At 57.4% G+C, this 57671-nt stretch carries 51 protein-coding genes (2 of these 51 running past the window's edge); 32 read left to right on the forward strand and 19 right to left on the reverse strand.

The window, feature by feature from the left end:
* A protein-coding gene (locus V1599_RS06700) for a glucose/quinate/shikimate family membrane-bound PQQ-dependent dehydrogenase (RefSeq protein ID WP_297118516.1) crosses the window boundary here: on the reverse strand, positions 1 to 2075 show its 5' portion. 316 nt of this gene lie to the left of the window's left edge; only the first 2075 of its 2391 coding nucleotides appear in the window; its start codon is at positions 2073 to 2075; the stop codon falls past the left edge of the window.
* A 206-nt stretch (positions 2076 to 2281) separates the two neighbouring features.
* Here V1599_RS06700 and hpt point away from each other — a divergent pair, with 206 nt between their 5' ends.
* Positions 2282 to 2818, forward strand: a complete 537-nt coding sequence (hpt, locus tag V1599_RS06705) for a hypoxanthine phosphoribosyltransferase (protein ID WP_032644976.1) — start codon at positions 2282 to 2284, stop codon at positions 2816 to 2818.
* Positions 2819 to 2925: 107 nt separating this feature from the next.
* Here hpt and can read toward each other — a convergent pair whose 3' ends face one another.
* On the reverse strand, positions 2926 to 3588 hold the full coding sequence (gene can / locus V1599_RS06710) for a carbonate dehydratase (protein WP_112012789.1): 663 nt from the start codon (positions 3586 to 3588) through the stop codon (positions 2926 to 2928).
* 107 nt (positions 3589 to 3695) lie between these two features.
* On the opposite strand from can, the gene V1599_RS06715 reads away from it, so the two are divergent.
* From V1599_RS06715 to V1599_RS06730, 4 genes are all read left to right on the forward strand, one after another.
* A complete protein-coding gene (locus tag V1599_RS06715; protein ID WP_395301235.1) occupies positions 3696 to 4622 on the forward strand; it encodes an ABC transporter ATP-binding protein in 927 nt (308 codons plus the stop codon).
* Positions 4619 to 5389, forward strand: a complete 771-nt coding sequence (locus V1599_RS06720) for an ABC transporter permease (RefSeq protein WP_112012793.1) — start codon at positions 4619 to 4621, stop codon at positions 5387 to 5389. The genes V1599_RS06715 and V1599_RS06720 overlap by 4 nt, the downstream gene beginning before the upstream one ends.
* 102 nt (positions 5390 to 5491) lie before the next feature.
* Positions 5492 to 5932, forward strand: coding sequence for a PTS sugar transporter subunit IIA (locus V1599_RS06725; protein ID WP_112012795.1), 441 nt, complete (start codon positions 5492 to 5494; stop codon positions 5930 to 5932).
* 63 nt (positions 5933 to 5995) lie between these two features.
* Positions 5996 to 7243, forward strand: a complete 1248-nt coding sequence (locus tag V1599_RS06730; RefSeq protein ID WP_395301236.1) for a polysaccharide deacetylase family protein — start codon at positions 5996 to 5998, stop codon at positions 7241 to 7243.
* Between the two features lie 3 nt (positions 7244 to 7246).
* Here V1599_RS06730 and panD read toward each other — a convergent pair whose 3' ends face one another.
* From panD to thpR, 9 genes are all read right to left on the reverse strand, one after another.
* On the reverse strand, positions 7247 to 7627 hold the full coding sequence (panD, locus tag V1599_RS06735) for an aspartate 1-decarboxylase (protein ID WP_003856284.1): 381 nt from the start codon (positions 7625 to 7627) through the stop codon (positions 7247 to 7249).
* Between the two features lie 56 nt (positions 7628 to 7683).
* Complete coding sequence (panC, locus tag V1599_RS06740; RefSeq protein WP_395301237.1) at positions 7684 to 8535, reverse strand: pantoate--beta-alanine ligase; 852 nt, start codon at positions 8533 to 8535, stop codon at positions 7684 to 7686.
* An 11-nt stretch (positions 8536 to 8546) separates the two neighbouring features.
* Positions 8547 to 9338 (reverse strand): 3-methyl-2-oxobutanoate hydroxymethyltransferase, encoded by a 792-nt coding sequence (gene panB / locus V1599_RS06745; protein ID WP_112012799.1) that lies wholly within the window; start codon positions 9336 to 9338, stop codon positions 8547 to 8549.
* 120 nt (positions 9339 to 9458) lie between these two features.
* Positions 9459 to 9938, reverse strand: a complete 480-nt coding sequence (gene folK, locus V1599_RS06750) for a 2-amino-4-hydroxy-6-hydroxymethyldihydropteridine diphosphokinase (RefSeq protein ID WP_112012801.1) — start codon at positions 9936 to 9938, stop codon at positions 9459 to 9461.
* Positions 9935 to 11332, reverse strand: coding sequence for a polynucleotide adenylyltransferase PcnB (gene pcnB / locus V1599_RS06755; RefSeq protein ID WP_297118742.1), 1398 nt, complete (start codon positions 11330 to 11332; stop codon positions 9935 to 9937). Before pcnB ends, folK begins: the two co-directional genes overlap by 4 nt.
* Before the next feature lie 42 nt (positions 11333 to 11374).
* The gene (gluQRS, locus tag V1599_RS06760) at positions 11375 to 12265 is read right to left on the reverse strand and encodes a tRNA glutamyl-Q(34) synthetase GluQRS (RefSeq protein WP_395301238.1); all 891 of its coding nucleotides are present in this window, start codon (positions 12263 to 12265) and stop codon (positions 11375 to 11377) included.
* A 57-nt stretch (positions 12266 to 12322) separates the two neighbouring features.
* Positions 12323 to 12778 (reverse strand): RNA polymerase-binding protein DksA, encoded by a 456-nt coding sequence (dksA, locus tag V1599_RS06765; protein WP_001155232.1) that lies wholly within the window; start codon positions 12776 to 12778, stop codon positions 12323 to 12325.
* 176 nt (positions 12779 to 12954) lie between these two features.
* The gene (gene sfsA / locus V1599_RS06770; protein WP_112012807.1) at positions 12955 to 13659 is read right to left on the reverse strand and encodes a DNA/RNA nuclease SfsA; all 705 of its coding nucleotides are present in this window, start codon (positions 13657 to 13659) and stop codon (positions 12955 to 12957) included.
* On the reverse strand, positions 13659 to 14204 hold the full coding sequence (thpR, locus tag V1599_RS06775) for an RNA 2',3'-cyclic phosphodiesterase (protein WP_395301239.1): 546 nt from the start codon (positions 14202 to 14204) through the stop codon (positions 13659 to 13661). Before thpR ends, sfsA begins: the two co-directional genes overlap by 1 nt.
* 73 nt (positions 14205 to 14277) lie before the next feature.
* Here thpR and hrpB point away from each other — a divergent pair, with 73 nt between their 5' ends.
* From hrpB to fhuB, 6 genes are all read left to right on the forward strand, one after another.
* Positions 14278 to 16707: an ATP-dependent helicase HrpB gene (gene hrpB, locus V1599_RS06780; protein WP_395301240.1), complete on the forward strand. Its 2430-nt coding sequence runs from the start codon at positions 14278 to 14280 to the stop codon at positions 16705 to 16707.
* Between the two features lie 198 nt (positions 16708 to 16905).
* A complete protein-coding gene (gene mrcB, locus V1599_RS06785) occupies positions 16906 to 19422 on the forward strand; it encodes a bifunctional glycosyl transferase/transpeptidase (RefSeq protein ID WP_395301241.1) in 2517 nt (838 codons plus the stop codon).
* 236 nt (positions 19423 to 19658) lie between these two features.
* Positions 19659 to 21908, forward strand: coding sequence for a ferrichrome porin FhuA (gene fhuA / locus V1599_RS06790; RefSeq protein ID WP_112012817.1), 2250 nt, complete (start codon positions 19659 to 19661; stop codon positions 21906 to 21908).
* Positions 21909 to 21958: 50 nt separating this feature from the next.
* On the forward strand, positions 21959 to 22756 hold the full coding sequence (gene fhuC / locus V1599_RS06795) for a Fe3+-hydroxamate ABC transporter ATP-binding protein FhuC (protein WP_395301242.1): 798 nt from the start codon (positions 21959 to 21961) through the stop codon (positions 22754 to 22756).
* Positions 22756 to 23646: a Fe(3+)-hydroxamate ABC transporter substrate-binding protein FhuD gene (gene fhuD / locus V1599_RS06800; protein WP_112012821.1), complete on the forward strand. Its 891-nt coding sequence runs from the start codon at positions 22756 to 22758 to the stop codon at positions 23644 to 23646. Before fhuC ends, fhuD begins: the two co-directional genes overlap by 1 nt.
* Complete coding sequence (gene fhuB / locus V1599_RS06805) at positions 23643 to 25625, forward strand: Fe(3+)-hydroxamate ABC transporter permease FhuB (RefSeq protein WP_112012823.1); 1983 nt, start codon at positions 23643 to 23645, stop codon at positions 25623 to 25625. Before fhuD ends, fhuB begins: the two co-directional genes overlap by 4 nt.
* 93 nt (positions 25626 to 25718) lie before the next feature.
* Here fhuB and hemL read toward each other — a convergent pair whose 3' ends face one another.
* Complete coding sequence (gene hemL, locus V1599_RS06810; RefSeq protein ID WP_112012825.1) at positions 25719 to 26999, reverse strand: glutamate-1-semialdehyde 2,1-aminomutase; 1281 nt, start codon at positions 26997 to 26999, stop codon at positions 25719 to 25721.
* 176 nt (positions 27000 to 27175) lie between these two features.
* Here hemL and clcA point away from each other — a divergent pair, with 176 nt between their 5' ends.
* Both clcA and erpA read left to right on the forward strand, forming a co-directional pair.
* The gene (gene clcA / locus V1599_RS06815; RefSeq protein ID WP_395301243.1) at positions 27176 to 28564 is read left to right on the forward strand and encodes a H(+)/Cl(-) exchange transporter ClcA; all 1389 of its coding nucleotides are present in this window, start codon (positions 27176 to 27178) and stop codon (positions 28562 to 28564) included.
* A 79-nt stretch (positions 28565 to 28643) separates the two neighbouring features.
* A complete protein-coding gene (erpA, locus tag V1599_RS06820; RefSeq protein ID WP_112012828.1) occupies positions 28644 to 28988 on the forward strand; it encodes an iron-sulfur cluster insertion protein ErpA in 345 nt (114 codons plus the stop codon).
* Between the two features lie 102 nt (positions 28989 to 29090).
* Here the strand turns inward: erpA and V1599_RS06825 are convergent, their stop codons facing one another.
* From V1599_RS06825 to mtnN, 3 genes are read right to left on the reverse strand one after another with little or no spacing between them, the layout of a single operon-like run.
* On the reverse strand, positions 29091 to 29714 hold the full coding sequence (locus tag V1599_RS06825; protein ID WP_112012831.1) for a TRIC cation channel family protein: 624 nt from the start codon (positions 29712 to 29714) through the stop codon (positions 29091 to 29093).
* Positions 29715 to 29738: 24 nt separating this feature from the next.
* Positions 29739 to 30542: a vitamin B12 ABC transporter substrate-binding protein BtuF gene (gene btuF, locus V1599_RS06830; RefSeq protein WP_395301244.1), complete on the reverse strand. Its 804-nt coding sequence runs from the start codon at positions 30540 to 30542 to the stop codon at positions 29739 to 29741.
* On the reverse strand, positions 30535 to 31233 hold the full coding sequence (gene mtnN / locus V1599_RS06835) for a 5'-methylthioadenosine/S-adenosylhomocysteine nucleosidase (RefSeq protein WP_112012833.1): 699 nt from the start codon (positions 31231 to 31233) through the stop codon (positions 30535 to 30537). Before mtnN ends, btuF begins: the two co-directional genes overlap by 8 nt.
* An 83-nt stretch (positions 31234 to 31316) precedes the next feature.
* On the opposite strand from mtnN, the gene dgt reads away from it, so the two are divergent.
* The 3 genes from dgt to cdaR all read left to right on the forward strand — a co-directional run bounded on the left by dgt (position 31317) and on the right by cdaR (position 35714).
* Entirely contained in the window at positions 31317 to 32831 is a 1515-nt protein-coding gene (gene dgt / locus V1599_RS06840) for a dGTPase (protein WP_297118453.1), read from the forward strand.
* Between the two features lie 131 nt (positions 32832 to 32962).
* Positions 32963 to 34393, forward strand: a complete 1431-nt coding sequence (gene degP / locus V1599_RS06845) for a serine endoprotease DegP (protein WP_112012837.1) — start codon at positions 32963 to 32965, stop codon at positions 34391 to 34393.
* A 163-nt stretch (positions 34394 to 34556) separates the two neighbouring features.
* Complete coding sequence (gene cdaR / locus V1599_RS06850) at positions 34557 to 35714, forward strand: DNA-binding transcriptional regulator CdaR (RefSeq protein WP_112012839.1); 1158 nt, start codon at positions 34557 to 34559, stop codon at positions 35712 to 35714.
* 91 nt (positions 35715 to 35805) lie between these two features.
* Here cdaR and V1599_RS06855 read toward each other — a convergent pair whose 3' ends face one another.
* The 4 genes from V1599_RS06855 to map form a co-directional block, all read right to left on the reverse strand.
* A complete protein-coding gene (locus tag V1599_RS06855; RefSeq protein ID WP_112012841.1) occupies positions 35806 to 36192 on the reverse strand; it encodes a DUF3461 family protein in 387 nt (128 codons plus the stop codon).
* A 111-nt stretch (positions 36193 to 36303) separates the two neighbouring features.
* A complete protein-coding gene (dapD, locus tag V1599_RS06860; protein ID WP_008501915.1) occupies positions 36304 to 37128 on the reverse strand; it encodes a 2,3,4,5-tetrahydropyridine-2,6-dicarboxylate N-succinyltransferase in 825 nt (274 codons plus the stop codon).
* Between the two features lie 32 nt (positions 37129 to 37160).
* Positions 37161 to 39836: a bifunctional uridylyltransferase/uridylyl-removing protein GlnD gene (gene glnD / locus V1599_RS06865; RefSeq protein ID WP_112012843.1), complete on the reverse strand. Its 2676-nt coding sequence runs from the start codon at positions 39834 to 39836 to the stop codon at positions 37161 to 37163.
* 62 nt (positions 39837 to 39898) lie between these two features.
* Positions 39899 to 40693 (reverse strand): type I methionyl aminopeptidase, encoded by a 795-nt coding sequence (gene map / locus V1599_RS06870; RefSeq protein ID WP_395301245.1) that lies wholly within the window; start codon positions 40691 to 40693, stop codon positions 39899 to 39901.
* 320 nt (positions 40694 to 41013) lie between these two features.
* Between map and rpsB the strand changes: the two genes are divergently transcribed.
* The 16 genes from rpsB to dnaE form a co-directional block, all read left to right on the forward strand.
* Complete coding sequence (rpsB, locus tag V1599_RS06875) at positions 41014 to 41739, forward strand: 30S ribosomal protein S2 (RefSeq protein WP_003856207.1); 726 nt, start codon at positions 41014 to 41016, stop codon at positions 41737 to 41739.
* 117 nt (positions 41740 to 41856) lie between these two features.
* On the forward strand, positions 41857 to 42708 hold the full coding sequence (gene tsf, locus V1599_RS06880) for a translation elongation factor Ts (RefSeq protein ID WP_006810044.1): 852 nt from the start codon (positions 41857 to 41859) through the stop codon (positions 42706 to 42708).
* 150 nt (positions 42709 to 42858) lie between these two features.
* Positions 42859 to 43584 (forward strand): UMP kinase, encoded by a 726-nt coding sequence (gene pyrH / locus V1599_RS06885; RefSeq protein WP_112012846.1) that lies wholly within the window; start codon positions 42859 to 42861, stop codon positions 43582 to 43584.
* Positions 43585 to 43751: 167 nt separating this feature from the next.
* Positions 43752 to 44309, forward strand: coding sequence for a ribosome recycling factor (frr, locus tag V1599_RS06890; protein ID WP_112012848.1), 558 nt, complete (start codon positions 43752 to 43754; stop codon positions 44307 to 44309).
* 94 nt (positions 44310 to 44403) lie between these two features.
* Positions 44404 to 45603 (forward strand): 1-deoxy-D-xylulose-5-phosphate reductoisomerase, encoded by a 1200-nt coding sequence (gene ispC / locus V1599_RS06895; protein WP_395301246.1) that lies wholly within the window; start codon positions 44404 to 44406, stop codon positions 45601 to 45603.
* 186 nt (positions 45604 to 45789) lie between these two features.
* Positions 45790 to 46548 (forward strand): (2E,6E)-farnesyl-diphosphate-specific ditrans,polycis-undecaprenyl-diphosphate synthase, encoded by a 759-nt coding sequence (gene ispU / locus V1599_RS06900; protein WP_112012851.1) that lies wholly within the window; start codon positions 45790 to 45792, stop codon positions 46546 to 46548.
* Positions 46549 to 46560: 12 nt separating this feature from the next.
* The gene (gene cdsA / locus V1599_RS06905; protein ID WP_112012852.1) at positions 46561 to 47418 is read left to right on the forward strand and encodes a phosphatidate cytidylyltransferase; all 858 of its coding nucleotides are present in this window, start codon (positions 46561 to 46563) and stop codon (positions 47416 to 47418) included.
* An 11-nt stretch (positions 47419 to 47429) separates the two neighbouring features.
* On the forward strand, positions 47430 to 48782 hold the full coding sequence (gene rseP, locus V1599_RS06910; RefSeq protein ID WP_112012855.1) for a sigma E protease regulator RseP: 1353 nt from the start codon (positions 47430 to 47432) through the stop codon (positions 48780 to 48782).
* A gap of 31 nt (positions 48783 to 48813) precedes the next feature.
* Positions 48814 to 51222 (forward strand): outer membrane protein assembly factor BamA, encoded by a 2409-nt coding sequence (gene bamA, locus V1599_RS06915; RefSeq protein WP_112012857.1) that lies wholly within the window; start codon positions 48814 to 48816, stop codon positions 51220 to 51222.
* A gap of 122 nt (positions 51223 to 51344) precedes the next feature.
* On the forward strand, positions 51345 to 51839 hold the full coding sequence (gene skp / locus V1599_RS06920) for a molecular chaperone Skp (protein ID WP_112012859.1): 495 nt from the start codon (positions 51345 to 51347) through the stop codon (positions 51837 to 51839).
* A 3-nt stretch (positions 51840 to 51842) separates the two neighbouring features.
* Positions 51843 to 52868, forward strand: a complete 1026-nt coding sequence (gene lpxD / locus V1599_RS06925; RefSeq protein ID WP_112012861.1) for a UDP-3-O-(3-hydroxymyristoyl)glucosamine N-acyltransferase — start codon at positions 51843 to 51845, stop codon at positions 52866 to 52868.
* A 104-nt stretch (positions 52869 to 52972) separates the two neighbouring features.
* Positions 52973 to 53428 carry a 3-hydroxyacyl-ACP dehydratase FabZ gene (gene fabZ, locus V1599_RS06930; RefSeq protein WP_010426706.1) on the forward strand — a complete coding sequence of 152 codons (456 nt, stop codon included), beginning with the start codon at positions 52973 to 52975 and terminating at the stop codon, positions 53426 to 53428.
* Positions 53429 to 53431: 3 nt separating this feature from the next.
* Entirely contained in the window at positions 53432 to 54220 is a 789-nt protein-coding gene (lpxA, locus tag V1599_RS06935; RefSeq protein ID WP_112012862.1) for an acyl-ACP--UDP-N-acetylglucosamine O-acyltransferase, read from the forward strand.
* Positions 54220 to 55368 carry a lipid-A-disaccharide synthase gene (lpxB, locus tag V1599_RS06940; protein WP_112012864.1) on the forward strand — a complete coding sequence of 383 codons (1149 nt, stop codon included), beginning with the start codon at positions 54220 to 54222 and terminating at the stop codon, positions 55366 to 55368. Before lpxA ends, lpxB begins: the two co-directional genes overlap by 1 nt.
* A complete protein-coding gene (gene rnhB, locus V1599_RS06945) occupies positions 55365 to 55961 on the forward strand; it encodes a ribonuclease HII (protein WP_112012866.1) in 597 nt (198 codons plus the stop codon). Before lpxB ends, rnhB begins: the two co-directional genes overlap by 4 nt.
* A gap of 38 nt (positions 55962 to 55999) precedes the next feature.
* Positions 56000 to 57671: the 5' end (the start) of a DNA polymerase III subunit alpha gene (dnaE, locus tag V1599_RS06950; protein WP_112012867.1), read on the forward strand. Its footprint extends 1811 nt past the window's final position; the window shows 1672 of its 3483 coding nt (coding positions 1-1672); the start codon lies at positions 56000 to 56002; its stop codon lies beyond the right edge, outside the window.

A 57671-nucleotide genomic window follows, 5' to 3' on the forward strand; every position in this document is an offset into this window, starting at 1 on the left:
TGCGGGGTACCAATACGTTTTTTCCACACGATCTGGTTGGTTTTCAGATCCAGGCCGGAGATATACCCCCAGGCAGGCTGTTTACACGGCAGACCAAACGGAGACAGGAACGGATTCAGCGTTACGCCGAACGGTACGCCGTACTGCGGCTGAATGCCGGCTTCGGTACCGCTGCCCTTGGCGTCTTTCGGCTGCTCCATTGGGTTGCCCGGACCGCGTGGGATCAGGCGGGAAACGAACGGCAGCGCCATTGGGTTAGCAATCGCGACCTGACGGTTCGGGTCGACGGAGATCCCGCCCCACTCGAACATTCCCAGGTTACCCGGGAAGACCAGCGTGCCCTGCTCAGAAGGTGGTGTGAAGATGCCTTCATAGCGCAGCTGATGGAACATCACGCGGCACACCAGCTGGTCAAACATCGTGGCGCCCCACATGTCTGCCCCGCTCAGGTCTTTCTTCGGACGGAAGCTCAGGTCGGAGAACGGCTGCGTTTTAGAGACGTAGTCGCCCTTCGCCGCGCCCTGCGGAACCGGTTTTTCCGGCGCAGGCACAACCAGCTTGCCGTTGCTGCGATCCAGCACGAAGATGTTGCCGGTTTTCGCCGGGGCGTAAATCACCGGCACGGTTTTGCCGTTAACGGTAATGTCCGCCAGCGTCGGCTGGGACGGCATATCCATATCCCACAGATCGTGGTGAACGGTCTGGTAGCTCCACGCCAGCTTGCCGGTGGTCGCGTTCAGCGCCACGATGGCGCTCGCGTAGCGCTCCTGCTCCGGCGTGCGGTTACCGCCCCAGATATCCGGCGTAGTGACGCCCATAGGGAGGTAGACCAGGTCCAGCTTGGCGTCATACGCGGCAGGCGCCCACGAGTTCGGCGAGTTGAAGGTGAAGGTGTGTTCATCCGACGGGATCGCGTTTGGATCTTTCGCGCCCGGATCGAAGGCCCACAGCAGCTTACCGGTGTTCACGTCGAAGCCGCGGATCACGCCGGAGGTTTCGCGGGTAGAGAAGTTATCCGTTACCGAACCGGCAATCACGATGGTTTTATCGGTGATGATGGGCGGAGAGGTTGGCTCATACAGACCCGGCGTGGTGTCCGGCATATTGGTCTGCAGGTTCAGGATGCCTTTGTTGGCGAAGGTTTCGCACAGCTTGCCCGTTTCGGCGTTGATGGCGAACAGACGACCATCGTTAACCGGCAGCATGATGCGGCGCGGACAGTCGGCAACCACTTCCGGGCTCGCATTCTCGGCGCGGGCTTCGTGGTAGGAGACGCCGCGGCAGGTCACGTGCTGGAACGACGGATTCGAGTTCAGCTGCGGATCGAAGTGCCATTTCTCTTTACCGGTGGCCGCGTCGAGCGCGAACAGGCGCTGGTGGGCGGTACACAGGTAAAGCATGTTGCCGACCTTAATCGGCGTCACTTCGTTGGTCAGCTCGCCCGGATCGTTCGGCATCTTCAGGTCACCGGTGCGGAACACCCAGGCTTCCTTCAGGTTTTTCACGTTATCCGCGTTGATCTGCTTCAGCGGGGAATAGCGTTGGCCTTCCTGGTTACGACCGTAGGCCGGCCAGTCGCCGTCCGCAACCTGCGAAATAGCCTCAGCAGGCGTGGCCTGCGTATTCAGCGTGCCGCTGATCTCCTGCGGGTCGTTAAACCCGGCCCAGGTCAGGATGCCGCCGGTAATCAGCAGGGCAACCACCAGGCCGGCGACCGCGCCGCTGGATGGCACAATCAGGCGACGCCAGACGAACGGCAGAATAAGCCAGATGCCAAAGAAGACCAGAATGTCGCTGCGCGGCGTCAGTGCCCAGAAGTCGAAACCGACCTCCCAGACGCCCCAGATCATGGTTGCGAGGAGCAGCGCAGCGTAAAGCCACAGTGCAGATTGTTTGCTACGCCAGAGCAGGACGGTTACGCCGAGCATAACCAGACCCGCAATCGGGTAGTACCAGGAGCCGCCAATAGCGACAAGCCATACGCCACCGATTAACAGGTATAAGCCGCAGAAGGCGGCAAATAGCGCTGTTAAGTTCACCAGTAGACGCGGCTGTTTTGTTTTAGATTCAGCCATAGAAAGTGTACTCGTCAGTTTTGTTAATTATTTGCTAGCAATTAATTATAGGTATTAACAACTGTGATCGGAATCACAATATTTGCTTTTATAACTCATACGCCAGGCTTATCCATTTGCTGTTATAATGGCCCGCTTGCGAATCGATGCTGGACGAATAATCAACTGCATTGATGGATTTTCTTTAAAATCATATGGTTAGTAATATGAAACATACTGTTGAAGTGATGATCCCGGAAGCCGAGATCAAAGCGCGTATCGCCGAACTGGGTCGTCAAATCACCGAACATTACAAGGACAGCGGCAGCGAAATGGTGCTGGTGGGTCTATTGCGTGGCTCATTCATGTTCATGGCCGACCTGTGCCGTGAAGTGCAGGTGCCCCATGAGGTCGATTTTATGACCGCCTCCAGCTACGGCAGCGGCATGTCCACGACCCGTGATGTGAAAATCCTGAAAGACCTGGACGAAGATATTCGCGGCAAAGATGTGTTGATCGTTGAAGACATCATCGACTCCGGCAACACGCTCTCTAAGGTGCGCGAGATCCTGAGCCTGCGCGAGCCGAAATCCCTGGCGATCTGTACGCTGCTGGATAAGCCCGAGCGCCGCGAAGTGCAGGTGCCTGTCGAGTTCGTTGGTTTCTCTATCCCGGACGAGTTCGTGGTGGGCTACGGCATTGACTACGCGCAGCGCTATCGCCATCTGCCTTACGTGGGGAAAGTGGTCTTGCTGGACGAGTAATGGCGGGCTGATGCCCTCACCCCGGCCCTCTCTCACGGGAGAGGGCGAAAACCACATCGCGCCGGACTGTCTCGACTCCCTCTGGGAGAGGGAGAAAATCTCCGGCTTTATTTATGGTTAGTATGCTTAAGCTTTAGGTTCGCAATTCCCGAACGGTAGCGCTGCTCCAGCGTTTCGCGGTTGGTCGCGCTGACGTCCAGATCGCGCAGCAGGCCGTCGTGGATACCGTAGGCCCAGCCGTGAACCGACACTTTTTGCCCGCGCTTCCACGCCGACTGCATGATGGTGGAATGCCCGAGGTTATACACCTGCTCCATCACGTTCAGCTCGCACAGGGTATCAAGGCGGCGCTCCTGCGGCATTTCGCCCAGCAGTGAGCTATGTTGAAACCAGATATCGCGAATGTGCAGCAGCCAGTTGTCAATCAGCCCCAGCTCCGGGTTTTCCACCGCCGCCTGTACGCCGCCGCAGCCGTAGTGGCCGCAAATGATTATGTGTTCAACTTCCAGCACATCAACGGCATACTGTACTACCGACAGGCAGTTGAGATCGGTATGGATCACCAGATTAGCCACGTTACGATGGACAAACAGCTCGCCCGGCTCCAGGCCGGTTAAGCGCTCGGCCGGTACTCGACTATCCGAACATCCAATCCACAGAAAGCGTGGCTTTTGCACCTGCGACAATTTTTCAAAAAAACCGGGATCTTCTTCTACCAGCATTTTTGACCATAGTGCATTGTTGCTGATGAGTGTATCTATGTCGTTCATGGAGGTTAACGGCCTGTAACCGAGTGATAGCGTTGCGCTAATATAGGGTAACTCGACTTTTAATGAAACCACACAACGTGTGTCAGAACTATAGGTAAGTTTAATTCATGGCGATTGCACTAGAGCTTGAGCAGCTAAAAAAAACCTATCCGGGCGGCGTTCAGGCGCTGCGCGGAATAGACCTAAAAGTAGAGGCCGGCGACTTTTATGCGCTTCTGGGGCCGAACGGGGCCGGTAAATCCACGACGATCGGGATTATCAGCTCGCTGGTGAACAAGACCTCTGGCCGGGTGAGCGTGTTTGGTTACGACCTGCAGAAGGACGTGGTTAACGCCAAGCGCCAGCTGGGGCTGGTGCCGCAGGAGTTCAACTTCAACCCGTTCGAGACGGTGCAGCAAATCGTCGTCCAGCAGGCGGGCTACTATGGCGTTGAGCATAAGGACGCGGTTGAGCGCAGCGAAAAGTACCTTAAGCAGCTCGACCTGTGGGAAAAGCGCAACGAGCGCGCCCGTATGCTGTCCGGTGGGATGAAGCGCCGCCTGATGATCGCCCGCGCGCTGATGCATGAGCCTAAGCTGCTGATCCTTGATGAACCAACCGCCGGGGTGGATATTGAGCTTCGCCGCTCCATGTGGGGCTTCCTGAAGGATCTTAACGACAAAGGCACCACCATCATCCTTACCACCCACTATCTGGAAGAGGCGGAAATGCTCTGCCGGAACATTGGGATTATTCAGCACGGCGAGCTGGTGGAAAACACCTCGATGAAGAATCTGCTCTCCAAGCTGAAATCAGAAACCTTTATTCTCGATCTCGCGGCGAAAAGCGCGCTGCCAAAGCTGGAAGGGTATCAGTATCGCCTGGTGGATACCTCAACGCTGGAAGTTGAGGTACTGCGCGAGCAGGGGATTAACAGCGTGTTCTCGCAGCTGAGCGCGCAGGGGATTCAGGTCCTGAGCATGCGTAACAAAGCGAACCGACTGGAAGAGCTGTTTGTCTCTCTGGTGCAGGACAAACAAGGAGACAAGGCATGACGCATCTTTACTGGATCGCGCTGAAAAGCATCTGGGCGAAAGAAATTAACCGCTTTATGCGCATCTGGGTACAAACCCTGGTGCCGCCCGTCATTACCATGACGCTGTACTTCATCATTTTCGGCAACCTGATTGGCTCGCGCATTGGTGAAATGCACGGCTTCACCTATATGCAGTTTATCGTGCCGGGCCTGATCATGATGGCGGTGATCACCAACGCCTACGCCAACGTGGCGTCGTCGTTCTTCAGCGCCAAGTTCCAGCGCAATATTGAAGAGCTGCTGGTGGCACCGGTGCCCACGCACGTGATCATCGCGGGCTACGTGGGCGGCGGCGTGGCGCGCGGCCTGTGCGTCGGCATTTTGGTGACGGCAATTTCGCTGTTCTTTGTGCCGTTCCAGGTGCATTCGTGGCTCTTCGTGGCGCTCACGCTGGTAATGACGGCAATCCTGTTCTCGCTGGCCGGCCTGCTGAACGCCGTGTTTGCGAAAACCTTTGACGACATCAGTCTGATCCCAACCTTCGTGCTGACGCCGCTGACCTACCTCGGCGGGGTGTTCTATTCGCTGACGCTGCTGCCGCCGTTCTGGCAGGCGCTGTCGCATTTGAACCCAATCGTCTACATGATCAGCGGCTTCCGCTTCGGCTTCCTCGGCATTACCGACGTGCCGCTGTTCACCACGGTTGCCGTACTGGCGGTCTTTATCATCGCCTTCTATCTACTTTGCTGGTATCTGATCCAGCGCGGCCGCGGCCTGCGCAGCTAACCTCTCGCCCGGCAGTTTGCCTGCCGGGCGCTTTTCTTTGATAGTTATCACCGTAAACTAACCTTCACTTCGCTAAACTACTTGCCTGCTAAGGAGAGAGTTATGCTGGGATGGGTTATTACCTGCCACGATGAAGACGCGCAGGACATGTTGATCGGGCTTGAAGCCAGGTTTGGTCCGCTGGCGCAATGCCGCGCGGTGAATTACTGGCGCGGGTTAAGCACCAACATGCTGAGCCGCATGATGTGCGATGCCCTGCACGAAACTGATTCTGGGGACGGCGTCATTTTTCTCACCGATAAAACGGGCGCCGCGCCCTATCGCTCGGCCGCACTGATGAGCCACAAGCACGACAGTTGCGAAGTCATTTCGGGTATCAGCTATTCATTGTTGGAACAAATGTATCCGCTACGCGAGCAGTTAACCAGCGCGGCGTTCCGTAACGCCATTGTCGCGCAGGGCGGGGCGGGCGTAAGCAGCCTGTGGCATCAGCAGCAGAAAAACCCTCCCTTCGTCCTGCTTCACGACCTGTATAAGAATTAGACGTTGGTATTGATGGCGCTTTTGTTACAATGGCGTCAGTTTTTTCGTACCGATAATAATTCCATGTTGACGCGCTTAACTCTCCTGCTGTTCATTTTCGTTTCCGGCATCTGTTCTGCCAGCCTGTTAAGTCAGCAAAGCCTGCCTGCGCAGTATATGCAAACCACCGAAGACGCGGCGATATGGGCGCAGGTGGGCAACGACGTCATTAACGTGGGGAACGTGCGGGCGGGGCAGATCCTGGCGGTTGTTCCTGCGGCGGCGGACTATTATGAATTTCGCTTCGGTTTCGGCACGGGCTTCATCGATAAAGAGCATCTGGAGCCGGTTCAGGGAAAACAGCGCGTGGCGGACAGCCTGGGGGATTTGAATAAGCCGCTCAGCAACCAAAACCTGATCACCTGGAAAGACACGCCTGTCTATAACGCGCCGAGCAGCGGCAGCGCCCCGTTCGGCACGCTCAGCGAAAACCTGCGCTACCCCATTCTGAACAAGCTCAAAGACAGGCTAAACCAGACCTGGTTTCAAATACGCATCGGCAACCGCCTGGCGTGGATAAGCAGCCTGGACGCGCAGGAAGATAGCGGCATTCCGGTGCTGACCTATCACCACATTCTGCGCGATGAAGAAAATACCCGCTTCCGGCATACCTCCACCACCACCAGCGTGCGCGCGTTTAGCAACCAGATGACCTGGCTGCGCGATCGGGGATACACCACGCTGACGATGTACCAGCTGGAAGGATACGTGCGTAACAAAGTTAACCTGCCCGCGAGGTCCGTCGCGATCACATTCGATGACGGGCTGAAGTCGGTAAGCCGCTACGCCTATCCGATTCTCAAAGAGTATGGCTTTAACGCGACGGCGTTTATCATCTCGTCGCGCATTAAACGGCATCCTCAAAAGTGGGACCCGAAATCGCTGCAGTTTATGAGCGTACAGGAGATTAAGGGCATTCAGGACGTCTTTGATATTCAGTCCCATACGCACTTTCTGCACCGCGTTGACGCCTACCGGCACCCCATATTATTGAGCCGCAGCGAGCACGTCATTCTGTTTGATTTTGAGCGCTCGCGCCGGGCGCTGGGGCAGTTTAACCCGCGCGTGCTGTATCTCTCCTACCCGTTTGGCGGCTACGATAATAAAGCGATAAAAGCGGCAAATGACGCGGGATTCCACCTGGCGGTGACCACGGTAAAAGGAAAGGTAAAGCCGGGGGATAATCCGTTCTTATTGAAGCGCCTGTATATTCTCAGAACGGATTCGCTGGAGACGATGTCGCGGCTGATTAGCAACCAGCCGCAGGGGTAATGATCAGGCAACCTGAACCGGAATCGCCTTCGCGGTACGTTTCATTTCGTTGTCGCCTTCGAAGTAAGCCACTTTTGGCTGCCAGCGGCGCGCTTCTTCGTCAGACATCATCACGAAGCTGGCGATGATAACGATATCGCCCACGTCGGCGCAGTGCGCGGCGGCGCCGTTGACGGAGATGATTTTAGAGCCGCGCTCGGCGGCAATCGCGTAGGTGGAGAAACGCTTGCCGTTGTTCACGTTCCAGATATCAATGGCTTCGTTTTCCAGAATGCCCGCCGCGTCGAGAAAATCCTGGTCGATCGCGCAGGAGCCTTCATAGTGCAGGTCTGCCTGAGTCACTTTTACACGGTGAAGCTTACCTTGCAGCATTTTGCGAATCATTACGTTTACCTTTCATCATACGTTAACCCCTCCTGCAGGAGGGGAGGGTGATAGCACTACGCCAGCTCAACCACTTTGTTGTCGATAAGACGCGCCTGGCCAAGCCATGCCGCGACGAGAATCACCGCGCGCCTGCTGGTTTCCGTCAGGTCGAGGAGCGTGTCGGCATCGCGGATCTGGATATCATCCGCGCGGAAGCCTTTCTCGTTCAGCGCCTGTTCGGCGAGGGCGATAATCTCTTCTGCGGCCAGCGCTTTTGCCAGAAGCTGCTCCGCCATCTCGTTCATGACCTTGCTCAGGCCCGGCGCAAGCTTGCGCTGGTCCGCCGTCAGATAGCCGTTGCGCGAGCTCAGCGCCAGGCCGTCCTTCGCGCGCACGATCGGCACGCCGACGATTTCGATGTCATAGCCCATGTCGGCCACCATCTTGCGGATCAGCGCCAGCTGCTGGAAATCTTTTTCGCCGAAGCAGGCGATGTCCGGCTGCACCAGGTTGAACAGCTTGCTGACGATGGTGGATACGCCGCGGAAGTGGCCCGGACGGCTCGCGCCCTCCAGTATGGTTGAAATCCCCGGTACGTCCACGTAGGTTGCCTCACCGGTACCCTGCGGATAGACGTCCGCCGGTGCGGGGGCGAAGACGATGTCCGCGTGGCGCTTTTTCAGCTTTTCACAATCTTCCTGCAGCGTGCGCGGGTAGCGGGCCAGGTCGTCAGCGCGGTCAAACTGCATCGGGTTAACGAAGATGCTGACGACCACGATGTCCGCACGCGCGCGCGCTTCGTCAACAAGCTTCATGTGGCCGTCGTGCAGGTTGCCCATGGTGGGGACCAGCGCGATGCGTTTACCTTCCTGACGCGCCCGGCGGATGTGCTGGCGCAGCAGCGGCAGGGTTTCAATGATTAGCACAACAAGACTCCTTAATGGAAACTGTGTTCTTCGCCCGGATAAAGCCCGGACTCAACCTCGGCAATATACTGCCGCACCGCGGCGCGCATGTCGCCTGCTTGCGTCAGGAAATTTTTGGCAAATTTTGGAATGTGCCCGCCGGTAATGCCGAACGCGTCGTGCATCACCAGGATCTGCCCGTCGGTGACGTTGCCCGCGCCAATGCCGATGACCGGAATAGAGAGCGCGTCGGTAATGCGTTTTGCCAGCGCAACGGGCACGCACTCCAGCACCAGCAGCTGTGCGCCTGCGGCTTCGAGCGCCAGGGCGTCATCAAACAGCGTTTGCGCCGCGTCGCCGCGGCCCTGCACCTTATAGCCGCCAAAGATGTTCACCGATTGCGGCGTCAGGCCCAGGTGTCCGCACACCGGTACGGCGCGGTCCGTGAGCATTTTCACCGTGTCGACAAGCCAGGCGCCGCCTTCAATTTTGACCATGTTGGCCCCGGCGCGCATCACCGCGGCGGCGTTTTCAAACGCCTGTTCGGGCGTGGCGTAAGCCATAAACGGCAGGTCGGAAAGCAGCAGGCAGTTTGGCGCACCGCGACGAACTGCACGGGTGTGGTAGGCGATGTCTTCAACGGTCACAGGCAGGGTGGAATCATGACCCTGAACGGTCATGCCCAGAGAGTCACCGACCAGCATCACGTTAATACCTTCTTCGGCAAACAGTTTGGCGAAGCTGTAGTCATAGGCGGTGATGGTGGCGAAACGTTTTTTATCCTGTTTGCACTTCTGCAGTACGGAGAGGGTGGTTGGTTTCATACTGTTTCCTGATAGCCCAAAGCGAATCTTTGCGCATTCTAACAGTAACATTCGGGGGAACAATGATTTTAGGTAACCGATTACCTGCAAATATTTCAGGGTTAATCGATGAGGGTAATATCACCAGCGAGCGGGTTTTTCCGCGCCAAGACCGTCGAGAACGGCCTGCAGGGAGATCCCGTCAGGGAAGAGGAGGTTAGGGGCAATTTCAAACAGCGGCCAGAGCATAAACCCGCGGTTTTTCATGTCGTAATGCGGGACCGTCAGGCGCGCGGTGTTTATCACGTCGTTGCCAAACAGCATGATGTCGAGGTCCAGCGTGCGCGGCCCCCAGCGTTCGGCTTTACGCACGCGGCCCTGCTGAAGCTCGATGCGCTGGGTATTGTCCAGCAGCGTGTCGGCATCCAGCTCCGTTTCCAGCGCCACGGCGGCGTTCAGGTAGTCAGGCTGATCCTGCGGGCCGAGCGGCGGCGTGCGGTAAAACGACGAGACGGCAACGATCCGGCTTTGCGGGATCTCGCCGATCGCTTTAACGGCAGCATTAACCTGCTCCAGAGGAGAGGCTAAGTTGCTGCCGAGGGCGATGTACGCGAGGGTCATGCAGATCCTTCGCGGCGCGGCGCGCGCTTGCGCGGGCGGCGATGACGGCGACGCGGTTCCGGCTCGTCGTCGAGGTTAGTCAGCATATCTTTCTGCTCGGGCGGAGCGGAGACCTGAAACTCTCCCCACCACTGCGCCAGACGCTGCAGCTCCTGATTTTTTTCAATCTCGGCCCGCAGCGCCAGCAGGTCGAAGGCGGCGCGGAACTTAGGATGCTCCATCAGCTTCCAGGCACGCTTGCCCTGACGACGCGACATGCGCAGCTGAAGCTGCCAGATATCGCGAACCAGCGTGGTGATGCGTTTCGGGATCGCCAGCGTGCGGCACGCTTCGTCCAGCACGTCGTTGGTGGCAAGCGAGAAGGCGTCGTAGTAGGCCAGCCCGCTTTCCTGCGCGATGCGCTGCGCCGTTTCGAGCAGCGGATACCAGAACATCGCCGCGAACAGGAACGCCGGATTCACGCGCATGTCGTTCTGAATGCGGGTGTCGGTGTTCTTCAGCACCTGCGCAATCATGCGCTCCATCGGGCTGTCGCCGTTTTCGGTGAAGTTACGCGTGATGGTTGGGAACAGCGGCTGGAACAGGCTGTATTCACGCAGCAGCTTGTAGGTTTCAAAACCATGGCCGGCCTGCAGCAGCTTCAGCGCCTCTTCGAACAGACGGGCTGGAGGCACGTCGTTGATGAGCGTTGCCAGGCGCGGAATCGGCTCCCCGGTTTCCGGGCTGATGCGCATATTCAGCTTGGCCGCAAAGCGCACGGCGCGCAGCATGCGAACGGGATCTTCGCGATAGCGCGTTTCCGGCGTGCCGATCAGGCGAATCAGGCCGTCCTGCAGATCCTGCATACCGCCAACGTAGTCGCGAACGGTAAAGTCCGCCACGCTGTAGTAAAGGCTATTAATCGTGAAATCACGGCGCTGGGCATCTTCTTCGATTGAGCCGAAGATGTTGTCGCGCAGCAGCATGCCGTTCTGGCCGCGCTGCGAGGTTGTGCGATCGCTCGCGCCCGCCTCGTGATGGCCGCGGAAGGTGGCGACTTCAATAATCTCGGGGCCAAACATGACGTGAGCCAGGCGGAAGCGACGGCCAACCAGGCGGCAGTTGCGGAATAGTTTACGCACCTGCTCAGGCGTGGCGCTGGTCGTCACGTCGAAATCCTTTGGCTTTTTGCCCAGCAGTAAATCACGTACCCCGCCGCCGACAAGATAAGCCTCATAGCCCGCTTTATTCAGACGGTAGAGCACCTTGAGGGCATTTTCACTGATATCTTTGCGGGAAATAGTGTGCTGCTCACGGGGAACAACCGACATGCGGTTCTGCGCAATAGCGTCATTCGCCATGCTCTCTTCGCGGCTCAGCACTTTACGGCAAAAATTAGCGACTCGGGTAAAAATGGTACACCTCGTAGTGTGTTTTGTTATGAAAAAAGCGGCTAATCATAGCTCAGCGCGACGCATTTGAGAATGCTGGATTTTCGGCACGGCGTTAAGCGTCCAGCCGGATACGGCCAATTTCAGCAGTTCGTCAACGTTGAGATCCTGCCAGCCGGTGATGACAGCCTGGTTGAGAAACCGCAGCGCGTCGATCAAAACGGGGCGCGGATCGCCGTCCGGCAGGGCCGGCGCGTGGTTTTGCTTCGACAGTTTAGCGCCTGCCTCATTGACCGCCAGCGGCAGATGAATGTAATCCGGCGCGCGCCAGCCAAACTGATGATAGAGCGAAATATGCCGTACGGTAGGTTCAACCAGGTCGGCCCCGCGCACGATTTCCGTCACGCCCTGGAAATGGTCGTCCACCACGACGGCCAGGTTATAGGCAAAAAGGCCGTCGCGGCGGTGGATAATAAAATCTTCGCGCGCCAAACGCTCATCCGCGCAGATTTCCCCGGAGAGCAGATCGGTAAAGCGCGTGACGGGCGCGTGCTGGCGCAGGCGAACGGCGGCATTTTCCGGGCCGTTGTTCAGTGAGCGGCAGTGGCCGTCATAAACGCCCCCCACGCTGTGAATCCGCGCGCGGGTGCAGGTGCAGTTGTAGGAGAGCCCTTGCGCGCTGAGCCAGGCCAGGCGCTCACGGTAGGCCTCGTGCCGCTGCGACTGCCAGAGAACGTCTTCGTCCCAGTGCAGGCCGTAATGTTCCAGCTGACGCAGAATAGTGTCTGCCGCACCGGGAACTTCACGGGGAGGATCGATATCTTCAATGCGAACGAGCCATTTACCCTGACGGGCGCGAGCCTGCAGGTAGCTGCCGAGCGCGGCAATTAATGAGCCGAAGTGGAGTTCACCAGAGGGGGATGGCGCAAAGCGCCCGATATAATGAGATTCAGACATATCAATTAACAAGGCGGGAGAGACTCCCGCCTTTGCAGTATGTTTAGCGTGCCGGAATTAGCCAGCCATCTGTTTTTCGCGGATTTCAGCCAGCGTCTTACAGTCGATGCACAGGTCGGCGGTTGGACGCGCTTCCAGGCGACGAATACCGATCTCAACACCGCAGGATTCGCAGTAGCCGAAATCTTCGTCTTCCACTTTTTTCAGCGTTTTTTCGATCTTTTTGATCAGTTTGCGCTCGCGGTCACGGTTACGCAGTTCGAGGCTGAACTCTTCTTCCTGGGCGGCACGGTCGACCGGGTCCGGGAAGTTGGCAGCTTCATCCTGCATATGTGTAACGGTGCGATCGACTTCATCCCTAAGTTGATTACGCCATGCTTCAAGAATACGCTTGAAGTGCGACAGCTGGGCTTCGTTCATATACTCTTCGCCCGGCTTCTCCTGGTACGGCTCCACCCCAGCGATGGCGAGAATACTCAGGGACGATGTTTTACGGTTTTGCCCTTCTTGCATGTTGTTTCTCCTTAACACGCACTATCGATCCCCGTGTCGGGGGAAAAATCAGGTCGCTATAAATAGCAGATGCTTTTCCGTAAGGCAATTATCTAAACGTAACACTTGACAAGCCTGTGAGGAAAAGCGTATTTGCGCACGCGGCCAGAACAGATAATAAACAATCATCTAATCCCTTATAAGACAATGGGAAGAGAGGATTTCAGAGTCATATTATCGGCAGAAAGTTCCGCTTTATAGGCGAAAATTTCTACCCCCTGCTTTTGTGCCTCATTCAACAATTGCGCGTATTTAGGATCGATATGGCGGGCGGGGGAAAATCGCTGTATGGCTGAATGCAATACGGCAAACAGCAACACGGCGCGTTTCCCCGCCGCCGCAACGCTCATCAGCTCCCGCAGATGCTTCTGGCCACGCAGCGTCACCGCATCCGGGAAATAGCCATTTTCGTGTTCCGCTAATGTGACTGATTTGACTTCAATATAGCACTCAGGACGATCTTCCGCCTGGAGCATAAAGTCAATTCTGCTGCCCTCATCGCCATATTTCACTTCGCTTTTATGCGTACCGTAACCCACCAGTTCAGGGAGCGTTCCGTTCATTAACGCCTCTTTTACTAATTGATTGGCGCGCAAAGTATTCACACAAATAAATGCCCCTTGCTGGGTTTCGGTCATTTCCCAGGTATGGGCATATTTGCGTTTAGTATTTTCTGAAGTGGAATACCAGACCGTGTCGCCCGGCGTGGCGCAGCCGGTCATCGCGCCGGTATTGGGGCAGTGCAGCGTTAACGTTTCGCCTTCAGGCGTAACCACGTCGGCGAGGAAGCGTTTGTAGCGCTGAATAAGCGTGGCGCGCCGTAGCGCAGGATTAAACTTCATTACAGTTCCTTTGGGGGATCGCCCAGCGTCCAGCGCTGCAGCGGCGCGTATCGGGTGCGTCCATTTGCAAAGACGGATTCATAAAGGGCGAAGGCGTTCACTGGAAACGACCAGCAAAAGCCGGGGGGCGGAATCGCAACCGCCTGGCCCGCATCGCGCAGCAGGGTGATGTGTGGATGAAAAGGCTGTGGGCTTTGGTAGCATCCGCTGCGCGCGGCCTGGGCCCGCAGCATATTTGCAAGCTGCAACAGCCCGCGCGGCGGCTGGCGCGTGCCGAGCCACACCACGCGAGAGCGCAGCCACTGACCGGCATCGTCAAGGCGCAGGGTAAAGCCCGGCTGGGATATCCGCCCGGCCATGGCGGAGAGCGCCCGCTGCTTTTCGGCGCTGACGTCGCCTAAAAAAGCGAGCGTCAGGTGCAGGTTGGCGGCGGCAATCGGGCGGCCCGCTTCCGCCGGGAAGCTTTCGGCGCGCCAGCGAACGATTTTCCGCTGGATTGCGGCGGGCATTTCAACGGCAAAGAAAAGTCGTTTCGACTCAGACATACGAGGGACTCGGTAATGATATGCGCCGATGCTACAATGTACGCCGACTAATGTTAACCCTCTGGAGCTGTTCGTGTCCTCATTGCCGGTCGCCGTCGTCCTTCCCGAGCTGCTTTCTGCCCTACGCCACGCCCCGCAGGTTTTGCTCAACGCCCCCACGGGCGCGGGCAAATCCACCTGGCTGCCGCTGCAGATCCTGAACGCGGGCGCGATCCCCGGGAAAATTATCCTGCTCGAGCCGCGCCGCCTGGCCGCGCGCAACGTGGCGCAGCGCCTGGCGGAGCTGCTCAATGAAAAACCGGGCGAAACCGTCGGGTACCGCATGCGTGCCGAAAGCTGCACCGGGCCGAATACGCGCCTTGAAGTGGTGACCGAAGGCATTCTCACCCGCATGCTGCAAAACGACCCGGAGCTGACCGGCGTCGGGCTGGTGATTCTGGATGAGTTCCACGAGCGCAGCCTGCAGGCGGATCTGGCGCTGGCGCTGCTGCTGGACGTGCAGCAGGGGCTGCGCGACGACCTTAAGCTGCTGATTATGTCGGCCACCCTGGACAACGAGCGCCTTCAGCAAACCTTGCCCGACGCGCCGGTTATCTCCTCCGAAGGGCGAGCCTTTCCGGTGGCGCGGCGCTATCAGCCGCTGGCGGCGCATCAGCGCTTCGACGAGGCGGTTGCCGTGGCGACCGCAGAGCTTTTGCGTCACGAGCCGGGATCGCTGCTCCTGTTTTTGCCCGGCGTGGGCGAGATCCAGCGCGTGCAGGAACAGCTCGCCTCACGGGTGGGGCGCGACGTTATGCTTTGCCCACTGTACGGCGCGCTGCCGCTGAGCGAACAGCGTAAAGCGATCCTTCCCGCGCCTGAGGGCCAGCGCAAGGTTGTGCTGGCCACGAACATTGCCGAAACCAGCCTGACTATCGAAGGTATCCGCCTGGTGGTGGACAGCGCGCAGGAGAGGGTGGCCAGCTTCGATCCGAGAACCGGACTTACCCGGCTGCTGACCCAGCGCATAAGCCAGGCGTCGATGGTGCAGCGCGCGGGCCGAGCGGGGCGTCTTGAGCCGGGTATCTGTTTGCATTTAACCAGCGCCGAGCAGGCCGAACGCGCGGCGGCGCACGGCACGCCGGAAATCCTGCAGAGCGATCTCTCCGCGCTGGTGATGGACCTTCTGCAGTGGGGCTGTCCGGACCCGGCCCAGCTGACGTGGCTTAATCCGCCGCCCGCGGTGAACCTTGCGGCCGCGCGCGCGCTGCTGGCGCGGCTGGGAGCGCTGGAGGGCGAACGCCTGACCCCGCGCGGGCAGAAAATGGCCGCGCTGGGCAACGATCCGCGCCTGGCCGCCATGCTGGTGGCCGCGCAGGATAGTGACGACATTGCCACGGCGGCAAAGCTGGCGGCGATCCTGGAAGAGCCGCCGCGCGGCGGCAGCAGCGATCTGGCGCAGGCGTTTTCACGCAGCCAGGCAAACTGGCAGCAGCGCGCGCAGCAGCTTGCTAAGCGGCTCAACGCCCGGGGCGGGGCGCTTGATAGCGACCGTATCCCTCTTCTCCTGGCGCAGGCTTTCCCGGACAGAATTGCCCGTCGGCGCGGTCTGGACGGCCGTTACCAGCTGGCGAACGGCATGGGCGCGATGCTGGACGGCGACGACCCGCTGACGCGCCGTGAATGGCTGATTGCCCCGCTTCTGCTGCAGGGCAGCCACTCTCCCGACGCGCGGATCCTGCAGGCCATCTCGGTGGATATCGACGCCCTTACGCGGGAATGCCCTCAGTTACTGGAAAGCTCTGACACCGTGGAGTGGGACGATGCGCAGGGGACGCTGAAGGCGTTTCGCCGCAGCCAGATTGGCAGGCTCACTCTTGGGATGAAGCCGCTGGCAAAGCCGTCGGAAGAGGAGCTGCACCAGGCGATGCTGAACGGCATTCGGGAAAAAGGGCTTGGCGTACTAAACTGGACGCCAGAGGCCGAACAATATCGGATTCGCCTGCACTGCGCCGCGCGCTGGCTGCCGGAATATAGCTGGCCGCAGGTTGACGATGAGGCGCTGCTGGCGTCTCTGGAGCGCTGGCTCCTGCCGCAAATGAGCGGCGTTCACTCGCTGCGGGCGTTAAAATCGCTTGATGTTAAGGCGGCGTTACAGAATTTAGTGGACTGGTCATTACGTCAACGTCTGGATAGTGAACTGCCTGGGCATTACACTGTGCCGACCGGAAGCCGGATTGCCATTCGTTATCACGAGGATAACCCTCCGGCGCTGGCGGTGCGAATGCAGGAGATGTTCGGCGAAGCCGCTACGCCGTCTATCGCCGAAGGGCGGGTTCCGCTGGTGCTCGAACTGCTCTCTCCGGCGCATCGGCCGCTGCAGATCACCCGCGATCTGAGCGCGTTTTGGGCGGGCAGCTACCATGAAGTGCAGAAAGAGATGAAGGGGCGCTACCCGAAGCACGTCTGGCCGGACGATCCGGCGAACGCGGCGCCGACGCGGCGAACGAAGAAGTATTCGTGAAAGGGGAATGCGGCCTGATGCCGGATTGTGCGGCCTGATGCCCTCACCCCGGCCCTCTCCCACGGGGAGAGGGAGAAGACACTAAAAACGGCAACTCTCGTTACCGTTTTGCTTTTGTTTTGAGAGATTTCTTCTTTCACCGTTCGGTGGAAGACAAGAGAATCTGGCCTTTGCGCCTGAATGTTGCGGAGAAAAAGCATGGCGGGGAATGACCGCGAGCCAATAGGACGGAAGGGAAAACCCTCGCGTCCGGCGAAAGAAAAGGTAAGCCGTCGTCGCCTCAGAGATGAGGACTATGACGATGACTATGAAGACGATTATGAGGATGAGGAACCGATGCCGCGTAAAGGAAAAGGCAAAGGGCGCAAGCCTCGCGGCAAGCGCGGCTGGTTGTGGCTGCTGCTGAAGCTGTTCATTATTTTTGTCGTGCTGATTGCGATTTACGGCGTGTATCTGGATCAGAAGATCCGCAGCCGTATCGACGGGAAAGTCTGGCAACTGCCGGCGGCGGTGTATGGCCGCATGGTGAACCTTGAGCCGGACATGTCCATCAGCAAGAACGAGATGGTGAAGCTGCTGCAGGCCACGCAGTATCGTCAGGTCACGAAAATGACCCGCCCCGGCGAATTTACCGTGCAGGCGAAAAGCATTGAGATGATCCGCCGTCCGTTCGACTTCCCGGACAGCAAAGAGGGGCAGGTGCGCGCGCGTCTGACCTTCGACGGCGATCGCCTTGAAACGATCGAGAACATGGACAACAACCGCCAGTTCGGGTTCTTCCGTCTCGATCCGCGCCTGATCACAATGCTCTCCTCGGCGAACGGCGAGCAGCGTCTGTTCGTCGCGCGTAACGGCTTCCCGGACCTGCTGGTGGATACGCTGCTGGCAACCGAAGACCGTCACTTCTACGAGCACGACGGCATCAGCCTTTACTCCATCGGGCGTGCGGTGCTGGCAAACCTGACGGCGGGCCGCACGGTGCAGGGGGCGAGTACGCTGACCCAGCAGCTGGTTAAGAACCTGTTCCTCTCCAGCGAGCGCTCCTACTGGCGTAAGGCCAACGAAGCGTACATGGCTGTGCTGATGGACGCGCGCTACAGCAAGGATCGCATCCTTGAGCTGTACATGAACGAGGTGTACCTCGGCCAGAGCGGCGACAACGAGATCCGCGGCTTCCCGCTGGCGAGCCTGTACTACTTTGGCCGCCCGGTGGAAGAGCTGAGCCTTGACCAGCAGGCGCTGCTGGTGGGCATGGTGAAAGGGGCGTCCATCTATAACCCGTGGCGTAACCCGAAGCTGGCGCTCGAGCGTCGTAACCTGGTTCTGCGTCTGCTGCAACAGCAGCAGGTGATCGACCAGGAGCTGTACGACATGCTGAGCGCGCGTCCGCTGGGCGTTCAGCCGCGCGGCGGCGTGATTTCACCGCAGCCAGCGTTTATGCAGATGGTGCGCCAGGAGCTGCAGAGCAAGCTCGGCGATAAGGTGAAAGATCTCTCCGGCGTGAAGATCTTTACGACGTTCGACTCCGTTGCGCAGGACGCGGCGGAAAAGGCCGCCGTTGAAGGGATCCCGGTGCTGAAGAAGCAGCGCAAGCTGAGCGATCTGGAAACCGCAATGGTGGTCGTTGACCGCAACACCGGCGAGGTCCGCGCGATGGTCGGCGGCGCCGAGCCGCAGTTTGCGGGCTACAACCGCGCAATGCAGGCGCGCCGTTCGATTGGTTCTCTGGCAAAACCGGCGACCTATCTCACCGCGCTGAGCCAGCCGAATCAGTATCGCCTGAACACTTGGATCGCCGATGCGCCAATCTCCCTGCGCCAGCCTAACGGCCAGGTGTGGTCGCCGCAGAACGACGATAAGCAGTTCAGCGGCCAGGTGATGTTGGTGGATGCGTTAACCCGCTCCATGAACGTGCCGACGGTAAACCTGGGGATGTCGCTGGGGCTGCCGGCGATTACTGATACCTGGCAGAAGCTGGGCGTGCCGAAGGATCAGCTGCACCCGGTGCCGGCGATGATTCTGGGCGCGCTGAACCTGACGCCAATCGAAGTGGCGCAGGCGTTCCAGACGATCGCCAGCGGCGGCAACCGCGCGCCGCTTTCCGCACTGCGCTCGGTGATTGCGGAAGACGGCTCGGTGCTGTACCAGAGCTTCCCGCAGGCAGAGCGCGCGGTACCGGCTCAGGCGGCGTATATGACGCTGTGGACCATGCAGCAGGTTGTGCAGCGCGGCACCGGCCGCCAGCTTGGCGCGAAGTACCCGGGCCTGCATCTGGCGGGTAAAACCGGGACCACCAACAACAACGTGGATACCTGGTTTGCCGGTATTGACGGGCGCGAAGTGGTGATCACCTGGGTAGGCCGCGACAATAACCAGCCGACCAAACTGTACGGCGCCAGCGGGGCGATGTCGATTTACCAGCGCTATCTGGCGAATCAGTCCCCGGTTCCGCTGAACCTGGTTGCGCCGGAGGATATCGTCGATATGGGCGTGGATGATTCCGGCAACTTCATTTGCGGCGGCGGAATGCGTTCGCTGCCGGTCTGGACGACGAACCCGGATTCGCTGTGCCAGCAGAGTCAGCCTGAACAGCCGACGGGTAACCCGTTCGATCAGTCTTCTCAACCGCAGCAGCAGCAACAGCCGCCGCAGAATGAGAAAAAAGACAGCGACGGCGTAGCCGGCTGGATTAAGGACATGTTCGGCGGTAACTAGCGCTCAACATTCCCCCTTCTTCGGGAGGGGGAATGTATTCACCATTCCATCTCATTTCTTTAACCGCCATTTTATTTCAAATTAACGCTTCATTTTCTCTTGTTTAATTCTTAAACCCTTAATTCTCGTAGGGCCGCTTATCGCTTGCTATGCCGCCAGCGTTTCGCATATTATTCTGCGGTCATAATAATAATTCTCGTTTACGTTATCATTCACTCTTTCATCAGAGAACCATCATGGCGCTTTCCAATACTGCTCAGCCAATTAATACGGCGCTGCGTAAAATCGCGGTTGTCGTCGCCACAGCGGTTGCCGGCATGTCCGCTTATGCGCAGGCCGCCGACACCTCAAAAAAAGAAGATACTATTACCGTCACCGCCGCACCGGCTGCACAGGAAAGTGCCTGGGGACCCGCTGCGACCATCGCAGCAAGACAATCCGCGACCGGGACGAAAACAGACACGCCGATCCAGAAGGTTCCGCAGTCTATTTCCGTGGTCACCGCCGAAGAGATGGCGCTGCACCAGCCGCGCTCGGTGAAAGAAGCCCTGAGCTACACGCCGGGCGTTGCGGTTGGCACGCGCGGTGCGTCCAATACCTATGATTATCTGGTCATTCGCGGCTTTGCGGCCGACGGCCAGAGCCAGAACAACTACCTCGACGGCATGAAGATGCAGGGCAACTTCTATAACGACGCGGTAATTGACCCTTATATGTTGGAGCGCGCTGAAATCATGCGCGGTCCGGTTTCCGTTCTGTATGGAAAAAGCAGCCCGGGCGGCCTGCTGAACATGGTAAGCAAGCGCCCAACCACCGAGCCGCTGCGAGAGATCCAGTTCAAAATGGGCACCGACAGCCTGTTCCAGACCGGCTTTGACTTCAGCGATGCGATCGATGACGACGGCGTTTATTCTTACCGCCTGACCGGCGTGGCGCGCTCCAACAACGCGCAGCAGGAAGACAAAGGCGAGCAGCGTTATGCCATCGCGCCGTCGTTCTCCTGGCGTCCGGATGACAAAACCACCTTCACCTTCCTCTCTTACTTCCAGAACGAGCCGGAAACGGGCTACTACGGCTGGCTGCCAAAAGAGGGAACGGTCGATCCGCTGCCGAACGGCAGTCGTCTGCCGACCAACTTCAACGAAGGGGCGAAGAACAACACCTATTCCCGCAACCAGAAGATGGTGGGATACAGCTTCGACCACGAGTTTAACGACACCTTCACCGTGCGTCAGAACCTGCGCTTCGCCGAGAATAAAACCTCGCAGAACAGCGTTTACGGCTACGGCGTTTGTACCGACCCGGCGAACGCCGGCAGCAAGCAGTGTGCGGCGCTATCCTCTGCGGACAAAGGCCATTTCCTGGCGCGTAAATACGTTATCGATGACGAGAAGCTGCAGAACTTCACCGTCGATACCCAGCTGCAGAGCAAGTTCGCGACCGGCGCAATGGACCACACCCTGCTGACCGGCGTTGACTTCATGCGCATGCGCAACGACATCAACTCCTGGTTCGGCTACGACGACTCCGTGCCGCTGCTGGATCTCTACAATCCGGTGAGCAGCGATTTTGATTTTGGTGCGAAAGATCCGGCCAACTCCGGCCCGTATCAGATCCTAAACCGCCAGAAGCAAACCGGCCTGTACGTGCAGGATCAGGCGCAGTGGGACAAGGTGCTGGTCACCCTGGGCGGCCGCTACGACTGGGCAGATCAGGAGTCGTATAACCGCGTGGCAAACACCACCTCCAAACGCGATGATACCCAGTTCACCTGGCGCGGCGGCGTTAACTATCTGTTCGATAACGGCGTAACCCCGTACTTCAGCTACAGCGAATCCTTCGAACCGTCTTCCCAGACCGACGCGCAGGGCAAGCTGTTCTCGCCGTCTAAAGGCAAACAGTACGAAGCGGGCGTGAAGTACGTGCCGAGCGATCGTCCGATTGTTATCACCGGCGCGCTGTACCAGCTGACGAAAACCAACAACCTGATGGCCGATCCGGCGGGCGGATTCTTCTCCGTTGAAGGCGGCGAAATCCGCGCCCGCGGCGTTGAGCTTGAAGCCAAAGCCGCGCTGTCTGCCAGCGTGAACGTTGTCGGTTCTTATACCTACACCGATGCGGAATACACCACCGACACCAACTACAAAGGCAACACGCCTGCGCAGGTGCCAAAACACATGGCGTCCGTCTGGGGCGATTACACCCTGTATGACGGCGCGCTGTCTGGCCTGACGCTGGGCACGGGCGTGCGTTACACCGGCTCCAGCAAAGGCGACCCGGCGAACAGCTTCACTGTGGGCAGCTACACCGTTGTGGATGCGCTGGTGCGTTACGATCTGGCCCGCGTTGGCCTGGCGGGGTCCAACGTGGCGCTGCACGTGAACAACCTGTTCGATCGTGAATACGTTGCCAGCTGCTTCAACACCTACGGATGCTTCTGGGGTGCCGAACGTCAGGTTGTCGCGACGGCGACCTTCCGCTTCTAATCTCGCTTTGGGCACGGTTCGCCGTGCCCTTTTTATTTAAGTTGGCCGACATGCAGGATAATAAAACGCAGTCCGATACCACCTTTGCGCTAGATAATCTCTCCTTTCGCGTACCCGGGCGCACGCTGCTGCACCCGCTCTCCCTCACGTTTCCCGCGGGCAAAGTAACCGGCCTGATTGGCCACAACGGCTCGGGCAAATCCACGCTGCTGAAAATGCTAGGCCGCCATCAGGCGCCCTCTGAAGGCGAGATCCTGCTGGACGGTCAGCCGCTCGAAAGCTGGAACTGCAAAGCCTTCGCCCGCAAGGTCGCCTATCTGCCGCAGCAGCTGCCGCAGGCGGAAGGCATGACGGTGCGCGAGCTGGTGGCGATTGGGCGTTACCCTTGGCACGGCGCGCTTGGGCGCTTCGGCGTGGCCGACCGGGAGAAGGTGGAAGAGGCAATTGGGCTGGTCGGGCTGAAGCCGCTGGCGCACCGCCTGGTGGACAGCCTGTCGGGCGGCGAACGCCAGCGCGCGTGGATTGCGATGCTGGTGGCGCAGGACAGCCGCTGCCTCCTGCTTGATGAACCAACGTCCGCGCTGGACATTGCCCATCAGGTCGACGTGCTGGCGCTGGTGCATCGCCTGAGCCAGCAGCGCGGCCTGACGGTGATCGCGGTCCTGCATGATATCAACATGGCGGCGCGATACTGTGACTACCTCGTGGCGCTGCGCGGCGGAGAGATGATTGCCCAGGGCTCGCCGTCCGAGCTGATGCGCAGCGAAACGCTGGAACACATCTACGGTATTCCAATGGGTATCCTGCCTCACCCTGCCGGGGCTGCACCGGTGAGCTTTGTTTACTGATGCTGGACAATACACGCATTACCCGCCGCCGCCTGCTGACGGCGATGGCGCTCTCTCCGCTGCTGCTGAAGATGAATACGGCGCGCGCGGAGAACATCGATCTGCGCCGCATCGTGGCGCTGGAATGGCTTCCCGTCGAGCTGATGATGGCGCTGGGCGTCACGCCCTACGGCGTCGCCGATATTCCCAACTACAACCTGTGGGTGAACGAGCCGAAGCTGCCGGAGTCGGTTATCGACATCGGCCTGCGCACCGAGCCTAACCTTGAGCTTCTCACCCAAATGAAGCCGTCATTTCTATTCTGGTCGGCGGGCTACGGCCCGTCGGAAGCGATCATGTCGCGCATTGCGCCCGGCCGCGGCTTCACCTTCAGCGACGGCAAAAAGCCGCTGGCGATGGCGAAAAAGTCCATCAACGAAATGGCGCAGTTTCTCAATCGCGAAGCCGAGGCGAAAACGCATCTCGCGGAATTTGACGCGCTGATTGACTCGCTCAGGCCGCGCTTTGCCAACCGCGGCGATCGGCCTCTGCTGATGGTCACGCTGCTGGATGCCCGCCATATGCTGGTCTTCGGGAAAAACTGCCTGTTCCAGGAAGTGCTTGATAGCTTCGGCATTCGCAATGCCTGGGAAGGGGAGATGACCTTCTGGGGCAGCACCGCCGTGGGCATTGACCGCCTGGCGGCGTTCCGGGACGTGGACGTGCTGTGCTTCGATCACGGCAACGAGCGCGAGATGCAGGCGCTGATGGCAACCCCGCTGTGGCAGGCGATGCCGTTCGTGCGCGAAGGGCGCTTCCAGCGCGCCCCCGCCGTGTGGTTCTACGGCGCGACGCTGTCGGCGATGCATTTTGCGCGCGTGCTGGACAACGCGCTGGGAGGAAAAGCATGAGCACCCGCATCGCTCGTTTTCCGGCGCTGCTGCTGGGGCTGATTTTTCTCGTCGCCCTCGCGCTGACCTGGCTCAACCTGTCGGCGGCCTTACCGCGCGGGCAGTGGGGCGAGGCCTTCGCGACCCCGGATATTGATAATATTCAGCAAATGCTGTTCCACTACAGCCTGCTGCCGCGCCTGGTAATTTCCCTGCTGGTCGGGGCCGGGCTGGGGCTGGTGGGCGTGCTGTTCCAGCAGGTGCTGCGTAACCCGCTGGCAGAGCCCACTACGCTGGGCGTCGCCACCGGCGCGCAGCTCGGGATCACGATTACGACGCTGTGGGCGCTGCCGGGGGCGTTAACCTCTCAGTTTGCCGCGCTGGCGGGGGCGTGCGTTGTTGGGGCCGTGGTCTTCGGCGTTGCCTGGGGCAAACGCCTCTCGCCCGTCACGCTGATTCTGGCGGGGCTGGTGGTGAGCCTCTACTGCGGGGCAATCAACCAGCTGCTGGTGCTGTTCCACCACGATCAGCTGCAAAGCATGTTCCTGTGGAGTACGGGGACGCTGACCCAGACCGACTGGGACATCGTCGATCGCCTGTGGCCGCAGCTGATCGGCGGCGTGGTGCTGACCCTGCTGCTGCTGCGCCCGCTCACGCTGATGGGGCTGGACGACGGCGTTGCGCGCAACCTCGGCCTGGCGCTGTCGCTGGCGCGCCTGGCGGCCCTGACGCTGGCGATTGTGCTAAGCGCCCTGCTGGTGAACGCGGTAGGTATCATCGGCTTTATCGGCCTGTTTGCGCCGCTGCTGGCGAAAATGCTCGGGGCGCGTCGCCTGCTGGCGCGGCTGGTGCTGGCGCCGATGATCGGCGCGCTGATCCTCTGGCTTTCCGACCAAATCATTCTCTGGCTGGCGCGGGTCTGGATGGAGTTCTCCACCGGATCGGTGACCGCGCTGATCGGGGCGCCGCTGCTGCTGTGGCTGCTGCCGCGCCTTCGCAGCATGAGCGCTCCGGCGATGGATGCCGGCGACAAAGTATACACCGAGCGCCAGCATCTGCTGTGGTATGCGCTGGCGGGCATGGCGGTTCTGCTCTTGGCCGCGGTGGCCGCGCTCTCTTTAGGGCGCGACGCGGCGGGCTGGCACTGGGCGAGCGGTACGTTGCTCAACGATCTGCTCCAGTGGCGCTGGCCGCGCATCGGCGCCGCGCTGATTGCGGGCGTGATGCTGGCGGTCGCGGGCTGCATTATTCAGCGTCTGACCGGCAACCCGATGGCGAGCCCGGAAGTGCTGGGGATCAGCTCCGGCGCGGCGTTCGGCGTGGTCCTGATGCTGTTCTTCGTGCCGGGCAACGCCTTTGGCTGGCTGATGCCTGCCGGAAGCCTCGGCGCGGCCGTCACGCTGCTGATCATCATGATCGCCGCCGGTCGCGGGGGCTTTTCTCCGCACCGCATGCTGCTGGCGGGGATGGCGCTAAGCACCGCGTTTACCATGCTGCTGATGATGCTGCAGGCCAGCGGCGATCCGCGCATGGCGCAGATCCTGACGTGGATTTCCGGCTCGACCTACCGGGCAACCGAAGGTCAGGTTGTGTTTACCGGGCTGGCGATGGTGGTGCTGCTGGCAATCGTGCCGCTGTGCCGCCGCTGGATGACCATTCTGCCGCTCGGCGGCGAAACCGCGCGCGCCGTGGGAATTGCGCTCACGCCAGCGCGCGTTGGCCTGCTGCTGCTGGCGGCCTGCCTGACGGCCACGGCAACCATGACCATTGGTCCGCTGAGCTTTGTTGGGCTGATGGCGCCGCACATCGCCAGAATGCTCGGCTTCCGCCGGACGATGCCGCATATCGTGATGTCCGCCCTGACGGGCGGCGTGATGCTGGTCTTTGCCGACTGGTGCGGCAGGATGGTGCTGTTCCCGTATCAGATCCCGGCGGGCCTGCTGTCGACCTTTATCGGTGCGCCGTACTTTATTTATCTGTTGAGAAAGCAGAGTCGGTAATAAAAGTAAACGGCAATCCTTAGATTGCCGTTTTAATATTTGCTCCCTCTCCCCGTGGGAGAGGGTTGGGGTGAGGGCATCAAGCCGCACATCTTACAGCTTCGCAAACACCCTGCGCGCCGCGTCGACGGTATTGTTGATATCGTCCTTGCTGTGCGCCACGGACATAAAGCCCGCTTCAAACGCCGAAGGCGCCAGATAGACGCCTTCTTCCAGCATCAGGTGGAAGAAGCGCTTGAAGCGTTCCACGTCGCACTTCACGACGTCCTGGTAGCAGGTCACGGTTTTCGCGTCGGTGAAGAAGATCCCGAACATGCCGCCCACGTGGTTCACCACCAGCGGGATCCCGGCTTCTTCAGCTGCTTCCAGCAGGCCGTTTGCCAGCTGCGTGGTCAGGTCGGTCAGGGTTTCATGGATCCCCGGCTGCGCCACCTCGGTCAGACAGGCGAAACCGGCCGCCATCGCGATCGGGTTGCCGGAGAGCGTGCCCGCCTGGTAAACCGGTCCGGTTGGCGCCAGCGCGTCCATCACATCTTTACGACCGCCGAATGCGCCCACCGGCATGCCGCCGCCGATGATTTTGCCAAGACAGGTCAGGTCCGGCACGACGCCGTAGTAATCCTGTGCGCCCGCCAGCGCAACGCGGAAGCCGGTCATCACTTCGTCGATGATCAGCAGCGCGCCGAACTCGTCGCACAGGGCGCGCAGGCCCGGCAGGAAGTCAGCGTGCGGTGGAATACAGTTCATGTTGCCCGCGACCGGCTCAACGATGATGCAGGCGATCTCCTGCGGATACTGCTCAAACGCCGCGCGCACGGTGTCCAGATCGTTGTAGGTGCAGGTCAGGGTGTGCTTAGCAAAGTCAGCAGGCACGCCCGGCGAGTTTGGCTGGCCGAGGGTCAGCGCGCCGGAGCCCGCTTTCACCAGCAGGCAGTCCGCGTGGCCGTGGTAGCAGCCTTCGAACTTAATGATTTTGTCGCGGCCGGTAAAACCGCGCGCCAGGCGGATGGCGCTCATGGTCGCTTCGGTACCGGAGTTAACCATGCGCACCATGTCCATGGTTGGCACTAGCTCGGTCACCAGCTCCGCCATTTTCACTTCCATCTCGGTTGGCGCGCCAAAGCTCAGGCCGCGCTGCGCCGCTTCAATCACCGCGTTGCGAATGGCGGGGTGGTTGTGGCCCAGCACCATCGGGCCCCAGGAGCCGACATAATCGATATAGGCTTTGCCATCGACATCGTACAGGTACGCGCCGTCAGCGCGTTCGATAAACAGCGGCGTGCCGCCTACGCCCGTGAATGCGCGGACGGGCGAGTTTACGCCGCCCGGGATCAGCTCGCGGGCTGCGCTGTAGAGGTTTTCAGACTTGCTCATGGCGTCGTTCCTGGTTCGTAAAAAGAAGATAAGCACACTATTCTATGCGATACGCGGAAGGTAATGAAATGTTTGCCCATTCCCGACTCAACAATTGTTAAGGTTTTTTCAGCAGACGCGGAGAATGTCTCTGGTAAAATCCTCGCGGCGATTTGTATGACGAACACGAGCAGGTAATGAAAGCAGAGACTCCCTCTTTTGAAGAACAGCAGTTTGCGCGCGCGCGTCACCGCATCAGTATTCGGCGATTGCTGGAGCGCGACAAAACGCCGCTGGCGATCCTGCTGGCCGCCGCCGTCGTGGGTACGCTGGCCGGGCTGGTTGGCGTCGCGTTCGAAAAAGCGGTCAATGCGGTGCTGAACTGGCGCATTGGAACGGTGGCCGGGTTTGCCGACAGCGGCGCGCTGGTCTGGGTTTTCGCATTCGGCTTCTCCGCGCTGCTGGCGATGGTGGGCTATTTTCTGGTGCGCCGGTTTGCGCCGGAAGCGGGCGGGTCGGGCATTCCAGAGATTGAAGGCGCGCTGGAAGAGCTGCGCCCGGTGCGCTGGTGGCGCGTGATCCCCGTGAAGTTTATCGGCGGCATGGGAACCCTCGGCGCGGGCATGGTGCTCGGGCGCGAAGGGCCAACGGTACAGCTCGGCGGGAACGTGGGGCGCATGGTGGGGGATCTTTTTCGGATGCGCAGCGCCGAAGCGCGCCATACGCTGCTGGCAACGGGCGCGGCGGCAGGGCTATCCGCGGCGTTTAACGCCCCGCTGGCGGGCATTTTGTTCATCATCGAAGAGATGCGCGCGCAGTTCCGCTACAACCTGATCTCCATTAAGGCTGTCTTTACCGGCGTGATCATGTCGAGCATCGTTTTCCGGCTGTTCAACGGCGAAGGGGCGGTGATTGAGGTCGGGAAATTGACCAATGCCCCGGTGAACACGCTGTGGCTGTATCTGATCCTTGGCATGATTTTCGGCGTCGTCGGCCCGCTGTTCAATACGCTGATCCTGCGCGCGCAGGATATGTTCCAGCGCATCCACGGCGGCAACACGACGAAATGGGTGCTGGTGGGCGGCCTGCTTGGCGGCGTTTGCGGCATTCTCGGATTTGCTGAACCCAACGCGGCGGGGGGCGGCTTCGGGCTGATCCCGATTGCGGCAGCCGGTAATTTCAGCATGGGCCTGCTGCTGTTTATGTTTATCTCCCGGGTGATTACCACCGTGCTCTGCTTCTCATCCGGCGCGCCCGGCGGTATTTTTGCGCCGATGCTGGCGCTCGGCACGCTGCTGGGCACCGCGTTTGGCATGGCGGCGGCGGCAGGATTTCCGGCCTACCATCTGGAGGCGGGGACGTTTGCGATTGCGGGAATGGGCGCGCTGCTGGCGGCCTCGCTTCGCGCGCCGCTAACCGGTATCGTGCTGGTTCTGGAGATGACGGACAATTATCAGCTCATTTTGCCAATGATCATTACCTGCCTCGGCGCGACACTATTAGCCCAATTCCTGGGGGGAAAACCGCTATACTCCACCATTCTTGCTCGCACCCTGGCGAAGCAGGAGGCTCAGCAGAATACTTGAATGAATTACCAGGGTATTAGATAATGACGATAAGAATTGGGTGATTTTTACCCAATGGCAGTATTCATGGGAGCATAAGATGAGTGATGACGTAGCGCTGCCGCTGCAGTTTACCGAAGCAGCGGCCAATAAAGTGAAAACCCTGATTGCCGACGAAGACAATCCGGATCTGAAACTGCGCGTTTATATTACCGGCGGCGGCTGCAGCGGTTTCCAGTACGGTTTTACCTTTGACGATCAGGTGAACGATGGCGATATGACCATTGAGAAGCAGGGCGTCGCGCTGGTGGTTGACCCGATGAGCCTGCAGTATCTGGTGGGCGGTTCGGTTGACTACACCGAGGGCCTGGAAGGATCGCGCTTTGTGGTGACCAACCCCAATGCGACAAGCACCTGCGGGTGCGGTTCGTCGTTCAGTATTTAATGTTTCTGGCGGTGCGGGCTGATGCCCTCACCCCGGGCCTCTCCGACGGGGAGAGGGAGTAAACATAAAAAAACGGTAACCTTCAGGTTACCGTTTTTGCTTTTACCTTCCGTTTTCATCCAGTGCAAACGTCGGCAGCTTCAGGTGCCAGCGTATCGCCGCCAGGCGTATAACCAGCGTCACTAGCATCCCCAGCATGGCTGCGTTCTCCAGCGGGACGGCGAAGGTGTAGTACGCCGTCGCATGAACGATCCCGCCGATGATACAGGCGGTGGCGTAGATTTCCGTTCGCAGAATCATCGGCACTTCGCGCGCCAGAATGTCGCGAATAATCCCGCCGCCCACGCCGGTCAGCACGCCCATACAGATAGCGACCAGGGGGCCGGTTCCCGCCAGGAAAGCCTTATTCACGCCAATGCCCACAAACACGGCCAACCCCACGGCATCCAGAACCGGCAGTATCCATTTGGGCAGCCTGCGCGGCTGGCGGATAAGCACAATCGTCAGCAGGCAGGTGACCATTGCCACTACTAAATCAGTGGGATCTTTCACCCAAAATACGGGACCATTGGCTAAGGCCATGTCGCGGATGGTCCCGCCGCCAACCGCCGTGACGACGCCGAGGACCAGCACGCCAAAAGGGTCCATGCGCAGTTTTCCCGCGAGTAAAACGCCGGAGATAGCAAAAACGGCTGTGCCAAGAATATCCAGCCAATATACGAGCATCGTGAAATCCTCGAACGTTCAGGTCTATGTTTGACTCTCCGCCAGCGCGGAACAGAGTTGTTTAGCGGCGAGGATAATACGCGGGCCGGCTCGTTCAAACCAGTCGCTATGAAGGGCAATCACCGGAATTTTGAGCTGGCTCTGCCAGAACTGTTCGATTTTAGGAATCTCGCCCGCACTTCCGACCACGACGATGGCCTGCGGCTGGCGTGACAGAACCTGTTCCCGGCTGACCTGAGGCCACGGCACCCGGCTGGCCGCAAAGATATTTTCACCGCCGCAGACCTCCAGCACCTGGTTCTGAATGGAGCCTTTTCCGGTGGTAAACAGCGGCTGGCTGCCGAACTGCAGGAAAACGCGTTTTTTATTCTGCGTTGCGTATTTGTTCTTTAGCGCAGCGTAGTCGCTTAGCATCTGCTGCGCGGCCTGCTCGGCTTTTTTGGGCGTGGGGCTATAGGGCGCCAGAGTGCGCAGCGCCTGCGCAATCTGTTCAACGCTCACCGCGTCAATCCACATTACCTTAATGCCCAGCGAGGTCAGCTGATTAACCTGCCGTTCGGCGTTGCCGCCGCGCCAGGCCAGAACCAGATCGGGCCTGAGCGCTACGATGCGTTCGAGGTTCATCCCCTGCCAGGTGGCAACCTGTTCGATACTGGCCGCCTCGGGGGGATAATCAGAAAAACTGCTGACGGCTACCGGGGTGATCCCGGCGGCAAAGGCCAGCTCGGTATTCGCAGGGGAAAGTGTTATCACCCGCGGCGCGGCGACAAGCCACGCCGGGATGATCAGAAGCAGGGCGGCAAGCGCCCTGATGTTGTGTTTACCCACGAGCCAGTTTCTGCACCAGGGTTTCCACCATCACGGTGGACTGTTTTGCCGCAACGGCCAGGAACTCGTCGAAGCTCAGGTGAGATTGCTGATCGGCCACGTCGGAAATGGCGCGAACGACCACGAACGGCACGCTGAAGTTATGGCAAACGTGGGCAATTGCGGTGGCTTCCATCTCAACCGCCACGGCCTGCGGGAAGTTATGGCGAATTTTGGCCAGGCCGACGGAGCCGTTGATGAACGCATCACCGCTGACGATCAGGCCGCGCACGGCGTTCAGGTTCAGCTCGGCGATGCAGCCTTCTGCAGCGGCAATCAGCTTGTCATCAGCCTTGAAGCCCGCCGGGCAGCCCGGGAGCTGGCCGTATTCATAGCCGAATGCGGTCACGTCCGCATCGTGGTAACGCGCTTCGTCGGACACCACGATATCACCCACTTTCAGCGTCGGCGCGAGGCCGCCCGCAGAACCGGTGTTGATGATAACGTCTGGCTTGCAGCGCTCGAGCAGCAGCGTTGCGCCCAGTGCTGCCGCCACTTTACCGATGCCTGATTTCAGCAGAGCAACGTCAACGCCGTTCAACTGGCCGGTGTAGATTTCACACCCACCTAAAGCGAGAGTCTGACGGTTCTCAATTTTGTCACGCAGCAGCGTAACCTCTTCTTCCATTGCACCAATAATGCCGATTTTCATAGATTTACTCGCGATGTGCCTTGTTAAGATGCATAGTCTATCATGGGCTTTAGTGGAAGCGCATTTCTCACGCGGGGGAGCACATGGCGCAGATCGATTTTCGCAGCAAAATTAACTGGCACCGGCGGTTTCGGTCGCCGCAGGGCGTAAAGAATGAACATGAAATCCTGCGCATCTTCGAAAGCGATCGCGGGCGCATCATTAACTCTCCCGCCATTCGCCGCCTTCAGCAGAAGACGCAGGTCTTCCCGCTTGAGCGTAACGCCGCGGTGCGTACGCGCCTGACCCACTCCATGGAAGTTCAGCAGGTTGGCCGCTATATCGCCAAAGAGATTTTAAGCCGCCTCAAAGAGCAACGGCTGCTGGAAGCGTATGGCCTGGACGAGCTCACCGGGCCGTTTGAAAGCATCGTCGAGATGGCGTGCCTGATGCACGACATTGGCAACCCGCCGTTCGGCCATTTTGGCGAGGCGGCGATCAATGACTGGTTCAAGCAGCGTCTCTACCCAACGGATGCCAAAAGCCAGCCGCTCAGCGATGACCGCTGCACGGTGCGGGACCTGCGACTGCGCGAGGGAGAGGAGAGCCTGAACGACCTGCGGCGCAAGGTGCGCCAGGACCTGTGCCACTTCGAAGGCAATGCGCAAGGCATTCGGCTGGTGCATTCCCTGATGCGGATGAACCTCACCTGGGCGCAGGTTGGCTGCATTTTGAAATACACGCGTCCGGCCTGGTGGATGGGCGATCCTCCGGCGTCCCACAGCTACCTGATGAAAAAACCGGGGTATTACCTTTCTGAAGAAACCTATATTGAGCGGTTGCGTAAAGAACTTTCCCTGACGCCAAACGGCCGTTTCCCATTGACGTGGATTATGGAGGCCGCTGACGATATTTCTTATTGCGTTGCCGATCTGGAAGACGCCGTTGAGAAACGGATATTCAGCGTCGAAGAACTTTATCAGCATCTTTATGACGCCTGGGGGCCGCATGAAAAAGGCTCTTTATTTGCCCAGGTCGTCGAAAACGCATGGGAAAAATCGCGCTCAAATTCATTGAGCCGCAGCACCGAAGACCAATTCTTTATGTATCTTCGGGTCAATACCCTTAATAAGCTGGTACCGTATGCCGCCGCGCGGTTCATTGACAACCTGCCGATGATTTTTAGCGGGGAATTTAATCATGCGCTGCTGGAAGATGACAGCAGCTTCAGCCAGCTCCTTGAGCTATATAAAAATGTGGCCGTCCGCCATGTTTTCAGCCATCCCGACGTTGAGCAGCTGGAATTACAGGGATACCGCGTGATAAGCGGGCTGCTGGAAATTTATCGGCCTTTACTGCAATTATCCGTTGATGAGTTTAGCGAGCTGGTGGAACAAGAGCGCGTGCGCCGTTTGCCAATTGAATCGCGGTTGTATCAGAAACTTTCTACCCGTCATCGACTGGCCTACATCGAATCAGTCAGTAAAATTGAGCGCCACTCCGCGCAGTGGCCGGTGATGGAATATTATTATCGCTGTCGCCTGATCCAGGACTATATCAGCGGCATGACCGATTTGTATGCCTGGGATGAATACCGCAAGCTGATGGCCGTGGAATAAGTCGGTAGTTTTGTAAAGACGACCAATAAATTTTTACTTTTTCCATAAACTTAATTCCGGAACTAAGCGGTATAAAATGAATCTGAGTTACACAGCAATTTTGCGTTATCTGTGAATCGAGAATGAGAAACATGAAAAAAACCACATTAGCAATGAGTGCACTGGCTCTGAGTTTAGGTTTAGCGCTGTCTCCTGTGGCAGCAACGGCTGCTGAGACTGCCTCTTCGGCAGCGACCGCGCAGCAAATGCCAAGCCTGGCACCGATGCTCGAAAAAGTGATGCCATCGGTGGTGAGTATCAACGTTGAAGGCAGCACCACCGTCAATACGCCGCGCATGCCGCGTAACTTCCAGCAGTTCTTTGGCGATAACTCGCCGTTCTGCCAGGACGGTTCTCCATTCCAGAGCTCCCCGTTCTGCCAGGGCGGCGGCGCCGCGGATAACGGTGGCGGCCAGCAGCAGAAATTCATGGCGCTGGGTTCGGGCGTTATCATTGACGCGGCCAAAGGCTATGTCGTGACCAACAACCACGTGGTGGATAATGCGAACACCATTAAGGTTCAGCTGAGCGACGGCCGCAAGTTTGATGCCAAAGTCGTCGGTAAAGATCCGCGCTCTGACATTGCCCTGATTCAGATTCAGGACCCGAAAAACCTGACGGCGATTAAGCTTGCCGACTCCGACGCGCTGCGCGTGGGCGACTACACCGTGGCGATCGGTAACCCGTTCGGCCTGGGTGAAACCGTGACCTCCGGCATCGTCTCTGCGCTGGGCCGTAGCGGCCTGAACGCTGAAAACTACGAAAACTTTATCCAGACGGATGCCGCGATCAACCGCGGTAACTCCGGCGGCGCGCTGGTTAACCTTAACGGCGAGCTGATCGGGATTAACACCGCGATTCTTGCACCGGACGGCGGCAACATCGGTATCGGCTTTGCTATTCCAAGCAACATGGTGAAAAACCTGACCGAGCAGATGGTGAAGTATGGCCAGGTGAAACGCGGCGAGCTGGGCATCATGGGCACGGAACTGAACTCCGAGCTGGCGAAAGCGATGAAAGTTGACGCGCAGCGCGGGGCGTTTGTGAGCCAGGTAATGCCAAACTCCTCGGCCGCTAAAGCCGGTATCAAGGCGGGTGATGTGATTACCTCCCTGAACGGTAAGCCGATCAGCAGCTTCGCCGCTCTGCGTGCCGAAGTAGGCTCAATGCCGATCGGCAGCAAAGTCACGCTTGGCCTGCTGCGCGACGGCAAGCCGGTTAACGTCAGCCTTGAGCTTCAGCAGAGCAGCCAGAATCAGGTTGATTCCAGCACCATCTTCAGCGGGATCGAAGGCGCTGAGATGAGCAACAAGGGTGAAGATAAAGGCGTCGTGGTGAATAACGTGAAGGCGAACTCACCGGCTGCCCGTATCGGCCTGAAGAAAGGCGATGTCATCATGGGGGCTAACCAGCAGCCTGTGAAAAACATTGCTGAACTGCGCAAAATTCTCGACGGCAAGCCTTCCGTGCTGGCGCTGAATATCCAGCGTGGTGATACTTCAATCTACCTGCTGATGCAGTAATGCGGTAATCCTTCAAGCCCCCGCCGGATGCGTCCGGCGGGGGCTTTTTCATTTCTGTGACCTTTTCCACAAGTCCATAGTTCTCCCTCTGACTTTGTGCATCTGCACAGTGCGGCATGCCCTTCACTCGCCTATGCTTGAGCTCTGCTCAGAGGAGGGTTGCATGGCTGGCTGGCATCTTGATACCAAAATGGCGCAGGATATCGTGGCGCGCACGATGCGCATCATCGACACCAATATTAACGTTATGGACGCCCGTGGGCGCATTATCGGCAGCGGCGATCGCGAACGAATTGGGGAATTGCACGAAGGCGCGCTGCTGGTGCTCTCCCAGGGGCGGGTGGTGGACATCGACGACGCGGTGGCCAGGCACCTTCACGGCGTGCGTCAGGGGATTAACCTGCCGCTGCGGCTTGAGGGGGAAATTGTGGGCGTTATCGGCCTCACCGGAGAGCCCGAATCGCTGAGAAAGTACGGCGAGCTGGTCTGCATGACGGCCGAGATGATGCTTGAGCAGTCGCGCCTGATGCACCTGCTGGCGCAGGACAGCCGCCTGCGCGAAGAGCTGGTCATGAACCTGATCCAGGCCGAGGAGCAGACGCCCGCACTGAGCGAATGGGCGCAGCGCCTGGGCATTGACCTCAATCAGCCGCGCGTCGTGGCGGTGATTGAGGTCGATAGCGGCCAGCTCGGCGTGGACAGCGCCATGACGGAACTCCAGCAGCTGCAAAACGCGCTGGCGACGCCGGAGCGTGATAACCTGGTGGCGATTGTCTCCCTGACGGAGATGGTGGTGCTGAAGCCGGCGCTAAACGCGTTTGGACGCTGGGATGCGGAAGACCACCGTCGGCGCGTGGAGCTGCTGATTTCGCGCATGAAGGAGAACGGCCAGCTGCGCTTTCGCGTGGCGCTGGGCAACTATTTTACCGGGCCGGGCAGCATTGCGCGCTCGTGGCGAACGGCGCGAACCACCATGATGGTGGGCAAGCAGCGGATGCCGGAGAGCCGAAGCTATTTCTACCAGGACCTGATGCTGCCGGTGCTGCTTGATAGCCTGCGCGGCGGCTGGCAGGCCAACGAGCTGGCGCGTCCGCTTGTTCGCCTGAAGGCAATGGATAATAACGGCCTGCTGCGCCGCACGCTTCAGGCATGGTTCCGCCATAACGTGCAGCCGCTGGCGACGTCAAAAGCGCTGTTTATCCATCGCAATACGCTTGAGTATCGGTTAAACCGGATTTCGGAGCTGACGGGGCTGGATTTGGGAAACTTTGACGACAGGCTGCTGCTGTATGTGGCGCTTCAGCTGGATGAGCAGCGGTGACTGAGTGCGGTCTGGTGCCCTCATTTCATCCCTCTCCCACGGGAGAGGGCGCAAACATTAAAAACGGCAATCAAGGATTGCCGTTTTGCTTTTATTTCCGCGTCAACTTCTCAAGATCCGCTTCAATTTCGCTGATCTTGTTGGTGACAACGTTTTCAAGATGGCGCAGATCCTCAAGGATCTTACGTTTGAGATCGACTTCGGTGCGGTCGCGCTGGCAGATTTGATCGAGTTCGTCGATCACGTAGCGCAGGTTAGGGCTGATTTCCTGAACTTCTTTGTATCCCTGACCTACGCCGTCAGCAACAACGGTCTTACGCTGGCGTGGGTATTTAAACTTCACGCTTTTGGCGAAAAACTCTCCTTTGTCCTTGTGGAAATAGATTTTCAAAATATCGTTGTTGGCTTCCTGACGGAGGCTATAACGATCGATTTCATCAGGATTGGTAATGCCCAGACTTTTCAGATTATCGTACATAGCGGTACCCTTGATCTCAACATAACCTTTGAATAATTAACGAAAAGATCTATTTCCGCCACCTTCAGATATAAAAAAAGCGGGGTGGCCCCCGCTTTTATCGATATCCGATTAATCGATGGTGCGCAGCAGCTCGTTGATGCCCACCTTGCCGCGGGTTTTCGCATCCACTTTTTTCACGATGACCGCGCAGTACAGGCTGTATTTACCGTCTTTTGACGGGAGGTTGCCAGACACCACCACGGAGCCCGCAGGAACGCGGCCGTAGTGAACTTCACCGGTTTCGCGATCGTAAATACGGGTGCTCTGACCGATGTAAACGCCCATGGAGATCACGGAGCCTTCTTCCACGATCACGCCTTCGACCACCTCAGAGCGCGCGCCGATGAAGCAGTTGTCTTCGATGATGGTTGGGTTAGCCTGCAGCGGTTCCAGTACGCCACCGATGCCGACGCCGCCGGACAGGTGAACGTTTTTACCGATTTGCGCGCATGAGCCGACGGTCGCCCAGGTATCAACCATGGTGCCTTCGTCAACGTAGGCGCCGATGTTCACGTAGGAGGGCATCAGCACGGTATTGCGGGCGATGAACGCGCCCTGGCGAACCGCCGCAGGCGGCACCACGCGGAAGCCTTCTTTCTGGAAACGCGCTTCGTCGTAGTCGGCGAATTTCATTGGCACCTTATCGAAGTAGCGGCTTTCGGCGCCGTCGATAACCTGGTTATCGTTGATGCGGAAAGAGAGCAGCACGGCTTTCTTCAGCCATTGATGAGTCACCCACTGACCGTCGATTTTTTCTGCCACGCGCAGCGCGCCGGAATCCAGCAGGGAAATCACCTGGTTTACCGCTTCACGGGTCACGGTATCCACATTTGCCGGGGTAATCTCGGCGCGACGCTCAAAAGCGGACTCAATAACGTTCTGTAACTGCTGCATTGTTTACTCTTTCCATTTCACTAAAAAACATATCACCCTTTATCGTTTGGATTGAGGGCTGCTGTCAACCGTTGTTGTACTTCAAGCTGAAGGTCATTATTAAGCGCACGTCGGTCGGCCGTGGCGATTATAAATAAATCTTCTACTCGCTCGCCAATGGTTGTAATTCGGGCGCCGTGAAGCGAAATTCCCAGATCGGCAAAAACCTGGCCAACGCGGGCAAGCAGCCCAGGCTGGTCGAGCGCGATCAGTTCCAGGAACGATTTACGGTCGGTATGGGTCGGCAGGAAATTGACCTCGGTATCGACGGTAAAGTGGCGCAGTTTTGCGGGCTGGCGGCGCGGCTGGGGCGGCTGCCAGCTGCGCTGGGTTATGGCCTGCTCCAGCCCAAAGCGTATCGCTTCATGCCTGTCCGACGACAGCGGGCTGCCGTCCGGCTCCAGCACGATAAAGGTATCCATCGCCATGCCGTCGCGGGTGGTGAAAATCTGCGCGTCGTGAACGCTCAGGTTACGCCGGTCCAGTTCGGCACAGACGGCGGCAAAGAGATACGGCCTGTCCGGGCTCCAGATGAAAATCTCGGTTCCCCCACGCGTGGCCTGCGGGCTAAGAAGGATCAGCGGTTTGGACAGATCGTGATTCAGCAGGTGCCGGGCGTGCCAGGCAAGCTGGTTTGGCGTGTGGCGCACGAAATAGTTGGCGCGACAGCGCGACCAAATCTGGTGCAGCGCCTCTTCGTCAATGTTGTCCATCCGCAGCAGCGCCAGGGCCTGAAGCTGGTGGTGGCGCACGCGTTCGCGCATGTCCGGGACGTTTTGCATCCCGCGGCGCAGCTGTTTTTCGGTGGCGAAATACAGCTCGCGCAAGAGACTCTGCTTCCAGCTGTTCCACAGGGTTTCGTTGGTGGCGCAAATATCCGCCACCGTCAGGCAGACCAGATAGCGCAGGCGATTTTCCGTTTGCACCGCTTCGGCGAACTGCTTGATAACCTCCGGGTCCTGGATATCGCGGCGCTGGGCGGTGACTGACATCAGCAGATGATGGCGCACCAGCCAGGCGACCAGCTGCGTCTCGCGCGAGTTCAGGCCGTGCAGCTCGGCAAATTTAAGGATGTCCTGCGCGCCCAGCACCGAGTGGTCTCCGCCGCGGCCTTTGGCGATGTCGTGGAACAGGGCGGCAATCAGGATCAGCTCGGGGTGGTTCAGGCGCGGCCACAGCTCTACGCACAGCGGGTGCTTCGCGCGCGTCTCTTCTTTTGCAAAACTTTCCAGCTTGAGCATCACGCGGATGGTGTGCTCATCCACGGTGTAGGCATGGAAAAGATCGAACTGCATCTGGCCGACGATGTGCGACCACTGGGGCATATAGGCCCACAGCACGCTGTGGCGGTGCATTGGCAGCAGACCGCGGCTAACGGCCCCCGGATGGCGCAGCATGCTCAGGAACAGTGAACGCGCCTCCGGGATATAGCACAGCGGCTGTTTCAGATGGCGGCGGGCATGGCGCAGATGGCGCAGGGTGGTGGAGTAGATCCCGGTAATGGTGCTGTTGCGCACCATGGTATAGAACATGCGCAGGATCGCTTCCGGCTCGCGGATGAACAGCGTTTCGTCGCGCAGATCGATAAGCGTGCCGCGCAGCTGAAATTCGTCGTCAATCGGACGCGGTTTTTCGTCGGCGGGCAGGGCCAGAATCGCTTCATCGAACAGCTGCAACAGCATCTGGTTGAGCTCAGTGACGCGGCGGGTGACGCGGAAGAAATCCTTCATCATCTGTTCAACCGGCTCGTTGCCTTCGCCCTGATAATTAAGACGCTGCGCCACGCTGAGCTGACGGTCAAACAGCAGGCGGTTATCGTAGCGGGTCACTTCCAGATGCAGGGCAAAACGGATGCGCCACAGCAGATGCAGGCACTCGTTCAGTTCGTTACGTTCGGCCTCGGTTAAAAAGCCAAAGCCGACCATCTCGTCCATTGAGGTGGCGCCAAAGTGGCGGCGGGCCACCCACTGTAGCGTGTGGATGTCGCGCAGGCCGCCCGGGCTGCTTTTGATGTCCGGTTCAAGATTGTAGCTGGTGCCGTGGTAGCGCTGGTGGCGCTGATTTTGCTCCTCAACCTTGGCGGCGAAGAACTTTTCAGAAGGCCAGAAGCCGTCGCTGAAAATGTGTTTTTGCAGCTCCAGAAACAGCGCGACGTCGCCAATCAGCAGGCGGGTCTCGATCAGGTTGGTGGCGACGGTCAGGTCGGATAGCCCTTCCAGCAGGCACTCTTCCAGCGTACGCACGCTGTGGCCAACCTCCAGCTTGACGTCCCAGAGCAGCGTCAGCAGCTCGCCAATTTTCTGTGCCTGCTCGTCCGGCAGCTTTTTACGGCTCAGAACCAGCAGGTCAATGTCTGAGAGGGGATGCAGCTCGCCGCGGCCATAGCCGCCTACGGCGACCAGCGCGACGTCGCTGACCTGCCCGAACCCATAGTCTATCCACAGGCGCTGCAGAAGCTGGTCGATAAATTCGGTGCGCGCTTCGATAAGCTGTTCAGCGGAGATGCCCGCATCGAACGCGCTCCTGAGCCAGCGCTGGAAGACGTCCATATGGGCCTTAATGTCGGCGCAGGTTAACTCGCGCTGCGGCCAGACGCCCGGGTTGTCGGGCTGATCGGGCAGGGTGGGAAGTGCCGTATTTGCATACTGTTCAGGTAAAAGATTGCTCATCGTTCGCCACCCATAAGGAAAAGCTATCGCCATTAAAAAAGCCGGCAATCGCCGGCTTCTTATCACTCATTGTTCGTCAGTATTGCCGGGATGGTGTCATCCTTGCGCAACGTCATTATTTCGCAGCCGTTGTCGGTTACCACAATAGTATGCTCGTACTGCGCAGACAAGCTCCGGTCTTTGGTCTTCACCGTCCAGCCGTCTTTCATGGTGCGAATGCGGTAGTCGCCCGCGTTGACCATCGGTTCGATGGTGAAGGTCATGCCTTTTTGCAGCACTACGCCGCCGTCATCCGCATCATAGTGCAGAACCTGCGGCTCTTCATGGAAGACGCGACCAATGCCGTGACCGCAGTACTCGCGCACCACGGAGAAACCTTCAGCTTCAACGAATTTCTGAATCGCCGCGCCGATTGCGCGCAGACGAATGCCTGGCTTCACCATCTTCAGCGCAAGATAGAGACTCTCTTGCGTCACTTTGCACAGACGCTCGCCGAGGATGGTCGGCTTGCCGACGATAAACATCTTCGAGGTGTCGCCGTGGTATTCGTCTTTAATCACGGTCACGTCGATGTTGACGATGTCGCCGTCCTTCAGCAGCTTTTCGTCATCCGGAATGCCGTGGCACACCACTTCATTAATAGAGATGCAGACCGATTTCGGGAAGCCGTGATAGCCCAGGCAGGCAGAAACCGCGTGCTGCTCATTCACGATGTAGTCGTTGCAGATACGGTCCAGCTCGCCGGTGCTGACGCCCGGCTTAATGTGCGGCTCGATCATTTCCAGCACTTCAGCGGCCAGACGACCGGCGACGCGCATCTTTTCAATTTCTTCAGGGGTTTTAATAGAGATAGCCATGTAATCTGTCCATCAGCGTCGATTTTTTCGACAATACCAGTCTAAGTGTTGTCAATGGTATCAGTCGGGCGCACCTCGTGCCAAATTGAGAATCATTAACAGCACTCACAGCCAACAACTGTTGGTTTCTGGTCGTGTTTTGTGGTATAAAGCGCGCCGGACTTCCGATCCATTTCAGATACACAGGCTGGACGGAAGCGATAATCTCACTTTGTGTAACAACACACACGTATCGGCACATATTCCGGGGTGCCCTTTGGGGTCGGTAATATGGGATACGTGGAGGCATAACCCCAACTTTTACTATAGAGGTTTTAAACATGGCAACTGTTTCCATGCGCGACATGCTCAAGGCTGGTGTTCACTTTGGTCACCAGACCCGTTACTGGAACCCGAAAATGAAGCCTTTCATCTTCGGCGCGCGTAACAAAGTTCACATCATCAACCTTGAGAAAACTGTACCAATGTTCAACGAAGCCCTGGCTGAGCTGAACAAGATTTCTTCCCGTAAAGGTAAGATTCTGTTCGTTGGTACTAAGCGCGCTGCAAGCGAAGCTGTGAAAGATGCTGCTAACAGCTGCGACCAGTTCTTCGTGAACCATCGCTGGTTGGGCGGCATGCTGACCAACTGGAAAACTGTTCGTCAGTCCATCAAACGCCTGAAAGATCTGGAAACCCAGTCTCAGGACGGTACTTTCGATAAGCTGACTAAGAAAGAAGCGCTGATGCGCACTCGTGAACTGGACAAGCTGGAAAACAGCCTGGGCGGTATCAAAGATATGGGCGGCCTGCCAGACGCGCTGTTCGTAATCGATGCAGACCACGAGCACATCGCAATTAAAGAAGCTAACAACCTGGGTATCCCGGTATTCGCTATCGTTGATACCAACTCCGATCCGGACGGTGTTGACTTCGTTATCCCGGGTAACGACGACGCAATCCGTGCTGTTAGCCTGTACCTGAGCGCTGTAGCTGCTACCGTTCGTGAAGGCCGTTCCCAGGATCTGGCTTCTCAGGCGGAAGAAAGCTTCGTAGAAGCTGAATAATAAGGTTTTACCCCTTATTAGTACCGTGTATGAATAGGGGCCAATTTTCGGCCCCTTTTTTCAATTTATACTGTTTGGCTTCTGGCCGGGCAGTTCACATCTCCCGAGGATTTAAGAATGGCTGAAATTACCGCATCCCTGGTAAAAGAGCTGCGTGAGCGTACTGGCGCAGGCATGATGGATTGCAAAAAAGCGCTGACCGAAGCGAACGGCGACATCGAGCTGGCAATCGAAAACATGCGTAAATCCGGTGCGATCAAAGCAGCTAAGAAAGCAGGCAACGTTGCTGCTGACGGCGTGATCATCACCAAAATCGACGGCACCTACGGCATCATTCTGGAAGTTAACTGCCAGACTGACTTCGTGGCTAAAGATGCTGGTTTCCAGGCCTTTGCGAACAAAGTTCTGGACGCAGCTGTTGCTGGCAAAATCACTGACGTTGAAGTGCTGAAAGCACAGTTCGAAGAAGAACGCGTTGCGCTGGTTGCTAAAATCGGTGAGAACATCAACATCCGTCGCGTTGCTTCCCTGGAAGGTGACGTTCTGGGCTCTTACCAGCACGGCGCGCGTATCGGTGTTCTGGTTGCGGCTAAAGGCGCTGACGAAGAGCTGGTTAAGCAGCTGGCAATGCACATTGCTGCTAGCAAGCCAGAATTCGTTAAGCCAGAAGACGTGTCTGCTGAAGTTGTAGAAAAAGAGTACCAGGTTCAGCTGGACATCGCCATGCAGTCTGGCAAGCCAAAAGAAATCGCAGAGAAAATGGTTGAAGGCCGCATGAAGAAATTCACCGGCGAAGTTTCTCTGACTGGCCAGCCTTTCGTAATGGATCCAAGCAAGTCTGTTGCTCAGCTGCTGAAAGAGCACAACGCTGACGTAACTGGCTTCATCCGCTTCGAAGTGGGCGAAGGCATCGAGAAAGTTGAGACTGACTTCGCAGCAGAAGTTGCTGCCATGTCCAAGCAGTCTTAATGATTGAAAAGGAGCCGCCTGAGGGCGGCTTCTTTTTGTCACCCGTCATACAAAATCAGACAGGCTCTACTACCGCTATGCTGATTTGCGGCATAACATGTCGCCAGAATTAACCCCCATCTTAATCGTTGACAGTCTCAGGAAAGAAACATGGCTACCAATGCAAAACCCGTGTACAAACGCATTCTGCTTAAGCTGAGTGGCGAAGCGCTGCAGGGAACGGAAGGCTTCGGTATTGACGCAAGCATCCTTGACCGCATGGCACAGGAAATCAAAGAACTGGTCGAACTGGGTATCCAGGTTGGCGTGGTGATTGGCGGTGGCAACCTTTTCCGTGGTGCTGGTCTGGCGAAAGCGGGGATGAACCGCGTTGTGGGCGACCACATGGGTATGCTGGCAACCGTGATGAATGGCCTGGCAATGCGTGATGCACTGCATCGCGCCTATGTGAACGCCCGCCTGATGTCCGCTATTCCACTGAATGGCGTGTGCGATAACTACAGCTGGGCAGAAGCGATCAGCCTGCTGCGCAACAACCGCGTGGTGATCCTCTCCGCCGGTACGGGTAACCCGTTCTTTACCACTGATTCCGCGGCCTGCCTGCGCGGGATCGAAATCGAAGCCGACGTGGTGCTCAAAGCGACCAAAGTCGATGGCGTGTTTACTGCCGATCCGGCAAAAGATCCTGCTGCAACCATGTACGATCAGCTGACCTACAGCGAAGTGCTGGATAAAGAGCTGAAAGTGATGGATCTTGCCGCTTTCACGCTGGCTCGTGACCACAAACTGCCGATCCGTGTCTTCAACATGAACAAGCCAGGCGCGCTGCGCCGCGTGGTCATGGGTGAAAAAGAAGGCACTTTGATCACGGAATAATTTCCGTCGGCGATAAATACAGGTAAGATTCCGCTTTATTTTGTAGTGGTTTCTTACCTGGACGCGCCATTGGCGCTGTCATGAAATAAACGCGACTATACTTAGCACACCTGTAGCGCTGTGCTGGCGGATAGTCTGCCTGAGACAAGTTTTCAAGGATTCGTAACGTGATTAACGACATCAGAAAAGATGCTGAAGTACGCATGGACAAATGCGTTGAAGCGTTCAAAAACCAAATCAGCAAAATCCGTACTGGCCGCGCTTCTCCAAGCCTGCTGGATGGCATCATCGTAGAATATTACGGTACGCCTACGCCGCTGCGTCAGCTGGCGAGCGTGACTGTAGAAGACAGCCGTACGCTGAAAATCAACGTATTCGATCGCTCTATGAGCCCGGCTGTTGAAAAAGCGATCATGGCGTCGGACCTGGGCCTGAACCCAAGCTCTGCGGGCGCTGACATTCGCGTTCCACTGCCTCCACTGACCGAAGAGCGTCGTAAAGACCTGACCAAAATCGTGCGTGGCGAAGCCGAGCAGGGTCGTGTTTCCGTGCGTAACGTGCGTCGTGATGCGAACGACAAAGTGAAAGCGCTGCTGAAAGACAAAGAGATCAGCGAAGACGACGATCGTCGTTCTCAGGACGACATTCAGAAGATGACTGACGCGGCCATCAAGAAAATTGATGCGGCGCTGGCAGAAAAAGAAGCGGAACTGATGCAGTTCTGATTTCTGTCGTACACTGATAAACGCCGTTCAGAGGGCTTCATGTCTTGCTGGCGGCGTTTTGCTTTTATCTGGTCTAACTTTTTCCGGGCATTTCATGAAGCATTTAACTCTTCTTGGCTCAACCGGCTCTATCGGTTGCAGCACTCTCGACGTTGTTCGCCACAATCCTGAAAACTATACGGTGACCGCGCTTGTTGCCGGTAGGAACGTACAGCGTATGGTCGAGCAATGTCTGGAGTTTACTCCCCGCTACGCGGTGATGGATGACGAGGAAAGTGCTCGCCAGGTAAAATCGCTGTTGAAAGAGCAGGGCAGCCGCACCGAGGTATTGAGCGGGCAGCAGGCCGCCTGCGAAATGGCAGCGCTGGATGAAGTTGATCAGGTGATGGCGGCAATCGTCGGGGCGGCAGGGCTTCTGCCGACGCTTGCCGCTATCGATGCTGGTAAAGAGGTATTGCTGGCGAACAAAGAGTCGCTGGTGACCTGCGGACGCCTGTTTATGGAGGCGGTTAAGCAGCGCGGGGCGCGTCTTTTACCTGTTGATAGCGAACACAACGCGATTTTTCAGAGTTTGCCGCAACCTTTTCAACAGAACCTGGGTTACGCTGACCTGGAGCAGAATGGCGTTGTATCAATTCTGCTCACCGGGTCTGGTGGCCCGTTCCGGGAAACGCCCCTGTCTGAACTGCGCGCTATGACGCCGGATCAGGCGTGCCGTCATCCGAACTGGTCGATGGGCCGTAAAATTTCCGTCGACTCCGCTACCATGATGAACAAAGGTCTGGAATACATTGAAGCGCGCTGGCTGTTTAACGCCTCGGCGAATCAGATGGAAGTGCTTATTCACCCGCAGTCGGTGATTCACTCAATGGTGCGTTATCAGGACGGTAGCGTACTGGCGCAGCTGGGTGAGCCGGATATGCGAACGCCTATTGCACACGCCATGGCGTGGCCAAATCGCGTGAAATCCGGGGTGAAACCGCTCGATTTCTGCAAGCTCAGCTCACTCACCTTTAGCGAGCCTGACTACGATCGCTATCCGTGCCTGAAGCTGGCGATGACCGCTTTCGATCGCGGACAGGCGGCTACGACGGCGCTGAATGCCGCCAATGAAATCACCGTTGACGCATTTTTGAAGCAGCAGGTCCGCTTTACGGATATTGCCGCATTGAATCAGGCGGTGCTGGACGAGATGGATTTGCGCGAACCGCAAAGCGTGGAAGACGTGCTGAAAGTGGATGCAGAAGCGCGTAGGGCGGCACATAAACAGGTGACGCGTCTCGCAGGCTGGTGATAAAGCAACCACTAATTGTCGTGCTATTTGTTAGCGTTGGGCTTCGGTGATATAGTCTGCGCCACCTGATCGCAGGTATTTGACTTAATGTGGTCAGGTAAGCCGTGGTTTGACACGGCTTTTTTATGTATAGGCTTCAGTATTCCTGAGTACCGTTAAATCCTTTTCAGGGACTAAAAACGCGTTATGCTGTCTGCGAATCAACCAATAAGCGAAAACTTGCCAGCACATGGCTGCCGTCATGTTGCAATCATCATGGATGGCAACGGCCGCTGGGCGAAAAGACAAGGGAAGATACGAGCCTTTGGGCATAAAGCTGGGGCGAAGTCCGTTCGCCGCGCCGTTTCTTTTGCCGCCAATAACGGCATTGATGCGTTAACGCTCTATGCTTTTAGCAGTGAAAACTGGAATCGACCGGCGCAGGAAGTGAGTGCGTTGATGGAGCTGTTTGTGTGGGCGCTCGATAGCGAAGTAAAAAGCCTGCACCGCCACAACGTCCGCCTGCGCATCATCGGCGATACCCGTCGTTTCAACTCACGTTTGCAGGAACGTATTCGCAAGGCAGAAGCGCTGACGGAAAATAACACCGGCCTGACGCTCAACATTGCGGCGAATTACGGCGGACGTTGGGACATTATTCAGGGCGTTCGGCATTTGGCCGAGCAGGTTCAGGAAGGGCTATTAAGTCCCGACCAAATTGATGAAGAGGCGCTGGGTCAGCAAATCTGCATGAATGAGCTGGCGCCTGTGGATTTGGTAATTAGGACAGGGGGAGAGCATCGCATCAGTAACTTTTTGCTTTGGCAAATTGCCTACGCCGAACTTTACTTTACAGATGTTCTTTGGCCCGATTTTGATGAACAAGACTTTGAAGGTGCGCTGCATGCCTTTGCCAATCGAGAGCGTCGTTTCGGCGGCACCGAGCCTGGTGGCGACAACGCCTGATGGGGGTAGCTTTTGCTGAAGTATCGCCTGATTTCCGCTTTTGTTTTAATACCCATTGTCATTGCGGCGCTGTTTTTACTGCCCCCGGTGGGATTCGCTATTCTAACGCTGGTGGTGTGCATGCTCGCCGCGTGGGAGTGGGGGCAGCTTAGCGGCTTTACGTCGCGAACTCAGCGAGTCTGGCTGGCGGTGCTCTGCGGCTTTTTACTGGCCCTTATGCTCTTTACTCTGCCGGAATATCACCATGATATTCACCAGCCGCTGATCGCAGGCTCATTGTGGATTTCCCTTGCCTGGTGGATAGGGGCCCTTTTGCTGGTGCTTTTCTATCCCGGTTCGGCGGCCATCTGGCGTAATTCTAAAATATTACGGCTCATATTTGGCCTACTTACTATTGTTCCATTTTTCTGGGGTATGCTCGCGCTTCGCGCCTGGCACTACGACGACAATCACTATAGCGGGGCGCTATGGCTGCTTTATGTGATGATTCTCGTCTGGGGGGCTGACTCCGGGGCCTATATGTTTGGTAAACTGTTCGGCAAACATAAGCTGGCACCGAAAGTGTCTCCAGGTAAGACCTGGCAAGGATTTTTCGGTGGCCTTGTAACGGCGGCGATAATCTCCTGGGGCTACGGCGTCTGGGCGAATCTGGAAGTCGCGCCGTCAACGCTGCTTGTGTGCTCAATTTTCGCTGCGCTGGCATCGGTACTCGGTGATCTCACCGAAAGTATGTTTAAGCGCGAAGCAGGGATTAAAGACAGTGGTCACCTTATTCCAGGGCACGGCGGTATTTTGGATCGCATTGACAGCCTGACAGCGGCTGTTCCTGTGTTCGCTTGCCTGCTTTTACTGGTGTTTGGGACGATTTAACGGAAGGTTTTATGCTGAGCATTCTCTGGAATCTGGCGGCGTTCATAGTTGCACTGGGTGTGCTGATTACCGTGCACGAATTTGGCCATTTCTGGGTTGCTCGGCGCTGCGGCGTCCGCGTAGAACGCTTCTCCATTGGCTTTGGTAAATCACTCTGGAAACGCACCGACAAGCACGGTACTGAGTTTGTCGTTGCGCTGATCCCTCTGGGTGGCTATGTCAAAATGCTCGACGAGCGCGTCGAGCCTGTCGCCCCGGAACTCCGACACAGCGCGTTCAACAACAAGACCGTTGGGCAACGCGCCGCTATCATCGCTGCCGGTCCGGTAGCCAATTTCATCTTTGCTATTTTTGCCTACTGGCTGGTGTTTATCATCGGTGTTCCCGGCGTGCGCCCGGTGGTGGGTGAAATTGCGGCAGACTCTATCGCGGCGAGTGCGCAAATTACGCCGGGAATGGAACTTAAAGCGATTGATGGTATCGAAACCCCTGATTGGGATGCCGTGCGCCTTCAGCTGGTGGCCAAAATCGGTGATGCAAAGACAACCGTCAGCGTAGCGCCGTTTGGCACTGACCAGCGGCAGGAAAAAGTGCTGGATTTACGCCACTGGCGTTTCGAGCCTGACAAAGAAGACCCGGTGGCTTCACTGGGGATTCGACCGCGCAGCGCGCAGCTTGAGCCGGTATTAGCCGAAGTACAGGCAAATTCGGCAGCGAGCAAAGCGGGTTTGCAAGCGGGGGACAGGATCGTTAAAGTCGATGGTCAGCCATTAACACAGTGGATGACCTTTGTTACTCTGGTGCGTGATAATCCGGGCACATCGCTCGCGCTGGAAGTTGAAAGGCAAGGGAGTCCGCTCTCTTTGACGCTGATTCCGGATACGAAATCGGGAAGCGGTAAGGCGGAAGGGTTCGCAGGCGTAGTGCCAAAAGTGATCCCTCTGCCGGATGAGTACAAGACAATACGCCAGTATGGGCCGTTTAGCGCCATTCTTGAAGCCACGGATAAGACATGGCAACTGATGAAGCTAACGGTCAACATGTTGGGGAAATTGATAACCGGTGATGTCAAACTGAACAACCTCAGTGGGCCGATCTCGATAGCTCAAGGGGCTGGGATGTCAGCGGAGTTCGGGGTGATTTACTATCTCATGTTTCTTGCGCTCATTAGCGTGAACCTCGGGATAATCAACCTGTTTCCGCTTCCCGTTTTAGACGGGGGCCATCTGCTGTTTTTAGCGATTGAAAAGCTAAAAGGCGGACCGGTATCCGAGCGAGTTCAAGACTTTAGTTACCGCATCGGCTCGATTTTGCTGGTGCTGTTAATGGGGCTTGCACTTTTCAATGATTTCTCTCGGTTGTAAGAGAGTTAGTTAGGAAGAACGCATAATAACGATGGCGATGAAAAAGTTGCTCATAGCGTCGCTGCTGTTTAGCAGCGCGACCGTATACGGTGCTGACGGGTTCGTAGTGAAAGATATTCATTTCGAAGGCCTTCAGCGTGTCGCCGTTGGTGCGGCCCTCCTCAGCATGCCTGTGCGCCCTGGCGATACGGTTAATGATGAAGATATCAGTAACACCATCCGTGCTCTGTTTGCCACCGGCAACTTTGAGGATGTTCGCGTCCTGCGCGATGGTGATACGCTTCTGGTTCAGGTGAAAGAACGTCCAACGATCGCCAGTATCACTTTCTCCGGCAACAAGTCGGTGAAAGATGACATGCTCAAGCAAAACCTTGAAGCATCTGGCGTGCGTGTCGGGGAGTCCCTTGACCGTACAACCCTTTCGGATATTGAAAAAGGTCTGGAAGATTTCTACTACAGCGTCGGTAAATACAGCGCCAGCGTGAAGGCGGTCGTTACGCCGCTGCCGCGTAACCGCGTTGATTTGAAGCTGGTGTTCCAGGAAGGTGTGTCTGCGAAGATCCAGCAGATCAACATCGTGGGTAACCATGCGTTCAGCACCGATGAACTGATTTCCACCTTCCAGCTGCGCGACGAAGTGCCGTGGTGGAACGTCGTTGGCGATCGTAAGTACCAGAAACAGAAGCTGGCGGGTGACCTCGAAACCCTGCGCAGTTACTACCTGGATCGCGGCTACGCGCGTTTCAACATCGACTCGACTCAGGTCAGCCTGACGCCGGACAAGAAAGGTATCTACATCACGATCAACATCACTGAAGGCGATCAGTACAAGCTTTCCGGTGTGGATGTGAGTGGTAACCTGGCCGGTCACTCTGCCGAGATCGAATCACTGACCAAGATTCAGCCGGGCGAGCTGTATAGCGGTTCTAAAGTCACCAAAATGGAAGACAGCATTAAGAAGCTGCTCGGCCGCTATGGTTACGCTTATCCGCGCGTACAGACTCAGCCTGAAATTAACGACGCGGATAAAACCGTGAAGCTTCACGTTAACGTTGACGCGGGCAACCGTTTCTACGTGCGTAAGATCCGCTTCGAAGGTAACGACACCTCTAAAGATTCCGTTCTTCGTCGCGAAATGCGTCAGATGGAAGGGGCATGGCTGGGCAGTGACCTGGTCGACCAGGGGAAAGAGCGTCTGAACCGTCTGGGCTACTTTGAAACGGTTGATACCGACACGCAGCGCGTACCGGGCCGTCCGGATCAGGTTGATGTCGTTTATAAAGTGAAAGAGCGTAACACCGGTAGCTTCAACTTTGGTGTTGGCTACGGTACCGAAAGCGGCGTGAGCTTCCAGGTCGGCGTTCAGCAGGATAACTGGCTGGGTACAGGTTACTCTGTCGGTATCAACGGCACGAAAAACGACTACCAGACCTACTCTGAGTTCTCGGTGACGAACCCCTACTTCACCGTTGACGGTGTAAGCCTGGGCGGTCGAATCTTCTATAACGACTTCAAAGCCGATGACGCCGATCTGTCCACCTATACCAACAAAAGCTACGGCTTAGACGGTACGCTGGGCTTCCCGATCAACGAATACAACACCTTGCGTGCTGGTTTAGGTTACGTGCACAACGACCTGTCCAACATGCAGCCGCAGGTGGCGATGTGGCGTTATCTGGATTCTATCGGCCAGTCGGCGAGCACAACCAGCGACAACAACGGTTTCACCGCGGATGACTTCACGTTTAACTACGGTTGGACCTACAACCGTCTTGACCGTGGCTTCTTCCCGACGTCAGGTTCGCGCGTTAACCTGAACGGTAAAGTGACCATTCCGGGCTCCGATAACGAGTTCTACAAGGTTACGCTGGACACCGCGTCGTACTTCCCGATTGATGACGATCACAAATGGGTTGTTCTGGGTCGTACCCGCTGGGGCTATGGTGATGGCTTAGGCGGTAAAGAACTGCCGTTCTATGAAAACTTCTATGCGGGTGGTTCAAGCACCGTTCGCGGCTTCCAGTCCAACAACATTGGTCCGAAAGCGGTCTACTACGGCGGTAACGATCCGGATAACTGTAACCAGGGCGCTGGAAAAGTGTGTAGCTCTGACGATGCCGTCGGCGGTAATGCCATGGCCGTTGCGAGCATGGAGTTCATCACTCCGACGCCGTTTATCAGCGATAAATATGCTAACTCGGTGCGTACCTCCTTCTTCGTGGATGCGGGTACAGTATGGGATACCCACTGGAGTACTACAGGTATGCCAAGCGATATTCCAGACTACAGCGATCCGAGCAACATTCGCATGTCTGCAGGTATCGCATTACAATGGATGTCACCGTTGGGGCCGTTGGTCTTCTCCTACGCCCAGCCGTTTAAGAAATACGAAGGAGATAAAGCGGAACAGTTCCAGTTTAACATTGGTAAAACCTGGTAATAATCCGCTGCAAAGGAATGCGTTGGCAGTGTAGCGCTGACAACCGGCGATCCGTAACACGATCGCCTTGCCACGCAAAGAACGGTGCCTTCGGGCACCAATGGGATGGTAAGGAGTTTATTGTGAAAAAGTGGTTATTAGCTGCAGGTCTTGGTTTAGCGATGGTAACGTCTGCTCAGGCAGCCGACAAAATTGCGATCGTTAACATGGGTAATCTGTTCCAGCAGGTCGCTCAGAAAACGGGTGTTTCTGCTACGCTGGAAAACGAGTTCAAAGGCCGTGCAAGCGAGCTGCAACGTATGGAAAGCGATCTGCAGAGCAAAATGCAGCGTCTGCAGCGCGATGGTTCTACCATGAAAGCGAGCGATCGTAGCAAGCTGGAAAAAGACGTGATGGCTCAACGCCAGACCTTCTCTCAGAAAGCGCAGGCTTTCGAGCAGGATCGTCAGCGTCGTTCCAACGAAGAGCGTGGCAAACTGGTTACTCGTATCCAGTCAGCTGTTAAATCAGTGGCTGCCGATCAGAGCATCGATCTGGTTGTTGATGCGAACGCCGTAGCTTTCAACAGCAGCGATGTTAAAGACATCACCGCTGACGTGCTGAAACAGGTTAAATAAGTAATGCCTTCAATTCGACTGGCTGATTTAGCTCAGCAGTTGGATGCAGAATTACACGGTGATGGCGATCTCGTCATCACCGCTGTTGCGTCCATGCAATCTGCTAAACCGGGCAACATTACCTTCATGGTAAGTCCTAAGTACCGTGAACATCTGGCTCAGTGCCAGGCGTCCGCCGTCGTGTTGACGCAGGACGATCTTCCGTTTGCCACGGGAAGCGCGCTGGTAGTGAAAAATCCCTACCTGACCTATGCGCGTATGGCCCAAATTCTTGATACCACGCCGCAGCCGGCACAGAACATCGCTGCCAGTGCAGCCATTGATCCGACGGCGACGCTGGGCAACAACGTGGCCGTAGGTGCCAATGCCGTTATCGAATCCGGCGTCGTGCTGGGTGATAACGTCGTCATTGGCCCCGGCTGCTTTGTTGGGAAAAATACGAAAATCGGCGCAGGAACCCGCCTGTGGGCCAATGTGTCCGTTTACCATGATATTGAGATTGGCGAAAACTGCCTTGTTCACTCCAGCACCGTGATCGGTGCGGACGGATTTGGCTACGCTAACGATCGCGGTAACTGGGTTAAAATCCCACAGCTGGGTCGCGTGATCATTGGCGATCGCGTTGAAATCGGCGCGTGTACGACGATTGACCGCGGTGCGCTCGACGACACCATCATTGGTAACGGTGTTATTATCGATAACCAGTGTCAGATTGCACATAACGTTGTGATTGGCGACAATACCGCTGTTGCGGGTGGCGTTATCATGGCTGGCAGCCTGAAAATTGGCCGCTATTGCATGATCGGCGGTGCCAGCGTGATCAACGGCCATATGGAAATTTGCGATAAGGTTACGGTAACAGGAATGGGCATGGTGATGCGTCCTATTACTGAACCCGGCATTTATTCCTCCGGTATCCCGCTACAACCTAACAAGGTATGGCGTAAAACCGCAGCGCTGGTAATGAATATTGATGATATGAGCAAGCGCCTCAAAGCCATCGAGCGCAAGATCGATCAACAAGACTAAGCGTTCATCCGTTTTAACGCTAAACTTCTCGGCCTGTCGGCTTTCTTATAAACCGGCAGGCCGTGTTATTATTGCTACTTAGTACATTTGACAGGAAGAGTATTTTGACTACTGACACTCATACTCTGCATATTGAAGAGATTTTAGAACTTCTGCCACACCGCTACCCGTTCTTACTGGTAGACCGCGTGCTGGATTTTGAAGAAGGTCGTTTTCTGCGCGCAGTGAAAAATGTCTCCGTTAACGAGCCATTCTTCCAGGGACACTTCCCTGGTAAGCCTATCTTCCCGGGCGTGTTAATCCTGGAAGCAATGGCGCAGGCTACCGGTATTCTGGCGTTTAAAAGCGTAGGTAAACTGGAGCCGGGTGAGCTGTATTACTTCGCAGGTATCGACGAAGCGCGTTTCAAGCGCCCAGTTGTACCTGGTGATCAGATGATCATGGAAGTCACTTTTGAAAAAACGCGTCGCGGCCTGACTCGCTTCAAAGGCGTAGCTCTGGTTGACGGCAAAGTTGTTTGCGAAGCGACAATGATGTGTGCTCGTAGCCGGGAGTCCTGATACGTGATTGATAAATCCGCCTTTATTCATCCTACCGCTATTGTGGAAGTGGGCGCCGTTATTGGCGCTAACGTCCATATTGGCCCGTTTTGTCTTGTTGGACCCCATGTCGAAATTGGTGAGGGTACTGTACTGAAGTCTCATGTGGTAGTGAATGGTCATACGACCATCGGCTGCAACAACGAGATCTATCAGTTCGCCTCCATCGGCGAAGTTAACCAGGATCTGAAATATGCTGGTGAGGCGACCCGTTTGGAAATCGGCGATCGTAACCGTATTCGCGAAAGCGTCACCATTCATCGTGGAACAGTGCAGGGCGGTGGATTGACGAAGGTGGGCAGCGATAACCTCTTTATGGTTAATGCGCACATCGCGCATGACTGTACCGTAGGTGACCGCTGTATTCTTGCCAACAATGCAACGCTGGCAGGACACGTATCGGTTGATGATTTCGCAATCATTGGCGGCATGACCGCAGTCCATCAGTTCTGCATCATTGGTGCACACGTGATGGTCGGCGGCTGCTCAGGCGTGGCGCAGGACGTCCCGCCGTATGTGATTGCGCAGGGCAACCATGCAACGCCGTTTGGCGTCAACATTGAAGGCCTCAAGCGTCGTGGCTTTAGCCGCGAAGCGATTACTGCGATCCGCAACGCATACAAACTGCTGTACCGTAGCGGAAAAACGCTGGAAGAGGCAAAGCCGGAAATTGCCGAACTGGCGAATAAGCACCCTGAGGTGAACGCGTTCATGGAGTTCTTTGACCGTTCAACGCGTGGTCTGATTCGTTAATGGTCGACACTCGTCCGCTTACGATAGCCCTGGTCGCCGGAGAAACTTCCGGCGATATTCTTGGCGCCGGCCTTATCCGTGCGCTCAAGGCTCGCGTACCGAACGCTCGCTTTGTGGGCGTCGCTGGCCCGCTGATGCAGGCCGAAGGCTGTGAAGCCTGGTATGAAATGGAAGAGCTGGCCGTGATGGGCATCGTCGAGGTGCTGGGGCGCCTGCGCCGTTTGCTGCACATTCGTGCCGATCTCACCCGCCGTTTCACCGATCTCAAGCCCGACGTGTTTGTCGGGATTGATGCGCCTGATTTCAATATCACCCTCGAAGGGAATTTGAAAAAGCAGGGCATCAAAACCATTCATTACGTCAGTCCGTCCGTCTGGGCGTGGCGACAGAAACGCGTTTTCAAAATCGGACGCTCCACCGATCTGGTGCTGGCTTTCCTGCCTTTCGAAAAGGCGTTTTACGATAAATTTAACGTGCCGTGCCGCTTTATCGGCCACACCATGGCAGACGCCATGCCGTTGGACCCGGATAAAAACGCGGCGCGGGACGGGCTGGGCATCCCGCACGATGTTCATTGCCTGGCGCTGCTGCCGGGGAGCCGCGGCGCAGAGGTTGAAATGTTGAGCGCTGACTTCCTCAAAACGGCGCAGATCCTGCGTCAGACCTATCCCGATCTGGAAGTCGTTGTGCCGCTGGTCAATGCGAAACGACGCGAGCAGTTCGAGCGCATCAAAGCGGAAGTGGCGCCGGATCTTCACGTTCGCCTGCTCGACGGGAAAGGACGTGAGGCCATGTACGCGAGCGACGCCGCGCTTCTGGCATCGGGTACCGCCGCGCTGGAGTGTATGTTGGCAAAATGCCCAATGGTTGTTGGCTATCGCATGAAGCCGTTTACCTTCTGGCTGGCTAAGCGCCTGGTAAAAACCGATTACGTCTCATTGCCAAACCTGCTCGCCGGGCGCGAGCTGGTTAAAGAACTGCTTCAGGATGAGTGTCAGCCGCAGGCGTTAGCCGATGCGCTGCTGCCGCTGCTGGCAAACGGTAAGACCAGCCACCAGATGCACGAGACGTTTCGCGAGCTGCATCAGCAGATCCGCTGTAATGCCGATGAGCAAGCGGCTGATGCGGTGCTGGAGTTAGCAAAATGATGGAATTTATTTACCCCCACACGCACCTTGTTGCGGGTGTGGACGAAGTTGGACGCGGCCCGCTGGTGGGCGCTGTTGTAACTGCTGCTGTGATCCTCGATCCTGCTCGCCCGATTATTGGGCTGAACGACTCGAAAAAACTGTCCGAAAAGCGTCGGCTGGCGCTCTTCGATGAAATTAAAGAGAAAGCGCTGGCCTGGAGCCTTGGCCGCGCGGAGCCGCATGAGATCGACGAGCTGAATATTCTGCATGCCACCATGCTGGCGATGCAGCGTGCGGTTGCGGGCCTGAGTATCGCGCCGGAATATGTTCTGATTGACGGCAACCGCTGTCCCGCACTGCCCATGCCTTCTATGGCGGTAGTGAAAGGGGATAGCCGGGTTGCTGAAATCAGCGCGGCTTCTATCATTGCCAAAGTGACGCGCGACGCCGAAATGGCCGCGCTGGACCTCACGTATCCTGCGTATGGGTTTGCCCAGCACAAGGGGTATCCTACGGCTTTCCACCTGGAAAAGCTGGCTGAACATGGCGCAACCGAACATCACCGCCGCAGTTTTGGCCCGGTGAAACGCGCGCTGGGACTGGTGTCCTGAATCAAGACGCAAGCAATTAAGTAACGCGGAATCTGAAGATGGCTGAACCACGTTTCGTACACCTGCGGGTGCATAGCGACTACTCCATGATTGATGGGCTGGCGAAAACCGGACCGCTTGTGAAAAAGGCGGCCGCGCTCGGCATGCCCGCGCTGGCGATCACCGATTTCACCAACCTGTGTGGTCTGGTGAAGTTCTACGGGACGGCGCACGGCGCGGGGATGAAACCTATCGTCGGCGCTGATTTTCACGTTCAGAGCGAGCTGCTCGGCGATGAAATGACGCAGATATCCGTGCTGGCAATGAACAACACGGGTTATCAAAATCTCACGCTGCTTATTTCAAAGGCCTATCAGCGCGGCTACGGCGCGCAGGGTCCGTGGATCGACCGCGACTGGCTGGCAGAGCTAAATGAAGGGCTGCTGCTGATCTCCGGTGGACGCATGGGCGATGTCGGTAGGTGTCTGCTGCGCGGCAACAGCGCGCTGGTGGACCAGTGCGTGTCGTTCTACGAAGAACATTTCCCGGATCGTTTTTATCTGGAGCTGATCCGCACCGGGCGTGCGGACGAGGAGAGCTATCTGCACGCGGCGGTCGCCCTGGCTGAAGCGCGCGGGCTGCCCGTTGTGGCGACCAACGACGTGCGCTTCCTTGAGTCCGGGGACTTTGACGCGCACGAAATTCGCGTGGCGATCCACGACGGCTTCACCCTCGACGATCCAAAGCGTCCGCGTAACTACTCTCCGCAGCAGTACATGCGCACCGAAGAGGAGATGTGCGAGCTCTTCTCCGATATTCCGGAAGCGCTTGAAAACAGCGTAGAAATTGCCAAGCGCTGCAACGTCACCGTGCGCCTCGGCGAGTATTTCCTGCCTCAGTTCCCCACCGGCGATATGACCACGGAAGACTTCCTGGTGGCCAAATCGAAAGAGGGCCTGGAAGAGCGCCTGGCATTTTTGTTCCCGGATGAAGCGGTGCGTAAAGAGAAGCGCCCACCTTACGATGAGCGTCTGGACATTGAACTCCAGGTTATCAACCAGATGGGCTTCCCGGGTTACTTCCTGATCGTTATGGAGTTTATCCAGTGGTCGAAGGATAACGGCGTACCGGTAGGTCCGGGCCGTGGTTCGGGCGCCGGCTCGCTTGTGGCTTACGCCCTGAAAATTACCGACCTCGACCCGCTGGAATTTGACCTGCTGTTCGAACGTTTCCTTAACCCGGAACGCGTCTCGATGCCCGACTTCGACGTCGACTTCTGCATGGAGAAACGCGACCAGGTCATCGAGCACGTAGCGGACATGTACGGCCGCGATGCGGTATCGCAGATTATCACCTTCGGTACCATGGCGGCGAAGGCGGTTATCCGCGACGTGGGCCGTGTACTCGGTCACCCGTACGGCTTCGTCGATCGTATCTCTAAGCTGGTTCCGCCCGATCCGGGTATGACGCTGGCGAAAGCCTTTGAGGCCGAACCGCAGCTGCCGGAAATCTACGAGGCTGACGAAGAGGTCAGGGCGCTGATCGACATGGCGCGCAAGCTGGAAGGCGTGACGCGAAACGCCGGTAAGCACGCGGGTGGCGTGGTTATCGCCCCGACCAAAATCACCGATTTTGCGCCGCTCTACTGCGATGAAGCCGGGCAGCACCCGGTCACCCAGTTTGATAAGAACGACGTAGAATACGCCGGGCTGGTGAAGTTCGACTTCTTAG

It is taken from the genome of Enterobacter sp. ECC-175 (genome assembly GCF_043968675.1).
In the GTDB taxonomy this organism is placed as follows: domain Bacteria; phylum Pseudomonadota; class Gammaproteobacteria; order Enterobacterales; family Enterobacteriaceae; genus Enterobacter.

Excerpts from the sequence above, each read along its gene's own strand:
- degP (WP_112012837.1), top strand. The coding sequence starts at position 32,963 with ATGAAAAAAACCACATTAGCAATGAGTGCACTGGCTCTGAGTTTAGGT.
- can (WP_112012789.1), bottom strand. The coding sequence starts at position 3,588 with ATGAACGACATAGATACACTCATCAGCAACAATGCACTATGGTCAAAA.
- cdaR (WP_112012839.1), top strand. The coding sequence starts at position 34,557 with ATGGCTGGCTGGCATCTTGATACCAAAATGGCGCAGGATATCGTGGCG.
- hpt (WP_032644976.1), top strand. The coding sequence starts at position 2,282 with ATGAAACATACTGTTGAAGTGATGATCCCGGAAGCCGAGATCAAAGCG.
- dgt (WP_297118453.1), top strand. The coding sequence starts at position 31,317 with ATGGCGCAGATCGATTTTCGCAGCAAAATTAACTGGCACCGGCGGTTT.
- gluQRS (WP_395301238.1), bottom strand. The coding sequence starts at position 12,265 with ATGTCTGAATCTCATTATATCGGGCGCTTTGCGCCATCCCCCTCTGGT.
- mrcB (WP_395301241.1), top strand. The coding sequence starts at position 16,906 with ATGGCGGGGAATGACCGCGAGCCAATAGGACGGAAGGGAAAACCCTCG.
- V1599_RS06720 (WP_112012793.1), top strand. The coding sequence starts at position 4,619 with ATGACGCATCTTTACTGGATCGCGCTGAAAAGCATCTGGGCGAAAGAA.
- sfsA (WP_112012807.1), bottom strand. The coding sequence starts at position 13,659 with ATGAAGTTTAATCCTGCGCTACGGCGCGCCACGCTTATTCAGCGCTAC.
- rnhB (WP_112012866.1), top strand. The coding sequence starts at position 55,365 with ATGATGGAATTTATTTACCCCCACACGCACCTTGTTGCGGGTGTGGAC.
- dksA (WP_001155232.1), bottom strand. The coding sequence starts at position 12,778 with ATGCAAGAAGGGCAAAACCGTAAAACATCGTCCCTGAGTATTCTCGCC.
- rpsB (WP_003856207.1), top strand. The coding sequence starts at position 41,014 with ATGGCAACTGTTTCCATGCGCGACATGCTCAAGGCTGGTGTTCACTTT.
- bamA (WP_112012857.1), top strand. The coding sequence starts at position 48,814 with ATGGCGATGAAAAAGTTGCTCATAGCGTCGCTGCTGTTTAGCAGCGCG.
- glnD (WP_112012843.1), bottom strand. The coding sequence starts at position 39,836 with ATGAGCAATCTTTTACCTGAACAGTATGCAAATACGGCACTTCCCACC.
- fhuB (WP_112012823.1), top strand. The coding sequence starts at position 23,643 with ATGAGCACCCGCATCGCTCGTTTTCCGGCGCTGCTGCTGGGGCTGATT.
- fhuC (WP_395301242.1), top strand. The coding sequence starts at position 21,959 with ATGCAGGATAATAAAACGCAGTCCGATACCACCTTTGCGCTAGATAAT.
- fhuD (WP_112012821.1), top strand. The coding sequence starts at position 22,756 with ATGCTGGACAATACACGCATTACCCGCCGCCGCCTGCTGACGGCGATG.
- ispU (WP_112012851.1), top strand. The coding sequence starts at position 45,790 with ATGCTGTCTGCGAATCAACCAATAAGCGAAAACTTGCCAGCACATGGC.
- ispC (WP_395301246.1), top strand. The coding sequence starts at position 44,404 with ATGAAGCATTTAACTCTTCTTGGCTCAACCGGCTCTATCGGTTGCAGC.
- folK (WP_112012801.1), bottom strand. The coding sequence starts at position 9,938 with ATGACCCTCGCGTACATCGCCCTCGGCAGCAACTTAGCCTCTCCTCTG.
- V1599_RS06730 (WP_395301236.1), top strand. The coding sequence starts at position 5,996 with ATGTTGACGCGCTTAACTCTCCTGCTGTTCATTTTCGTTTCCGGCATC.
- erpA (WP_112012828.1), top strand. The coding sequence starts at position 28,644 with ATGAGTGATGACGTAGCGCTGCCGCTGCAGTTTACCGAAGCAGCGGCC.
- lpxD (WP_112012861.1), top strand. The coding sequence starts at position 51,843 with ATGCCTTCAATTCGACTGGCTGATTTAGCTCAGCAGTTGGATGCAGAA.
- rseP (WP_112012855.1), top strand. The coding sequence starts at position 47,430 with ATGCTGAGCATTCTCTGGAATCTGGCGGCGTTCATAGTTGCACTGGGT.
- pyrH (WP_112012846.1), top strand. The coding sequence starts at position 42,859 with ATGGCTACCAATGCAAAACCCGTGTACAAACGCATTCTGCTTAAGCTG.
- fhuA (WP_112012817.1), top strand. The coding sequence starts at position 19,659 with ATGGCGCTTTCCAATACTGCTCAGCCAATTAATACGGCGCTGCGTAAA.
- V1599_RS06715 (WP_395301235.1), top strand. The coding sequence starts at position 3,696 with ATGGCGATTGCACTAGAGCTTGAGCAGCTAAAAAAAACCTATCCGGGC.
- V1599_RS06855 (WP_112012841.1), bottom strand. The coding sequence starts at position 36,192 with ATGTACGATAATCTGAAAAGTCTGGGCATTACCAATCCTGATGAAATC.
- V1599_RS06825 (WP_112012831.1), bottom strand. The coding sequence starts at position 29,714 with ATGCTCGTATATTGGCTGGATATTCTTGGCACAGCCGTTTTTGCTATC.
- mtnN (WP_112012833.1), bottom strand. The coding sequence starts at position 31,233 with ATGAAAATCGGCATTATTGGTGCAATGGAAGAAGAGGTTACGCTGCTG.
- hemL (WP_112012825.1), bottom strand. The coding sequence starts at position 26,999 with ATGAGCAAGTCTGAAAACCTCTACAGCGCAGCCCGCGAGCTGATCCCG.
- dapD (WP_008501915.1), bottom strand. The coding sequence starts at position 37,128 with ATGCAGCAGTTACAGAACGTTATTGAGTCCGCTTTTGAGCGTCGCGCC.
- map (WP_395301245.1), bottom strand. The coding sequence starts at position 40,693 with ATGGCTATCTCTATTAAAACCCCTGAAGAAATTGAAAAGATGCGCGTC.
- tsf (WP_006810044.1), top strand. The coding sequence starts at position 41,857 with ATGGCTGAAATTACCGCATCCCTGGTAAAAGAGCTGCGTGAGCGTACT.
- lpxB (WP_112012864.1), top strand. The coding sequence starts at position 54,220 with ATGGTCGACACTCGTCCGCTTACGATAGCCCTGGTCGCCGGAGAAACT.
- thpR (WP_395301239.1), bottom strand. The coding sequence starts at position 14,204 with ATGTCTGAGTCGAAACGACTTTTCTTTGCCGTTGAAATGCCCGCCGCA.
- panB (WP_112012799.1), bottom strand. The coding sequence starts at position 9,338 with ATGAAACCAACCACCCTCTCCGTACTGCAGAAGTGCAAACAGGATAAA.
- V1599_RS06725 (WP_112012795.1), top strand. The coding sequence starts at position 5,492 with ATGCTGGGATGGGTTATTACCTGCCACGATGAAGACGCGCAGGACATG.
- clcA (WP_395301243.1), top strand. The coding sequence starts at position 27,176 with ATGAAAGCAGAGACTCCCTCTTTTGAAGAACAGCAGTTTGCGCGCGCG.
- panD (WP_003856284.1), bottom strand. The coding sequence starts at position 7,627 with ATGATTCGCAAAATGCTGCAAGGTAAGCTTCACCGTGTAAAAGTGACT.